This window comes from Lentzea miocenica, from assembly GCF_033949945.1.
Lineage (GTDB): Bacteria > Actinomycetota > Actinomycetes > Mycobacteriales > Pseudonocardiaceae > Lentzea > Lentzea miocenica.
Map to the genome: position 1 here is coordinate 57,672 of NZ_JAXAVW010000024.1, position 55,720 is coordinate 113,391.

At 68.3% G+C, this 55,720-nt stretch carries 58 protein-coding genes, 1 tRNA gene and 1 pseudogene (2 of these 60 only partly in view); 24 read left to right on the top strand and 36 right to left on the bottom strand.

Going from position 1 to position 55,720, the window contains the following annotated elements:
* From SK803_RS27760 to SK803_RS27780, 5 genes and pseudogenes are all read right to left on the bottom strand, one after another.
* Nucleotides 1-159: the 5' portion of a hypothetical protein gene (locus SK803_RS27760; RefSeq protein WP_319969053.1), read on the bottom strand. It extends 54 nt beyond the left edge of the window; the window shows 159 of its 213 coding nt (coding positions 1-159); the start codon lies at nt 157-159; its stop codon lies beyond the left edge, outside the window.
* A gap of 289 nt (nt 160-448) precedes the next feature.
* Nucleotides 449-762: pseudogene (locus tag SK803_RS27765) on the bottom strand (transposase); the annotation flags it as partial.
* A gap of 22 nt (nt 763-784) precedes the next feature.
* Complete coding sequence (locus tag SK803_RS27770; RefSeq protein ID WP_319969054.1) at nt 785-2,950, bottom strand: ATP-binding protein; 2,166 nt, start codon at nt 2,948-2,950, stop codon at nt 785-787.
* Nucleotides 2,951-3,014: 64 nt separating this feature from the next.
* A complete protein-coding gene (locus SK803_RS27775) occupies nt 3,015-4,490 on the bottom strand; it encodes a trehalose-6-phosphate synthase (protein ID WP_319969055.1) in 1,476 nt (491 codons plus the stop codon).
* A 610-nt stretch (nt 4,491-5,100) separates the two neighbouring features.
* Nucleotides 5,101-5,712: a DUF2637 domain-containing protein gene (locus tag SK803_RS27780; protein WP_319969056.1), complete on the bottom strand. Its 612-nt coding sequence runs from the start codon at nt 5,710-5,712 to the stop codon at nt 5,101-5,103.
* A 455-nt stretch (nt 5,713-6,167) separates the two neighbouring features.
* Here SK803_RS27780 and SK803_RS27785 point away from each other — a divergent pair, with 455 nt between their 5' ends.
* The 4 genes from SK803_RS27785 to SK803_RS27800 are packed head-to-tail and all read left to right on the top strand — an operon-like array spanning nt 6,168 to nt 8,874.
* A complete protein-coding gene (locus SK803_RS27785) occupies nt 6,168-7,103 on the top strand; it encodes a tetratricopeptide repeat protein (RefSeq protein ID WP_319969057.1) in 936 nt (311 codons plus the stop codon).
* Complete coding sequence (locus tag SK803_RS27790) at nt 7,100-7,312, top strand: sigma factor-like helix-turn-helix DNA-binding protein (protein WP_319969058.1); 213 nt, start codon at nt 7,100-7,102, stop codon at nt 7,310-7,312. Before SK803_RS27785 ends, SK803_RS27790 begins: the two co-directional genes overlap by 4 nt.
* Nucleotides 7,313-7,355: 43 nt before the next feature.
* Complete coding sequence (locus tag SK803_RS27795; RefSeq protein ID WP_319969059.1) at nt 7,356-8,078, top strand: GAF and ANTAR domain-containing protein; 723 nt, start codon at nt 7,356-7,358, stop codon at nt 8,076-8,078.
* A gap of 52 nt (nt 8,079-8,130) precedes the next feature.
* Nucleotides 8,131-8,874, top strand: coding sequence for a GAF and ANTAR domain-containing protein (locus SK803_RS27800; RefSeq protein ID WP_319969060.1), 744 nt, complete (start codon nt 8,131-8,133; stop codon nt 8,872-8,874).
* Nucleotides 8,875-8,883: 9 nt separating this feature from the next.
* Here the strand turns inward: SK803_RS27800 and SK803_RS27805 are convergent, their stop codons facing one another.
* From SK803_RS27805 to SK803_RS27815, 3 genes are all read right to left on the bottom strand, one after another.
* The gene (locus SK803_RS27805; protein WP_319969061.1) at nt 8,884-9,660 is read right to left on the bottom strand and encodes a transglutaminase-like domain-containing protein; all 777 of its coding nucleotides are present in this window, start codon (nt 9,658-9,660) and stop codon (nt 8,884-8,886) included.
* Nucleotides 9,661-9,746: 86 nt separating this feature from the next.
* The gene (locus SK803_RS27810) at nt 9,747-9,902 is read right to left on the bottom strand and encodes a DUF6307 family protein (protein WP_319969062.1); all 156 of its coding nucleotides are present in this window, start codon (nt 9,900-9,902) and stop codon (nt 9,747-9,749) included.
* Nucleotides 9,899-10,426, bottom strand: a complete 528-nt coding sequence (locus SK803_RS27815; protein WP_319969063.1) for a DUF5994 family protein — start codon at nt 10,424-10,426, stop codon at nt 9,899-9,901. Before SK803_RS27815 ends, SK803_RS27810 begins: the two co-directional genes overlap by 4 nt.
* 372 nt (nt 10,427-10,798) lie before the next feature.
* Between SK803_RS27815 and SK803_RS27820 the strand changes: the two genes are divergently transcribed.
* The gene (locus SK803_RS27820; RefSeq protein ID WP_319969064.1) at nt 10,799-12,016 is read left to right on the top strand and encodes a GAF and ANTAR domain-containing protein; all 1,218 of its coding nucleotides are present in this window, start codon (nt 10,799-10,801) and stop codon (nt 12,014-12,016) included.
* Between the two features lie 27 nt (nt 12,017-12,043).
* Here SK803_RS27820 and SK803_RS27825 read toward each other — a convergent pair whose 3' ends face one another.
* Entirely contained in the window at nt 12,044-12,292 is a 249-nt protein-coding gene (locus tag SK803_RS27825; protein WP_319969065.1) for a hypothetical protein, read from the bottom strand.
* A 113-nt stretch (nt 12,293-12,405) separates the two neighbouring features.
* Between SK803_RS27825 and SK803_RS27830 the strand changes: the two genes are divergently transcribed.
* Nucleotides 12,406-13,446 (top strand): fatty acid desaturase family protein, encoded by a 1,041-nt coding sequence (locus SK803_RS27830; RefSeq protein WP_319969066.1) that lies wholly within the window; start codon nt 12,406-12,408, stop codon nt 13,444-13,446.
* A gap of 8 nt (nt 13,447-13,454) precedes the next feature.
* On the opposite strand, the gene SK803_RS27835 is transcribed toward SK803_RS27830, so the two are convergent.
* From SK803_RS27835 to SK803_RS27850, 4 genes are all read right to left on the bottom strand, one after another.
* Nucleotides 13,455-13,619: an RGCVC family protein gene (locus SK803_RS27835; RefSeq protein ID WP_319969067.1), complete on the bottom strand. Its 165-nt coding sequence runs from the start codon at nt 13,617-13,619 to the stop codon at nt 13,455-13,457.
* Nucleotides 13,606-14,745 carry a N(5)-(carboxyethyl)ornithine synthase gene (locus SK803_RS27840; RefSeq protein ID WP_319969068.1) on the bottom strand — a complete coding sequence of 380 codons (1,140 nt, stop codon included), beginning with the start codon at nt 14,743-14,745 and terminating at the stop codon, nt 13,606-13,608. The genes SK803_RS27835 and SK803_RS27840 overlap by 14 nt, the downstream gene beginning before the upstream one ends.
* 266 nt (nt 14,746-15,011) lie before the next feature.
* Nucleotides 15,012-16,505, bottom strand: coding sequence for a hypothetical protein (locus tag SK803_RS27845; RefSeq protein ID WP_319969069.1), 1,494 nt, complete (start codon nt 16,503-16,505; stop codon nt 15,012-15,014).
* Between the two features lie 57 nt (nt 16,506-16,562).
* Nucleotides 16,563-17,228, bottom strand: a complete 666-nt coding sequence (locus SK803_RS27850; RefSeq protein WP_319969070.1) for a hypothetical protein — start codon at nt 17,226-17,228, stop codon at nt 16,563-16,565.
* A 243-nt stretch (nt 17,229-17,471) separates the two neighbouring features.
* On the opposite strand from SK803_RS27850, the gene SK803_RS27855 reads away from it, so the two are divergent.
* Both SK803_RS27855 and SK803_RS27860 read left to right on the top strand, forming a co-directional pair.
* Nucleotides 17,472-18,203, top strand: coding sequence for an anti-sigma factor (locus SK803_RS27855; protein ID WP_319969071.1), 732 nt, complete (start codon nt 17,472-17,474; stop codon nt 18,201-18,203).
* A 44-nt stretch (nt 18,204-18,247) separates the two neighbouring features.
* Entirely contained in the window at nt 18,248-18,634 is a 387-nt protein-coding gene (locus SK803_RS27860; RefSeq protein WP_319969072.1) for an NAD-binding protein, read from the top strand.
* A 53-nt stretch (nt 18,635-18,687) separates the two neighbouring features.
* On the opposite strand, the gene SK803_RS27865 is transcribed toward SK803_RS27860, so the two are convergent.
* Nucleotides 18,688-19,341, bottom strand: a complete 654-nt coding sequence (locus SK803_RS27865; protein ID WP_319969073.1) for a fasciclin domain-containing protein — start codon at nt 19,339-19,341, stop codon at nt 18,688-18,690.
* Between the two features lie 173 nt (nt 19,342-19,514).
* Complete coding sequence (locus SK803_RS27870; protein WP_319969074.1) at nt 19,515-21,017, bottom strand: molybdopterin-dependent oxidoreductase; 1,503 nt, start codon at nt 21,015-21,017, stop codon at nt 19,515-19,517.
* 54 nt (nt 21,018-21,071) lie between these two features.
* On the opposite strand from SK803_RS27870, the gene SK803_RS27875 reads away from it, so the two are divergent.
* Nucleotides 21,072-22,262: an amidohydrolase gene (locus SK803_RS27875; RefSeq protein WP_319969075.1), complete on the top strand. Its 1,191-nt coding sequence runs from the start codon at nt 21,072-21,074 to the stop codon at nt 22,260-22,262.
* Here the strand turns inward: SK803_RS27875 and SK803_RS27880 are convergent.
* Nucleotides 22,255-22,878 carry a TetR/AcrR family transcriptional regulator gene (locus tag SK803_RS27880; RefSeq protein ID WP_319969076.1) on the bottom strand — a complete coding sequence of 208 codons (624 nt, stop codon included), beginning with the start codon at nt 22,876-22,878 and terminating at the stop codon, nt 22,255-22,257. The two genes, SK803_RS27875 and SK803_RS27880, sit on opposite strands and share 8 nt — an antisense overlap.
* A gap of 98 nt (nt 22,879-22,976) precedes the next feature.
* On the opposite strand from SK803_RS27880, the gene SK803_RS27885 reads away from it, so the two are divergent.
* A complete protein-coding gene (locus SK803_RS27885; protein ID WP_319969077.1) occupies nt 22,977-24,500 on the top strand; it encodes a flavin-containing monooxygenase in 1,524 nt (507 codons plus the stop codon).
* Here the strand turns inward: SK803_RS27885 and SK803_RS27890 are convergent.
* Nucleotides 24,475-24,876 carry an SRPBCC family protein gene (locus SK803_RS27890; protein WP_319969078.1) on the bottom strand — a complete coding sequence of 134 codons (402 nt, stop codon included), beginning with the start codon at nt 24,874-24,876 and terminating at the stop codon, nt 24,475-24,477. The two genes, SK803_RS27885 and SK803_RS27890, sit on opposite strands and share 26 nt — an antisense overlap.
* A gap of 5 nt (nt 24,877-24,881) precedes the next feature.
* Nucleotides 24,882-25,232, bottom strand: a complete 351-nt coding sequence (locus SK803_RS27895; RefSeq protein ID WP_319969079.1) for a VOC family protein — start codon at nt 25,230-25,232, stop codon at nt 24,882-24,884.
* A 110-nt stretch (nt 25,233-25,342) separates the two neighbouring features.
* Here SK803_RS27895 and SK803_RS27900 point away from each other — a divergent pair, with 110 nt between their 5' ends.
* Complete coding sequence (locus tag SK803_RS27900; RefSeq protein WP_319969080.1) at nt 25,343-26,185, top strand: helix-turn-helix domain-containing protein; 843 nt, start codon at nt 25,343-25,345, stop codon at nt 26,183-26,185.
* Between the two features lie 101 nt (nt 26,186-26,286).
* Here SK803_RS27900 and SK803_RS27905 read toward each other — a convergent pair whose 3' ends face one another.
* The gene (locus SK803_RS27905) at nt 26,287-26,442 is read right to left on the bottom strand and encodes a hypothetical protein (protein WP_319969081.1); all 156 of its coding nucleotides are present in this window, start codon (nt 26,440-26,442) and stop codon (nt 26,287-26,289) included.
* A gap of 57 nt (nt 26,443-26,499) precedes the next feature.
* Here SK803_RS27905 and SK803_RS27910 point away from each other — a divergent pair, with 57 nt between their 5' ends.
* Both SK803_RS27910 and SK803_RS27915 read left to right on the top strand, forming a co-directional pair.
* Nucleotides 26,500-27,108, top strand: coding sequence for a lysoplasmalogenase (locus SK803_RS27910; RefSeq protein ID WP_319969082.1), 609 nt, complete (start codon nt 26,500-26,502; stop codon nt 27,106-27,108).
* A gap of 78 nt (nt 27,109-27,186) precedes the next feature.
* A tRNA-Lys gene (locus SK803_RS27915) sits at nt 27,187-27,260 on the top strand.
* Between the two features lie 54 nt (nt 27,261-27,314).
* Here the strand turns inward: SK803_RS27915 and SK803_RS27920 are convergent.
* Complete coding sequence (locus tag SK803_RS27920; protein ID WP_319969083.1) at nt 27,315-27,887, bottom strand: TetR/AcrR family transcriptional regulator; 573 nt, start codon at nt 27,885-27,887, stop codon at nt 27,315-27,317.
* A gap of 112 nt (nt 27,888-27,999) precedes the next feature.
* On the opposite strand from SK803_RS27920, the gene SK803_RS27925 reads away from it, so the two are divergent.
* Both SK803_RS27925 and SK803_RS27930 read left to right on the top strand, forming a co-directional pair.
* The gene (locus tag SK803_RS27925; RefSeq protein WP_319969084.1) at nt 28,000-28,434 is read left to right on the top strand and encodes a DUF6069 family protein; all 435 of its coding nucleotides are present in this window, start codon (nt 28,000-28,002) and stop codon (nt 28,432-28,434) included.
* 49 nt (nt 28,435-28,483) lie between these two features.
* Nucleotides 28,484-28,720 (top strand): hypothetical protein, encoded by a 237-nt coding sequence (locus SK803_RS27930; RefSeq protein ID WP_319969086.1) that lies wholly within the window; start codon nt 28,484-28,486, stop codon nt 28,718-28,720.
* On the opposite strand, the gene SK803_RS27935 is transcribed toward SK803_RS27930, so the two are convergent.
* From SK803_RS27935 to SK803_RS27955, 5 genes are all read right to left on the bottom strand, one after another.
* Complete coding sequence (locus tag SK803_RS27935) at nt 28,717-29,454, bottom strand: GAF domain-containing protein (RefSeq protein ID WP_319969087.1); 738 nt, start codon at nt 29,452-29,454, stop codon at nt 28,717-28,719. The genes SK803_RS27930 and SK803_RS27935 overlap by 4 nt on opposite strands.
* Before the next feature lie 45 nt (nt 29,455-29,499).
* Nucleotides 29,500-30,204, bottom strand: a complete 705-nt coding sequence (locus SK803_RS27940) for a GAF and ANTAR domain-containing protein (protein ID WP_319969088.1) — start codon at nt 30,202-30,204, stop codon at nt 29,500-29,502.
* 105 nt (nt 30,205-30,309) lie between these two features.
* Nucleotides 30,310-30,978 carry a GAF and ANTAR domain-containing protein gene (locus SK803_RS27945; protein WP_319969089.1) on the bottom strand — a complete coding sequence of 223 codons (669 nt, stop codon included), beginning with the start codon at nt 30,976-30,978 and terminating at the stop codon, nt 30,310-30,312.
* Nucleotides 30,979-31,097: 119 nt separating this feature from the next.
* Complete coding sequence (locus tag SK803_RS27950; protein WP_406601588.1) at nt 31,098-31,925, bottom strand: ANTAR domain-containing protein; 828 nt, start codon at nt 31,923-31,925, stop codon at nt 31,098-31,100.
* Between the two features lie 234 nt (nt 31,926-32,159).
* The gene (locus SK803_RS27955; RefSeq protein ID WP_319969092.1) at nt 32,160-35,345 is read right to left on the bottom strand and encodes a S8 family serine peptidase; all 3,186 of its coding nucleotides are present in this window, start codon (nt 35,343-35,345) and stop codon (nt 32,160-32,162) included.
* Between the two features lie 192 nt (nt 35,346-35,537).
* Between SK803_RS27955 and SK803_RS27960 the strand changes: the two genes are divergently transcribed.
* The 4 genes from SK803_RS27960 to SK803_RS27975 all read left to right on the top strand — a co-directional run bounded on the left by SK803_RS27960 (nt 35,538) and on the right by SK803_RS27975 (nt 39,916).
* Nucleotides 35,538-35,885, top strand: coding sequence for a VOC family protein (locus SK803_RS27960; RefSeq protein ID WP_319969093.1), 348 nt, complete (start codon nt 35,538-35,540; stop codon nt 35,883-35,885).
* Nucleotides 35,886-36,182: 297 nt separating this feature from the next.
* Nucleotides 36,183-37,175 carry a fatty acid desaturase family protein gene (locus SK803_RS27965; RefSeq protein ID WP_319969094.1) on the top strand — a complete coding sequence of 331 codons (993 nt, stop codon included), beginning with the start codon at nt 36,183-36,185 and terminating at the stop codon, nt 37,173-37,175.
* A 107-nt stretch (nt 37,176-37,282) separates the two neighbouring features.
* Nucleotides 37,283-39,163 carry a hypothetical protein gene (locus SK803_RS27970; RefSeq protein ID WP_319969095.1) on the top strand — a complete coding sequence of 627 codons (1,881 nt, stop codon included), beginning with the start codon at nt 37,283-37,285 and terminating at the stop codon, nt 39,161-39,163.
* Nucleotides 39,164-39,214: 51 nt separating this feature from the next.
* A complete protein-coding gene (locus SK803_RS27975; protein ID WP_319969096.1) occupies nt 39,215-39,916 on the top strand; it encodes an SDR family NAD(P)-dependent oxidoreductase in 702 nt (233 codons plus the stop codon).
* A gap of 48 nt (nt 39,917-39,964) precedes the next feature.
* Here the strand turns inward: SK803_RS27975 and SK803_RS27980 are convergent, their stop codons facing one another.
* From SK803_RS27980 to SK803_RS28000, 5 genes are all read right to left on the bottom strand, one after another.
* Nucleotides 39,965-41,161, bottom strand: a complete 1,197-nt coding sequence (locus SK803_RS27980) for a cytochrome P450 (protein ID WP_319969097.1) — start codon at nt 41,159-41,161, stop codon at nt 39,965-39,967.
* Nucleotides 41,162-41,175: 14 nt separating this feature from the next.
* Entirely contained in the window at nt 41,176-41,973 is a 798-nt protein-coding gene (locus SK803_RS27985) for an ABC transporter permease (protein WP_319969098.1), read from the bottom strand.
* Nucleotides 41,970-42,905 (bottom strand): ATP-binding cassette domain-containing protein, encoded by a 936-nt coding sequence (locus SK803_RS27990; RefSeq protein WP_319969099.1) that lies wholly within the window; start codon nt 42,903-42,905, stop codon nt 41,970-41,972. Before SK803_RS27990 ends, SK803_RS27985 begins: the two co-directional genes overlap by 4 nt.
* A 10-nt stretch (nt 42,906-42,915) precedes the next feature.
* On the bottom strand, nt 42,916-43,758 hold the full coding sequence (locus SK803_RS27995) for a DUF4097 family beta strand repeat-containing protein (protein ID WP_319969100.1): 843 nt from the start codon (nt 43,756-43,758) through the stop codon (nt 42,916-42,918).
* Between the two features lie 69 nt (nt 43,759-43,827).
* Nucleotides 43,828-44,346, bottom strand: a complete 519-nt coding sequence (locus tag SK803_RS28000) for a ribbon-helix-helix protein, CopG family (RefSeq protein WP_319969101.1) — start codon at nt 44,344-44,346, stop codon at nt 43,828-43,830.
* Nucleotides 44,347-44,556: 210 nt separating this feature from the next.
* Here SK803_RS28000 and SK803_RS28005 point away from each other — a divergent pair, with 210 nt between their 5' ends.
* The gene (locus SK803_RS28005) at nt 44,557-45,072 is read left to right on the top strand and encodes a SigE family RNA polymerase sigma factor (RefSeq protein ID WP_319969102.1); all 516 of its coding nucleotides are present in this window, start codon (nt 44,557-44,559) and stop codon (nt 45,070-45,072) included.
* Nucleotides 45,062-45,841 carry a hypothetical protein gene (locus SK803_RS28010; protein ID WP_319969103.1) on the top strand — a complete coding sequence of 260 codons (780 nt, stop codon included), beginning with the start codon at nt 45,062-45,064 and terminating at the stop codon, nt 45,839-45,841. The genes SK803_RS28005 and SK803_RS28010 overlap by 11 nt, the downstream gene beginning before the upstream one ends.
* Nucleotides 45,842-45,854: 13 nt before the next feature.
* On the opposite strand, the gene SK803_RS28015 is transcribed toward SK803_RS28010, so the two are convergent.
* The 3 genes from SK803_RS28015 to SK803_RS28025 all read right to left on the bottom strand — a co-directional run bounded on the left by SK803_RS28015 (nt 45,855) and on the right by SK803_RS28025 (nt 49,090).
* A complete protein-coding gene (locus SK803_RS28015) occupies nt 45,855-46,643 on the bottom strand; it encodes a TIGR02452 family protein (RefSeq protein ID WP_319969104.1) in 789 nt (262 codons plus the stop codon).
* Between the two features lie 43 nt (nt 46,644-46,686).
* Nucleotides 46,687-47,673 (bottom strand): hypothetical protein, encoded by a 987-nt coding sequence (locus SK803_RS28020; RefSeq protein ID WP_319969105.1) that lies wholly within the window; start codon nt 47,671-47,673, stop codon nt 46,687-46,689.
* 286 nt (nt 47,674-47,959) lie between these two features.
* On the bottom strand, nt 47,960-49,090 hold the full coding sequence (locus SK803_RS28025; protein ID WP_319969106.1) for an ROK family transcriptional regulator: 1,131 nt from the start codon (nt 49,088-49,090) through the stop codon (nt 47,960-47,962).
* Nucleotides 49,091-49,228: 138 nt separating this feature from the next.
* Between SK803_RS28025 and SK803_RS28030 the strand changes: the two genes are divergently transcribed.
* From SK803_RS28030 to SK803_RS28040, 3 genes are all read left to right on the top strand, one after another.
* Nucleotides 49,229-50,185, top strand: coding sequence for a glycoside hydrolase 5 family protein (locus SK803_RS28030; RefSeq protein WP_319969107.1), 957 nt, complete (start codon nt 49,229-49,231; stop codon nt 50,183-50,185).
* Nucleotides 50,186-50,220: 35 nt separating this feature from the next.
* Nucleotides 50,221-50,925 carry a class I SAM-dependent methyltransferase gene (locus SK803_RS28035; RefSeq protein WP_319969108.1) on the top strand — a complete coding sequence of 235 codons (705 nt, stop codon included), beginning with the start codon at nt 50,221-50,223 and terminating at the stop codon, nt 50,923-50,925.
* Between the two features lie 158 nt (nt 50,926-51,083).
* The gene (locus SK803_RS28040; RefSeq protein WP_319969109.1) at nt 51,084-51,911 is read left to right on the top strand and encodes a sensor histidine kinase; all 828 of its coding nucleotides are present in this window, start codon (nt 51,084-51,086) and stop codon (nt 51,909-51,911) included.
* Here SK803_RS28040 and SK803_RS28045 read toward each other — a convergent pair whose 3' ends face one another.
* The 3 genes in view from SK803_RS28045 to SK803_RS28055 are tightly spaced (at most 38 nt apart) and all read right to left on the bottom strand, a layout consistent with a single transcriptional unit that may run on beyond the window.
* Nucleotides 51,912-53,447 carry a helix-turn-helix domain-containing protein gene (locus SK803_RS28045; RefSeq protein ID WP_319969110.1) on the bottom strand — a complete coding sequence of 512 codons (1,536 nt, stop codon included), beginning with the start codon at nt 53,445-53,447 and terminating at the stop codon, nt 51,912-51,914.
* A complete protein-coding gene (locus SK803_RS28050) occupies nt 53,444-54,505 on the bottom strand; it encodes a DUF917 domain-containing protein (RefSeq protein WP_319969111.1) in 1,062 nt (353 codons plus the stop codon). Before SK803_RS28050 ends, SK803_RS28045 begins: the two co-directional genes overlap by 4 nt.
* Nucleotides 54,506-54,543: 38 nt before the next feature.
* Nucleotides 54,544-55,720: the 3' portion of a hydantoinase/oxoprolinase family protein gene (locus SK803_RS28055; protein ID WP_319969112.1), read on the bottom strand. It continues 386 nt past the right edge of the window; the window shows 1,177 of its 1,563 coding nt (coding positions 387-1,563); its start codon lies off the right edge, out of view — the gene reads right to left on this strand; it ends in the stop codon at nt 54,544-54,546.

A 55,720-nucleotide genomic window follows, 5' to 3' on the forward strand; every position in this document is an offset into this window, starting at 1 on the left:
CTGAGCCTGCCGTGATCGACCAGCCTGCGAGATCGACTGGAGCATGCCGGGTCCGACCTCGGCCCACCCGATCAGCAGCACCGGCCCCACCGCGTCGAACGCAGCCTTGCCATAGTCATCCGACAGCAGTGGATCTGCCACGTTGAGCGCCAACGTCACGGCGCTGACGAAGAGCGTGAACCGTCGCAGTGGTTTCAAGACCTCGGTGGACGCGCGCCGTGCAGGGCGAGGTACCTCGTCGCCAGAAGAAGCCCGAGGATCGACAAATCAACAGCTGGTGCGACAAGCGGGGCCACCCACACAGGCACTCCCAACTGCATCGCCAGACTCAGAACATTGCCGACCCCAAAGAGAAACGTCAGACCAACGACCGCCGCGATGATCACCGTGACCGCCCGCGACACGTCCTGCAGGATCCCCGATTGCGAGCCCGAGACATCCCTGGAAGTTAGGCGACCCGCTCGGTGCGGTGGGCCCAGGCGGTGGCTTCGTCGTAGGTGGTTCGGGTGGCGAGGCAGCCGTGAAGGATCCCGACGAGCCGGTGGGCGACGTGCCGCAGAGCGGCGTTGTGCGACACACTGCGGGCCCGTTGGCGGTCGTAGTACGCCCGCGTGCCTGGCGAGCTCCGCAGGGCGCACATGGCCTGGCGCATCAGCGCGTCGATCAGCCGTGTGTTGCGGACACGACGGGATTGACGGTGGACCTGCGCCCGGACTCAATCGTGACCGGGCTGGTGCCGGCGTAGTTCTTCCGCACCTTCGCTCAACTCCCACAGGCAGCTGAACTATTGCTCGCCGCGCTGAGGTTGGTCGCATCGTGCGCGGACAAGATCGGCATCTGGGTGATCGAGCTCGTCCAGGATCGCGAAAGCTGCTTCCCAAGCAGACAGGGCTGCCACTCTCCTCCCGAACACGTCATGAGTGTCACCCAGAACCTTCAGGGTCGAGGCCTCTCGGTAGCGGTCGCCCAACTCCCTCCAGATGGCGAGCGCCTGGCGAAGCGTTGTCAATGCTTGCTCGTCCTCGCCCCTGTGATAGCGAGAGAAACCGATACTGTCTAGGGCGATTGCTTCGCCTGTACGGTCATCGAGCGCCCTGTGGAGCGCGAGCGCCTGCTCGCAGAAGACAAGGCTTTGGCTGTAGTCACCAAGCTGCGCATGGCACCATCCGACGCTCTCCAACGCCTCTGCCTCGCCTGCTTGGTGGCCGGTCGCTCGCCACAAGTCAAGTGCTTGCTGCACATGATCGAGCGCCGCACTGTACTGATCCTGCCACTCGTTCACCCAAGCAAGGAACCTATGCGTGCGAGCTTCGCCGTCCTGATCACCTCGCGCTCGCTCCAATTCCAATGCCCGTCCCAGTTCGAGTACTGCTTCGTCATACCTGTTCAGCCTGGCGAAGGCATGGCCGAGTAGGCGGTGAGAGATGGCCTGCGCGAGGCGGTCGCCGAGGGCGTCAGCCGCCGCGGCGGCTGTTCGCTGAGTATTCATGTAGTCGATCCAGTGACCTTGGCGGTAGATGAACGTCGCCAACGACCACGGCAACTGCCATGCGTGGACGTGGAAGCCGTTGCGCGCTGCGTAATCGACTACGGCAAGAAGTACGCCGCGCTCAGCTATAAACCATGTCATTGCGTGCTCGTAGTCGTCGATGTGCTGCTCCACCACACCGGTCCGCGGTGAGGCCAGCGCGATCCGGTCCCGGTGTGGGTACAACCGACGTTCAGCTTCGAAGCTCCTGTGCAGATAATAGTCGAGCATGCGGTGTGCTGCTTCTTGCTGATGGGCGATGCTTTCTTCTTTATCCAGGCGTTCGGCGGAGTAGGAACGCAGAAGATCGTGAAACCGGAACCTCCCAGGTACATGCTCTTCCAGCAGGTGAGCCCGGGTGAGCGCAATGAGCTGTTGACGAGCTTGCGTCAGCGGTACGGCAGCCAGGCTCGCGGCAGCCACCACATCGATGTCTGGACCTGGGTGCACGCCAACCAGCCGAAACATGCGGGCAACGTCGGGCTCAAGCGCTCGATAAGACCACAAAAACACACTCCGAAGATTCATCTGTGGATCACCAATGTCAAGGCCTTCCAGCCGCGTGTGTCCGTCGCGAAGTTCACGAACCAGAGAGGTCAGCGGCCATGATGGTCGCGCGTGCGCGCGTGCGACTGCGACCCCCAACGCCAACGGTAAGCGGGCACATTGCCGCACGAGTTCGTCGACAGCGTCGGGATCGGCCGACGATCTCTCTGCGCCCAGTCGCCGAACTACTAGCTCGGCGCCCTCCTGGAGACTAAGGACATCCAGGGTGATCGATCGCGCACCTTCAGCAACAAGGCCCAACAGTTGATCACGGCTTGTTATGATCGTCAGGCATGAGCTACCCCCTGGAAGTAGCAGACGCACTTGCCCCGCGTCTCTAACATTATCCAATACGAGCAGCAGGCGACGGTTAGCGATCAGCGTCCGAAAGAGAGCCAGCCGGGCATCGAGATGAATCGGCATTCGAGACGAGGAGACTTCGAATGCGTCTAGGAACATCCTGACAGCATCCGACGGATGGAGCCATAAATTCGCATCACTGTAACCCTGCATGTCGACGTAAAGCTCGCCATCAGCAAATTTATCGACGACCTGATGCGCCCAGTGGATGGCAAGCGAGGTCTTACCGACCCCGGCAGTACCACAGATGACCACAACGTTGGACTCATCCGAGGTTTCCTCAATCTGCGTCAGCGCCCTAAGCTCGCGCAGGCGTCCCACGAAGTGCCTTGTCACAATCGGCAGTTGCCTCGGCACTGCGGCGGATATGCCCGTAGGTGCGTGGAGGTGAACGTCGCCGTGCACCGCACCCGCTTGCAGAACAATGCCGCTCACCATTCCGTGCACCGCGTTGATCGAGCCAGTCGGAGGTGGCCCGGACGCGCGGCTTGCGACTACTGAAGGATCATCGCTCATCTCGCCTCCAAGACCTGCTTCGATAATCCCGGTATCCGGTCAGCAAGACCGGACGACGTACGCCCTACGCAGTGCTGGTGCGCGTCGGCGACAACTGCTCTTCAATCCACATGCGCGAGGTGCGAGACGACACTCTGGCTCTCAGCGCGTCAGCTCTCCTCCTTCGTTCTTCCGGCGGCATCCGGAATGCGGTTCTCAGTGCGCGAGCCGTGTCGCCTACGTCGAATGGATTCACCTTCAATGCGATCCCGGCTAACTCGTCGTATACCCCAGCATTCTCAGAGACGATGACCACCGGATCGCCTTCCGCAACTATCGCGGCTTCTTTGGGTATCAGATTGAGTCCATCAAATGCAGGGTTGGCAATCATCGCATCAGCCACGCTCATGATCGCCAATGCGAGGGCGCGATCACTTTCGAAGGTACCTTCTGCTGTGAAGATCTCCACGGGCCGACCCCCCTGTATCCCCTCGTGCGTCGCGTTAATCCGGTCGGCGGTGTCTTGAACCTGCGTCAGGTATGACCGATAGTCAGAACGCCAGGTCCGCGTAGGCGACAGCAGGACCGGGAACCACGCGCGCCCCTCCGCGTCCGGTGTCGTGCGAAGGAACTCATCTACAGCCAAGAGCCCACGTAGTGGGTTCTTCCAGAGATCGGCTCGCTCGACCCGGCCCAACGTCCAGCGGCCACCCGCCATCACTCGAAGCTTCTGTTGCCAAACCTGAAATTCGGGATGGCGGGCGCCTTCGAGGACGTGATCCCTATCAATAGCCGCAGGGGATATAGCAACACGAGTCTCACCCCTATCGTGCCGGATCACGCCAGGTTCACAGATCACGCCGTCTAGGTACCGATCACAGCAGGCCATGAATGAATCGGCCCATCGGGAGCTATGGAAGGCAACAACGTCATAGGAAGTCATGGCGCGAAGGATGTGCGACCTGAGGCTAGACGGGATCATTCCAAAGTAGTCCGATTGACACCATGCAACGTGGTGAAAATAGATCAAAGGTTGCCCGAATCCCGAGTCAAGACGACGCACTTCATCAGCGACAAGCAAGAGATGATAGTCCTGCACGAGCACTGGGGAATCGCGGTGAGTTTCCACAATCTGCCGCGCGAATATCTCATTTACCTTACGATAGGCAGGCCACGATTTATTGAGGTCTAAGCCATCGCGCAGCACCCCAGGCATGGGAAAGAGGTAATGGAAGAGCATACCAAGTAGGCCAACTGCGAACTCTTCATAGTACTCGCGGTACGCGTCTGGCGGAACAGCCACCGGATGCAGGGCTACCCCATCCTCTAGAAGAGGCAAAGGAAACCCACGCCGAAGACTTTCCGCCACCCTTCGATCCGCGGCGGTCTCAGCTGCAAAGATCCAAGATCCACCGAATGCGCGCAACGCAGGGAGCACGACGGCGACTAGTCCGTTCGGGCCTGTTCGCCACCGGTGTGCGCCTTGAGCGGATGGCACGAAAGAGACCGGGCCCCTGTTAGCGCATATAATGATTCCGTTGGCGCTGATGTCTACCTCCACGATGACAGGCTTAGCAGTTCACCGGGCCAGCGTTGGACCATGTGGGCGATTCAGTATCCCGTCGACCCGGCGCGACCGATGCCTGGCACGCACACGCAGGAGATAAGTAACCCACACAAGCCGACCAACACGGTTGTTGATCAGTCCCCACGAAGTCGGATTTGATACACCACCTACCGATCATCAAGTCGGACTGCTTCGGACTTTCGTTACGCATTTTCAGGTCACGACCGCGTGGAATAGCGTTCGTACGCGCGCCTAGCCAGCGCACACAAGCGGAGTCGCGCCTTGCAGGGTCTACGACTAGCTGACCTGCAGGCTTCGCCTTGACGCAACGTGGACCCGAAACAGGACGAGGACAGTCCGGAGACCAGGCGGTGCGCCAATCTTGATGCTGACCGCGCTCAACGACACCTTGGAGGTTCCTGCGGACGTCGCTCATCCGTTGCGCTGGAGACAGCGTTATCCGCGACCTCTTGGCCGTCTTCCGCGTCCCGTCCCGTCTGGGGTCACGGTCTCCGGACCAGAGCTGTCGGTGCGGTCAAGATCTACTCGACTACGGCCCCGCACACCTTGAACCACCCCCTGCACGACGGCCAACAGGACTGAACTAAGCGACGGTGGCCCACACCTTGGCCGCGACTTCACGGCGAACCAGTGCGATCAGCTCACGTGCCTGGACAGTGCCGATCTCCAGTTCCCTGCGAAGCACATCGGCCGGAATCGGGCGCAGATGCGAGGCCCAATACCGCGCATCAGCACGCCGAGCACGCACCAAGTCGTCCGGCGAGGACACTGCAGACGCAAGCTCATCACGCTCAACGCGTTCGCGAGCCAGTGGGACGGGTTCAGGCGGACTGATACGGGCGAGCGCCTGCAAGACCTGCGGACCGACCTCCGCCCAACCGATCAACAACACCGGACCAACCGCGTCGAACGCCGCCTTGCCGTACTCACCGGTCGACAACGGCTCAGCCGCGTTGAGAGCCAGCGACACCACACTGACGAACAACGTGAACCTGCGCAGAGGCCGAAGATCCACTGCCGATGCACCGTGCAAGGCCAGGTACCTCGTCGCCAGAAGCAGCCCGAGGATCGACAAGTCCACCGCTGGCGCGATCAACGGGGCCACCCACACCGGTACACCGAGCCGCAGCGCAAGGCTGAGCACGTTGCCGAACCCGAAGAGAAACGTCAGGCCGACAACCGCCGCGATGATCACCGTGACCGTCCTCGTCACGTCCTGCAAGAACCCCGAATGCGAGCCCGAAACGGGCCCGAGAACGCTGACCTGCGACGACACAGACTGGCATCGAGCGGCAGGCCTGGCCTCTGGATCCTGCACTTGACGTGCGGAAACAGCATCCGCTGACATCAGCCGGTACCACCGTCGAGGACCACCCGAGGACTCTTAATCAGCGGGTCCGGGGTTCGAGTCCCTGGCGGCGTACATCAGAGAAGCAGGTAGAGATTCGTCTCGACCTGCTTTTCTGCTTTTCCGGGCTCTTCATTCTGCGGACAGGTGCCGGGCCGGAGTGCTGGGCGGTCGTGACGATCAAGTTTGCGACCGAACAGAGGCCGAACTCGACGGCGCTCAGGACTAGAATCGGTGACGCCCCAGACCGCCCCGGTCCCCGGCGGTGCCACTCGCCATGACCCATGGTCTGAGGTGCTGTCATGATCGGGCTTTCGGACATCGCGCGCCTGGAAGAGGACACCCGCGCGTTGCGCGAGACGGACTACCGCAGTGGTGGTGAGAGCTGCCTCGACGGTGTTCGGCTGCTGATCCGCGAAAGTCTCCCGCTGCTCACCTCACCCGCGACCGAGCAGGTGCGGCAACGGCTGCACGTCGCCTTGGCGGACCTGCGGAACCTGGCGGGCTGGGTGTGCTTCGACGCCGGTCTGGTCAACAACGCGCACAACCACTTCTGTCACGCCCTGGTGCTCGCGGGGCTGGCTCGTGCGGACGGGTTGACCGCCAACGTGTGTTACCGGCTCGGCCGGGTGTTCCTGCACCACGGACAGCTCGACGAGGCGTCGCGGTACTTCGACCTCGGGCGGCTCGCGGCCTCCCGGTCCGGGGACGACCTCGCGGCCAGCATCCTGTCGGTCAACGCGGCGTGGGCGTGCGCGAAGAAGGGCGCGGAGCACGGTGCCCGCACCTTGCTCGACCGCGGTCAGGAGCAGTTCATCACCGCGAACCGCACCGGCGTGGCCGGCTGGGCGGCGTTCTTCACCGAGGCCGACCTGTCCGGGATGGCCGGAGCCGTGCACACCGACCTGGCCGGTACCGCGGGGCGGCAGTACGCGGCGAGCGCCGTTGCCCTGCTCACCACGGCGATCGGCGGCTACGGCGAGGGCATGGTCCGCAGCCGGGCCCTCTGCCTGATCCTGCTGTCGACCAGCCAGATGATCGAAGGGGACGTCGAGGTCGGCGTGCACACCGGCCTGCGGGCGCTCGCGACGTCGGCGAACGTCGGATCCGCCCGCATGCGCGATCGTTTCCGCCCGCTCGCGGCGCACGCGCGCAAGCTGCGCGGCCACGCCGGTGCGCTGGCGCTCGCCGAGCGAATCGACGCCGGTACCGCCACGCCGGTGCCGCCAGTGCCATGAAGCGCTCGGCCGAGCCCGGCCCGTGGTACCTGGAAGTGCTCACCGACGAGCAACGTGCGGTGCTGAAACTGCGCGTTGTGCACGGCCTGTCCGCCGAGCAGGCGGCGCGAGTGCTGGGCTCCACTCCGGAGGTGGTGCGGCTGGTGCAGCACCAGGCGCTCGAAGCACTGCGCGCGGTGATCACCCGGCCGCGCCCTCTTCCGCCGTGAACAGCTGTGCGTGGGATGCTTTCCGCGACGGAGGGTGGCGGCGGTGAGCGGTGAGCGACTGGCCAAGCTCCTGGCGTACCTCGCCGAAGACGCGGCGGCGCGCGGCATCACGACTTCCAGCGAGGCGGTGTGCGACGCGTGCATCCGGCTGATCGGGGTGAGCGGCGCCCAGCTGACCCTGATGAACGGCACCGGCCGCGGCGAGTCCAGGTACTCCACCAACGAGATCGGCACCCAGCTCGAGAACCTGCGGTTCACCCTGGGCGAAGGACCTTGCGAGGACGCCGTCCGATCCGGGGTGCCGGTGCTGGTGGCACAGCTGGACTCCTGGGAGAACGACCAGCGGTGGCCGCTGTACGTGCCGGCCGCGATCGCCGCCGGCGCGCGAGCGGTGTTCGTGTTCCCGTTGCGCAGCGGTGCGATCCGCATCGGCGCGCTCGTGCTGCACCGGACGAGCCCGGGTCCGCTGAGTCCGGAACAGGTCCAGGACGCGCACGTCGTGGCCGACCTCATCATGTCCCTGCTGTTGGACGAGCTGACCCGCTTGCACCTCGACTCCGAGGTTCCTCCAGCCGACGGAATGCCGCTGAGCCGTGCCGAGGTGCACCAGGCCACCGGGATGCTGTCGGTCCAGCTGGGGGTGAGCATGGACGAGGCACTGGTGCGACTGCGCGCACACGCGTTCGCTCATGACCGGTCGGTCATCGATGTCGCCCGTGACATCGTCTCCCGGCGCCTGCGACTGAGTCCGGAGGGTCCGGTCTGATCCAGATGATCACTCCTCCCCGTCCGGCGATTGATCAACAGAGGTGACGCCCATGTCCATGGAGAATCTGGCGGAGACGTTCGTCGAGCTCGCCGACACCCTGGTCGCCGACTTCGACCCGGTCGAGTTCATGCACCTGCTGGCCGACAACTGCGTCACCACGCTGGAGGTGGACGCCGCCGGCATCCTGCTCGTCGACCACCACGGTGAGCTCCAGGTGGTCGGTGCCTCCAGCGACCGTGCCCGGCTGCTCGAGCTCTTCGAACTCCAGCACCGGCAGGGCCCGTGCATGGAGTGCTATCTCACCAGCGCGCCGGTGACGATCGCCAGTTTCACCGAGTCCCCGCAACGATGGCCCGAGTTCGCCTCCATGGCCAGGGCCGCCGGGTTCGGCGCGCTGCACGCGTTGCCGATGCGGTTGCGTGAACAGACCATCGGCGCGCTGAACCTGTTCACCGTCGGGGAGGGATCGCTGCCGGAGCCGACGCTCAGGGTCGCGCAGGCGATGGCGGACGTCGCCACCATCGGCCTGCTCCAGGCCCAGGTCATCAGTCATCGTGACCTGCTCGCCGGGCAGTTGCAGCACGCGTTGCAGAGCAGGGTGCTCATCGAGCAGGCGAAGGGGGTGCTCGCCGAGCGGATGCGGAGCGACATGAGCCAGGCGTTCGAGACCCTGCGCCGTTATTCGAGGAGCCACAACAAGCACCTCAGCGCGGTGGCGGAAGGTGTCATCGCCGGAACGATCGACATGACGGAGCTGGTGGCCACCAAGGACACCGATCCGCGAGCGCGTTGATCCGCACCGTCACCGCCAGGCGGGCGCGAGGTCCTCTTCCGCGTGCACGGCCATCGATTCCAGCACCGGACCGCCGAACGTGGTGACCATGGCGACGTCGGCGGCGTCCCGGCCGCGGCCGATGACGACACGTCCCTTGCGGGTCGTGTTGTTGCGCGGGTCGAAGGTCCACCAGCGGTTCCCCAGCCACACCTCCATCCACGCCGCGAAGTCCATCGGCGCGTCATCGGGCGGCACACCGACCTCCGGCAGGTAGCCGAAGGCGTAGCGGGCGGGGATGTTGAGCGCACGGCAGAACGAGATCGCCAGATGCGCGAAGTCACGGCAGACACCGATGCCCGAGGCGTTGACGTCCGCGGCGGTGGACGACGAGGTGGAGGTGCCGTAGCCGAAGCTCAGCGTGTCGTGGACGTGCTGACAGATCTCCCGCACCCGCGGATAGCCGGGCGGACGGGTGCCGAACCTCGACCACGCCTCGTCACCGAGCACGTCGGACACGCAGTAGCGGCTGGGCAGGGTGTACAGCAGAACGTCGTCGGGAAGGTCGTCCGGCGCGATCTCCGGCGCGTCCTCGTCGACGTCCTCGGCACGATCGGGTACGTCAACCCAGGCACTGTAGTCCACAGTGGACAGACCAGCGGGCAGCACGACGCGTGCGCACCTGTTGCCGTACAGGTCGAAGTAGTGCCGAACCGCGGTTTCCGGCTGCACCGCCAGATGTTCACGGCTCACCAGGACGTCGCCGCTGCGCGCCACGCCGACCAGGAACACCGCCGGTGTGGGCACCTCCGCGCGGTAGGTGAACGCGCATCCGACGCGGAGCAGCCGAGTGCTCCGCGTCGGACGGTCCTCGCGTCCAGGGTGAGGCGAGGTCAACGCACCCTCTCCGGGATGTGGTCCAGCGCGCGCAGCACTTGCACGGCGACTTCCCTCGCGGCCTTGTCGCCGAGTTCGGCGCGGCCGGACAACACGTCCTGCACCATCTGGAGCCGGCGTTCGTACGCGGATGTGTAAGCCTTTGCGGTCATCGACTTCCTCGCATGATCTGCTGTGGTATCCGGCCGCCCGTGTCCGGCGCCGACGTGGTGGTGCGAGGGAGTTCCGCGCCGAGCAGGTCCTCGACGGTGTCGGTGTTCTCGCGGAGTGCGGCGCGCATCATGATCTGGTGGGCGGCCGACGGGTCGGTGTCCGGCGGTATGAGGAGCAACGTGTGGCGGCGCCGGTCACCCGAGATGACGTCCACGGTGTGCGGCGGCCTGGACCAGAATCCGCTCAGCCGCACTCGGACGCCGTCGGCGGAGATCTGCCGCGGCGCGGTGTCCCACTCGGTCAGGTTGTAGCTCACCCGCGGGATCTCGCCCAGCCGAACTGCCAGCACCGCGAGCAGCGCGGGCAGTTCGGCGGCGAGGTCCCGGGAACGCGGCCACCACGCACCGTCGACATACCCCGAGGTGAGCGCCTTCGGCCGCAACCGCAATCGCAGCGGATACCGAGGCTGCTCGGTGGCCGTGACAGCCAGTGGGGTGATGGATTGGTGAGGGGCCGACGTCATGCCGGGGCTCCCGTCTCCGGCCGAAAAAATCAACCGGTTCTGGTTCTCACCGAGTACGACATGAGCTTGACCGCTCAGGTACGAGAAATTCTCGGCAAAATTGACACTACACTCATTTCCGCACGGCAAACCGGAATGACCTCGAATATTTTCGGGCACCGACGCACCCGTCGATGCTGGTAGCCAGCTTGCGCCAGCCGAAGTCCGGCCACTGGGCCGTTCAGCCCTCAAATTCTCATCCCGCTCCAGCAGGCGACTGACGCAGATGGCGCGAAATGAGCAGAACAGTTTGATCTCGATCCCGGCCGGGCTACCCTCGAACAAAGGCCGTCCAGACCCCGCGGCCGCTCTGGTCTCGTGAGGGAGATGTCAGTGAGCACCGTGGGCGAAACCCAGCGGGCCGCCGTTCGCCACGTCTGCATCGCCTCCGGGGTCGTGACGAACGCCGTCGGCACGGCGATCTACCTGCGCGCGGGCCAGGGTGCCGTCCGCCTGTTCGAGGCCACCGGTTTCTGCGGCGAGGAGCTCGCGGAACTGCAGACCGTGCTCGGCGAAGGGCCCGCGTTCGAAGCGACACAGCGCAACCGGCCGGTGCTCGTGCCCGATCTCGTGGACTCCGTGAGCACGGTGCGCTGGCCGCTCTTCGCGTCCGCCGCGGTCGAGGCAGGGGTCGAGGCCGTGTTCGCCTTCCCGTTGACCCAGGGCGCCATGTCAGTCGGCGCGCTGGAAGTCCACCGCGACACCGGCAGCGCCCTCACGCCGGACGAGATCGCCGCAGTGGTGCAACTGGCCGAGATGGCGATGGCTCTGCTGCCGCGACCAACAACGACAAATGATGAGGTGGAACAGGTGTCGGACCAACGGGTGGCACAGACCTTCGTCGAGCTGGCTGACACGCTCGTGGAACGTTTCGACAGCATCGAGTTCCTGCACGTGCTGGCCGAACGTTGTGTCGAGTTGCTGGCCGTGGACGCGGCCGCGATCCTGCTGGCCGACGACCAGGGTGCGCTCAAACTGGTGGCCACCTCCAGCGAACTCGTGCGCCCCATGGAGCACTTGCTGCTCCAGAGCGAAGACAGCCCGGCCGCGGAGTGCTTCCGGTCCGGACAGCCCGTGCTGTGCCCCGAACTGCATGCCGAACCACAGCGATGGCCGCGGTTCAGCGCCGCGGCGACGAAGCTCGGGTTCGGCGCGTTCGACGCGCTGCCCATGAGGCTGCGAGAAGACGTCATCGGCTCGTTGAACCTGTTCCGCACCTCGCCCGGCCCGCTCCCCGAGGGGTCTGGCGCATTGGCGCAGTCGTTCGCGAACGTCGCGACGATCAGCCTTCTGCAGGTGCGGTCCGCCCGGCACAACCAGATGCTCGCCGAGCAGCTGCAAGTCGCGCTGGCGAGCCGCGTCGAGATCGAGCAGGCCAAAGGCGTGCTGACCGAACGCCTGCAGATCGGGGTCGAGGACGCCTTCTCGCTCATGCGGAACTACGCCCGCAACTCCGGCCAGCTGCTGTCCGACGTCGCCCAGCAGGTCAACGCCCGGTCACCGGAGGTCACCGCGCTGACGAGGGTCAGCCGGCCGCGGTCGAGCTGGTAGATCCACAGTGGACGAGTCCGCGAGCGGTCAGCGGCCCGGCGCGGGATCGACCAGGGTCACCGGAAGGATCCGGGCGAGCGCCGTCGTGATGGCGGGCGTTCCCGGCACGCCGTGGTGATCGTGGCGTACGCCAGGTGGGCCCGGCGACGGCTGCTGGCCGTTGAACTGCTCGGCGCGGTGCTCCTCCTCGCCGGACCGCTGACTGCCGTACGGTGAGGAGAGAGCCTTCCTCTGCCCGGCCCACAGGGTTGGTGGGCGATGTGGAGGGGAACTCACCTGCTGGCGCTGTCGACAGCGCCATCGCGCCGATGACCCCGGACCCTGGCATCGGATGAAGCCGACGAGCACGTGCTGCCCGCCGACATCCACACCAGCGAACCGGAGCACACATGACCTCGACGCGGCACGACTCGACCGACACCGCGAAACGCCCGCCCGGCAGCGACTTCGCGCGGCTGACCCAGGAGATCAAAGCCGCCGGCCTGCTGGACCGCCGGCTCGGCTACTACTTCGCGCGGATGACGATCAACGCGCTGCTGCTCGGCGCGATCGCGGTGACGTTCGTGCTGCTGGGCGACTCCTGGTGGCAACTGCTCACCGCGGCCGTCCTGGCCGTGGCCTCGACGCAGCTGGCGTTCATCGGGCACGACGCCGGGCATCGGCAGATCTTCCGCAGCCACCGCAACAACAACGTGGTCGGGCATCTGCACGGCGGCCTCACCGGCATCAGCTACCAGTGGTGGGTGGCCAAGCACAACCGTCACCACGCCAACCCCAACCACGAGGACCACGATCCGGACATCGAGATCCACGCCCTCGCGTTCAGCCGCGCGCAGGCCACCACGAAACACGGCGTGTACAGCTGGATCACCAAGCACCAGGCGTTCCTGTTCTTCCCGCTGCTGCTCGCCGAGGCGGCCATGCTGCGGATCTCCGGCCTCGTCGCGTTGTGCCGCAACGAACTGCGCAATCCGTGGCGGGAGGCCGCGCTTCAGATCCTGCCGCTGGCCGGTTACCTGACGGCGGTGTTCCTCGTGCTGTCACCGGTGAAGGCAGTGGTGTTCATCGTTGTGCACCAAGGCTTGATGGGCGTCTACCTGGGCTGCTCGTTCGCACCGAACCACAAGGGAATGCCGATCATCGCCGCGGGCGAGCGCCTCGACCACCTGCACAAGCAGGTGCTGACCTCCCGCAACGTCACCGGTGGCCGGTGGGTCGACGCCCTGCTCGGTGGCCTCAACCACCAGATCGAGCACCACCTCTACCCGCACATGCCCCGCCCCAACCTGCGGTACGCGCAGCCGCTCGTCGAGGACTTCTGCGCCCGGCACGGAATCCCGTACAGCAAAACGACTTTGCGTCACTCCTACGCCCAGGTGCTGCGCCACCTGCACGACGCAGGAGCACCTCTGCGCCACCCGGCGAGCTGACCGCCGGGTCACCCGCAGATGCAGCCTCTGGGCAGTGCGGAGGCGGTGGTCGCGGCGCAGAACCGAACGCCGAGCGGGTCGTGCTCCTCCCACGGGTGGGGGCACGCCGCACAGACGGCGGCGGTGCCGGCGTGATCGTCCACTTCGGTGGTTCGCGGCTCAGACGTGGGCATGCGGGTACTCCGATGAACGGTGTTGGAACGAGAGGATGCCGGGGTTCTGGACGACGCCGTCGCGGATCTCGATGGCACGCCGGATGATGTCGCCGGCGTCCCAGGCCCCGGTGAGCACCGAGCGCAGGTGCGGGAGCAGCGCTTCGCTGATCTCCCAGGTCGCCGAGTTCCACAGGTACGAGGGGCTGTGGTCCACGCCGTAGTAGCGGACGTTCTCGCCCACCAGGAAGGACGGCTCGGCGAACGAGGTCGGGCGGGCCCAGGCGAACCCCATCGCCCGGTCGCAGGACACGTCGACGATGAGCGTGCCGGGAGACAACGCGGGCAGGTCGTCCTCGATGAGGAACGTCAGCGGCTTGTCCGGGTCCTGCAGCATGCAGTTGACGATGATGTCGTGCTCCGCGAGGAATCCGGCCAGCGGGACGCTCCCGTCGTCGGTGATCGCGTGACTGCGCCGCGGATCGGCGTCGTCGTGGTCGAAGTGGACCATCCGCGCCGAGTGGATCGGCGAGCCGACCGCCGTGACACCCCGGTTGGTCAGAACGTTGACCTCGTGCACGCCGTGCGCCTTGAGAGCCGTCACGGCACCTCGTGCGGTAGCACCGAAACCGATCACGGCGGCGCTCAGTCTCCGGCCGTAGTCACCGGTCGAACCCGCGAGTTGCAGCGCGTGCAACACCGAGCAGTAGCCGGCGAGCTCGTTGTTCTTGTGGAAGACGTGCAGGCCGAACGAACCATCGGTGGTCCAGTGGTTCATCGCCTCGAACGCGATGACGGTCAGCCGTTGCTCGATGGCCAGCTGGGTGAGCTTCGTGTCCTGCACGCAGTGCGGCCAGCCCCACAGCACCTGCCCTTCCCTCAGTTCCGCGACGTCTTGAGCGAGAGGCTTGGGCAGCAGGATCACATCGCACGTCGCGATGAGCTCTTCGCGCGAACGCAATCCCGCGACGGAAACCGCGAGTTGCGCGTCGGATATGCCGAAGCGTTCGCCGTACCCGTGTTCGAGGTAGATGCGGTCACGCAGATCCACGTCGATCCGCTCCAGGTGCAGCGGGTGGATCGGAAGCCGGAGCTCGTTCTCCTTGCGTGACTGTGCGATGACACCGAGACTGAGGTCCGAGGTCAACTCGGCGCTCCCGCCTCCAGCCGAACCGGCCGGATTTCTCGTGCGCCCAAGGCGACATCAGCTTGAACGCTGACGCGCGACATGCCCTCGGTGAGGTCAGTCTACTCGCCGGGTTCAGGAGACGGCGAGTCGATGCGCTCCAGCCAGGACTTGATGGCGTTGTCCGCCTGGCCGACCTCTTCACCCCGGCCGCCAGTCCCTCGCCCGGCCGAGCGCGAAAGAGCGGGACCGGCAGCTGCCGGCCCCGCCCTGTGATCACCTCGTGGTCACGCCTTCACGGAGTGCTTCCCGTGGGTCCAGGACGCGGCGTCGCCGCCGTCGCCCGCCGGACCGGAGTGGCCACCGACCGTCTTGCTGTGGTTGGCAGCGTCACCGGTCGGACCAGTGGCGCCGGTGTCACCGGAGTTGCCCGAGGTGACCTCGGTCCAGGACTTGGTGCCGTGGTTCTTCCAGCTGTGCTTCCAACCGTCGTGGTTCCAGCCGTGGCAGTTGTCGCCGCGGTGACCGGACCACTCGTGGCCCTTGTTCTCGGACTTCACCACGGCGGTGTTGCCACCGGTGGCGCCGGAGTTCCCGGAGTCGCCCGAGCTTCCGGAGGTGGCGTTGTTCGAGCTGGTGGCGTCGCCGCCGTCACCCGAGTTGCCGCCGTTGCCCGCGGTGGCCTCAGTGGAGCCGGACTTCTTGTGGTGGCCCCACTTCTGACCCTTGGTCATGACCGCCGCGTCGCCGCCGTCACCGGCAGGGCCGGAGTTGCCGCCGGCCGTGGCGCTGTGGTTCCACGCGTCACCGGTCGCGCCGGTGGCACCCGTGTCGCCGGAGTCACCCGACGTGACCTTGGTCCAGGACTTGGTGTTGTCCCAAGACCAGCTGTGGCCGTGCTGCTCACCGATCGTGCGAACGACCGCCTTGTTGCCACCGGTGGCGCCGGAGTTCCCGGAGTCGCCCGAGCTTCCGGAGGTGGCGTTGTTCGAGCTGGTGGCGTCGCCGCCGTTGCCCGAGTTGCCACCGTTGCCCGCGGTCGCGCCAACCTTCTTCGCGTGGCCAGCCGCGGTGGCATCGCCACCGTCGCCAGCAGCGCCGGAGTCGCCGCCCACCGTGCTGCTCTGGTTGGAAGCGTCGCCGGTCGAACCCGTGGCGCCGGTGTCACCCGAGTTGCCCGAGCTGACATTCGTGTGGCACTCCGCCAGCACACAGACGCCGTAAGCGCTGTTGCCGCCGGTGGCACCCGAGTTGCCCGAGTTACCGGAGTTGCCGGACCGGGCGGTGTTCGAGCTCGCGGCGTCGCCGCCGTTGCCCGAGTTGCCACCGTTGCCCGCGGTCGCGCCAACCTTCTTCGCGTGGCCAGCCGCGGTGGCGTCACCACCGTTGCCCGCCGCGCCGGAGTCGCCGCCCACCGTGCTGCTGTGGTTGGAGGCATCGCCGGTCGAGCCGGTGGCGCCCGTGTTACCGGAGTTGCCCGAGCTCACGTTGGTGTGGCACTCGGCCAGCACGCAGACGCCGTAGGCGCTGTTGCCGCCGGTGGCGCCGGAGTTCCCGGAGTCGCCCGAGTTTCCGGAGGTGGCGTTGTTCGAGCTGGTGGCGTTGCCGCCGTCGCCCGAGTTACCGCCGTTGCCACCGTTCACGACCGAGTTCACGACGTCACCGACGCCGCCCAGGAGACCGTGGTCGCCCGTGTCGGCGCTCGCCATCGCCGTTCCGAACAGGAGAAAACCTCCCGAGAACGCTGCGGCCACGAGACCGCGTCGCACATAGCTGTGCATGTCGAACCTTCCCGTCAATCAAGCTTGGTGATCTGTCGGCTTGGTTGGCAGGACCGCTCAACTGGGATGACTTCGGCCGTAGTAGTAGCACCACGACCCGTGGACCTGGTGGTCCCAGCTCACGACGGACGAACCGCCGTGCGGACGAACTCCCGACAACGCTGGGAGATCCGAGACAGCCGGACTCGCCGATCCACTCGACGACACCGATCCTGTCGTGCCGGACAAAGCCAACGGCAGTTCAGGTGACTGCTTCTGCGGTACGTCGATCGGCGGCGCCTCGATCGGCGGCGCCGTGTCAGGTTGCGCCACACCAGGTGACGCCACGTCAGGTGCGGAGATCTGTTGCTGTTGCGGGGTAGTTGCCACCGCGACCCGGTCAGGCAGCGGCGCGGTCTGCACCTCTGGCACGACGACCGGTGCCGGCGGAACCTCCGTAACGGGTTGCTCCATGCGCACCACGGGAGCGAGCACCGGCTCAGTCACGGGTTGGAGGGGCTCCAACACCGGACTCAGGGTCTGCACCGCGGTGTCAACAGTCGGCGCCAGCGGTGCCAGCACCGGTTCGGTCACTGGTGCGACGAGGTTGGCGACTCCACCCAACAGGCCAGGTGAGTCGCCCTCGTCAGCACTCGCCACTCCCGCGGACAGGAGACCGAGTCCAATCAGGAACCCGGCCACGCCCAGTGCCCGCCGGAGCATTGCAGAGCATGTCGACTTCATTTAATCACCCCCTTTCGGCGAATCAGCACCTGTACATCCATGTATTCGAAGGACTCCAGGCAGCGGTTTGCACGAAAGTGGAGAAGAGTTTGTTGTCGCAGCTAGTCCGGACAAAACAATTCGAAACATCCATTTCCAACTACTTTGCGACACACGACCTGCCTGGCAGGTCAACACACAGTGATCACTCGATCCACGCAGGCGACGAGCAATCCGCACATCGGACAGCTTCGAAGAAGAGACGTGAAACCGGGAAGAACGCGTGCGATCAACCCGCACCTGCTGACCGGTGCCCACGCGCTCGGCGCGCTGCCCGATGCCGAGCGGATCGAGTTCGAAGCGCACCTCGGCGGGTGCCAGGGCTGTGCGGACGAGATGGCAGGCCTGCGCGAGACCACGGCCCGGCTGGGCAACGCCGTCGACCACGTCTTCCCGAGCGCACTCCGGCCACGGGTGCTGGACGCGGTCCGGCACGTGCGGCAGGTTCCGCCGGCCTCCGAGATCGGGACGGTCTTCTCGCGGCGCCAAGGTTTCCGGCGTGCCGCTGCGCTCATCTCGGCCGCCTGTGTGGCCGCCGCGGCGGTGGCCGGTGTGCACGGCGCGCTGACCACGTCATCGATCACCTCCGTGCCCGCCGCCCCGCGCACCCGGATCGGTGATCTGCTGGCCGCGCCGGATCTGCGGCTCGTCACCGCCGGAGATCCCGCGGGCACCGCGGCGATGTCCAGCAGCCGCGACGAGATGCTCTTCCTGGCGGGCGACCTCCGCACGTTGCCCAGCGACCGCGTCTACCAGCTGTGGCTGGTGGACGGCCACGGTCCACGGTCAGCGGGCACCCTGCGCCCGGTGGGCGGAGCGATGTCCCTGCTGGTGACGGAGATCGAGGGAGTCGGCGAGGCCATGCTCACCGTCGAGCCGGCGGGCGGATCGCCAGGCCCGACGAGCGCTCCGGTCCTCACCATCAGCTTTCGCTGAAGTGGAAGGCAATCCGGTTCGAGCGGCGCGCCGAATCACTGGTCGTGACCGATCACATCCTCGTCATCGGATACGGCGACACGGGGCGCCACGCGGTGAACGCGGTGCTGGCGTCCCAGCCTGATGCCGCGCTGAGCGTGCTGGACATCGACTTCTTCGCCGTCGCGGAGGCGATGGCGAACGGCGCCACCGCGGTCCACGGGGACGGGCGGGACAGATGCGCGCTGGACGAAGCAGCGGCCTACATCGCCGGCCGCGTCATCGTCACGGTGCCGGACGACCTCGACGCCTTGCTGATCACGAGGGCGGTGCGGACGTCGAACCCCGACGCCGTGATCGTGGCCGTCATTCGCGAACCGGAGAACCACGCGCTGTTCCTGTCCTCCGACGCCACGTCCGTCCACATCAGACTTCCGGACGAGCGGACGTGAAAAACTCCGGAAACAGCGACGCTGTTTCCGGAGTTCGCTTGCTGTCGGGCTGCTCACGCAGGCAGCAGGACCGAGTCGATCAGGTAGACGGTCGCGTTCGCGGTGTGCACGCCGCCGCAGATCACGTTGGCGTCGTTGACCTTCAGGGCGTTGCCGGAGCCGGTGACCTTGACGGTGCCGGTCTGCACGGTCTTCTGGTCGCCGGCGATCTTGTCGGGCGAGATCTGGCCGGGGACCACGTGGTAGGTCAGGATCTTGGTCAGCAGCGCGTCGTCGGTCTTGAGCTTCTCGATCGTCGCGGCGTCGATCTTCGCGAACGCCGAGTCGACCGGCGCGAACACGGTGAACTCGGCGCCGTTGAGCGTCGACACCAGGTTGACCTTCGGGTTGAGCTTGCCCGACACGGCGCTCACCAGCGTGGTGAGCAGCGGGTTGTTGCTCGCGGCGACGGCGACCGGGTCGGCGGCCATGCCGGTGACGGAACCGGCGCCGGACGGGACCTGCTTGGCGTAGTCGGCACAACCGGGGCCGACGAGGTCCTTGGCCGGGTCGGCCATCGCGGCTGACGACGGTGCCGTCGAGGTGGCCGAGGTGGGCGCGGTGCTGGAGCCGCTGCTCGCCATGTCGCCAGAGCCGCAGGCAGCTCCGAACAGGGCGAGCGAGACGGCGCCGGCGGCCAGAACGGTGCTGCGGACGGTCTTGTTCATGTCGGAACATCTCCAAATTGTGTTCGGGCAGTTGCTATGGGTGATTCGCCACCACACAGACACCGGATGGGTCTGGTTATCGACCTGTTACCAGCCGATCCGCAAACCTCGTACTACCAGGCAAAACGCGCAGATAGTCCACTGTGGACAGAAGGCGGGCTGCGGATCTGTCGTCAGGAACCGGCCACCGACGTGAAGACCATCGAGTGCCAGCCGGTCGCGCCGTCCGGGATCGGGGCGGCACGATCGTTGGTCTGCGTGTAGCCGTTGCGGTCCGTGGCACGGCACTCCACGGTGTGGTTGCCGGGCTGCAGGTCCAGTTCGACCCGCCACATCCGCCAGGTGTCGACGTTGACCTCGGTGCTGAGCGTCGCCTGCTGCCACGGCCCTCCGTCGATCCGGACCTCGACGCGATCGATGCCGATGTGCTGGGCCCAGGCGATGCCCGCCGCGACGAACCGGCCCGCCGGCACCCGCTCGAAGGACTTCGGGCGGTCCACTCTGGACATGACCTTGACCGGGGCCTTCTTCGCCCAGCCGCGCTGGGCCCAGTACGGGTCGAACGCGTCGAAGGTGGTGAGTTCGGCGTCCACCAGCCACTTCGTCGCCGAGACGTAGCCGTACAGGCCGGGCACCACCATGCGGACCGGGAAGCCGCGCTCGAGCGGCAACGGCTCGCCGTTCATCCCCAGGGCCAGCAACGCGTTCGAGCCGGGCGCCATGATCGAGGCGACCGGGGTGCCGCACGTCCAGCCGTCCACGCTGCGCGTCGCGAGCTGGTCGGCGCCAGGACGCACACCGGCGTCCCGCAGCAGGTCGGGCAGGGAGACGCCGATGAAGTTCGACGTGGAGATGTACGGGCCACCGACCTCGTTGGACACGCACACCAGCGTGATGGTCTTTTCCACCAACGGACGCCGCAGCAGGTCGTCGTAGGTGAGCACCATCTCGTTGTCCACCATGCCGTGCACCCGCAACCGCCAGTCCTCCGCCCGCAGACGCGGCACCGTGAGCGCGGTGTCGACGCGGTAGAACTTCTCGTTCGGCGTCAGGAAAGCCGGCGTGCCCTCGCGGGAGAAGTCAGCGCTGAACGGGATCTCCGGCGCGGTCTCCCTCGGCCGCAGCGTGATGCCGCGCCGGGACGCCTCGACGTCCACCCGGCCGGCGAGCCACTGCCCACCCACCGCCGCGACACCCGCGCCCGCCGCGATCGCCGCGGTCGACAGCAGGAACCTCCGTCGGCCCGGCGCGACCACCGGCGCCTGGGACCACAGCCAGCGGAACGCCGCGACACCGACCACAAGGCTGGCCACCGGGGCGACCACCGACCACGCGGTCGTGGTCGGACGGGCCAGCACCGCGGCGATGCCGAGCAGACCGAGCACACCGGCGAGGGCGGTACCGGGCCACGGACTGCGGCGTGACAGCAGGCCCGCCACCACGCCGAGCCCCGCGAGCGCGACCGCCATGCCGCCGAGCAGCACCAGCTTGTCGTTCTCGCCGAACGTGCGGATCGCGAAGTCCTTGAGCGGGTGCGGCGTCAGGTCGATCGCGGTGTTGCCGACCGCGAGGAACGGCGACGCCAGCGGGCTCACGAGCCCCGCGACGAGATGCCCTGCCGCCAACGCCGCGGCTACCGACACCAGGCCGATGAGGATGGTTCGGGTTGCCTTCACGTCTGTGCTTCGGAACGAACCGCGCACCGGATTGGCTCGTGACAGGATCGGGTGATGACCGACCTGCGCGAGCTCTACCTCGACCTGCACCAGCACCCCGAGTTGTCGTTGCAGGAGTTCCGCACCGCCGGACTGCTGGCGGACGCGCTGCGGCCGTTCGGCTTCGAGGTCACCACCGACGTCGGTGGCACCGGCGTGGTCGGCGTGCTGCGCAACGGCGACGGGCCGGTCGTGCTGCTCCGCGCGGACATCGACGCGCTGCCCGTCGAGGAGAAGACGGGGCTGCCTTACGCCTCGACCGCTCGTGCGACCAACTCCGACGGCGAGGACGTGCCGGTGGCGCACGCGTGTGGGCACGACATGCACGCCACGTGTCTCATCGGGGCGGCCGAGCGGCTCGTGCACACGCGTGCGGAGTGGTCCGGCACGTTGCTCGTGGTCTTCCAACCGGCGGAGGAACTGGGCTGCGGCGCGCGGAACATGGTCGACGACGGGCTGTTCGACCGGTTCGGCAAGCCCGACGTGGTTCTGGCACAGCACGTCGGGCCGTTGCCCGCCGGGATGATCGCGTACGGCAGCGGGCCGGTGATGGCCGCGTCCGACGCGGCTCGGATCACCTTGTACGGGCGGGGCGGCCACGGGTCGGCGCCGGAGACCACGGTTGATCCGGTGTTGATGGCCGCACATGTTGTCGTGCGGTTGCAGGGGATCGTCTCGCGCGAAATCTCACCGTCGGAGCGTGCCGTCGTCACGGTGGGACGGTTGCAGTCGGGCACCAAGTCGAACGTCATTCCGGAGACGGCCGAGATCGGGGTCAGCATCCGGACGTTCAGCGAGCACAACGCCGGCATTGTCCGCAGTGCGGTCGAACGCATCGTGCGTGCCGAGGCCGCCGCGTCCGGCGCGCCGCGGGAGCCGGAGATCGAGTGGCACGGCGCCACTCCGGTGCTCACCTCCGATCCTGACGCGACCGCGCGGACGGTGGCCGCGTTCACCGAGCACTTCGGCGCGGAGCGGCTGATCCCCAACGCGTCGGTCAACGCCAGCGAGGACGTGGGCGTGTTCGGGACGGCGGCCGGGGTACCGACGGTGTTCTGGTTCTTCGGCGGCGTCGACTTCTCGAACTGGGAGCCGGGGCGCGCGGTGGCGATGAACCACTCCCCCGAGTTCGCGCCGGAGATCGAGCCGACGCTGACCACCGGGGTCGAAGCGCTGGTCGTGGCCGCGCGGGCGTGGCTCAGCTAGCGATTCCGTCGTACATCACGCGTCGCACCGCCTCGCTGAGCGCACGCTGGTCCTCCGGCGTGCGCAGCGAGGTGATGGCCGAGCCGAGGATCATGCCGTTGATGGCCCTGGCGGTGTTGTCGACGTCGAGGTCGGCGCGCAGGTAGCCCAGCTCGACGCCGTGCGACAGGTAGGCCGCGGTCAGGGCGGCGGCCAGGTCGAACAGGTCGAGGATGCGTTCGGCCATGGCCCGGTCGATGCCCGGCGCCTCGAAGAGCAGCAACCTCGGCACCCTGGGGTCCTCGCCGAAGATGCGGGCGAGTGACTCGCCGATGCGCGCGGACTGCTCGCGGTACTCGGCGAGCGTGGAGACCGCGTCCGGCGCGTTCTCCGCGGTGAGGGCGCCGGTGATGCGGGCGACCAGCTCGTCGACCACGTGGTCGACGATGTCCCGCTTGTTCTGGAAGTAGCGGTAGAACGTGCCGTGCCCGATGCCCAGGCGCGTGGCCACGTCGGCGATGCCGGTGGCGTGGTAGCCGCGTTCGGCGAAGCAGTCGAAGGCCGCGTCGATGATCTCGCGGCGCAGTTCCAGCTTCTTGCGCTCGGCGCGGCTCACTGGTTCGGCACTGGACGTCATGCGCCCAAGTCTATGACCTGCGGACACTTGTGATCACCCGATAACTGACATACGGTTCCGAAACTGACATGCGATTCCGTTTCGGCGAGGAGGTCAGGATGACCCCGCAGTACGACGCGATCGTCGTCGGTGCCGGGTTCGGCGGCATGGGCGCGGCGATCGAGCTCAAGCGGCTCGGCCACCACGACCTGCTGATCCTGGAACGGGAGGACGACCTCGGCGGCACCTGGCACGTGAACCGCTATCCGGGGCTAGCCGTGGACATCCCGTCCTCGACCTACTCCTACTCGTTCGAGCCGAATCCGCACTGGTCACGACTGTTCGCGCCGGGCGAGGAGCTCAAGCGGTACGCCGAGCACGTCGCGGACAAGTACGACCTGCGCCCGTCGATGCGCTTCGGTGTGGAAGTGACCGGCGCGGCGTGGCGCGACGACCACTGGGAGGTCACCGCGGGCGGTGAGACGGTGACCGCGCGGTACCTGGTGACCGCCACCGGGTTCCTGTCGATGCCGAAGACGCCCGACATCGCGGGCATCGACACGTTCGCGGGCAAGGTCGTCCACACCGCCGCCTGGGAACCGACGGACCTGACGGGCAAGCGGGTGGCGATCATCGGCACCGGCGCCACGGCCGTGCAGCTGATCCCCGAGCTGGCGAAGTCCGCGTCCGCGTTGACCGTGTTCCAGCGGACGCCGATCTGGGTCAGCCCCAAGCCCGACTACCGGATCCCGCGCGCTGCCAGGACGTTGTTCGCACGGCTGCCGTTCGTCCAGCGGGCGGTGCGGTGGCTCGGCAGTTCGATCCTCGAGCTGATGATGATCTCGGGAGTGGTGCACTACAAGCAGTTGCGGATCGCGAACCGGCTGGCCGAGCGGTGGTGCCGGACGCATCTGCACCGCCAGGTCCGCGATCCCGGACTGCGCCGCAAGCTCACGCCGGACTACTCGTTCGGCTGCAAGCGGCCCACGTTCTCCAACGACTACTTCCGCACGTTCACCAAACCGCACGTGCACCTCGAAACGGCCACCGTCGAACGGATCGACGCCACCGGCCTGGTGACCGCGAACGGCAGGGTCGACGTCGATGTTCTGGTGCTGGCAACGGGATTCGACCTCTGGGACACCAACTTCCCTGCGTTCGAGGTGATCGGGCGGGACGGCGAGGACCTCGGCGCGTGGTGGCGGCAGAACCGGTTCCAGGCCTACGAAGGCGTGACCGTGCCGGGCTTCCCGAACTACCTGTCGCTCAACAGTCCGTACTCCTACAGCGGACTGTCGTACTTCACGACGATCGAGTGCCAGATGACGCACATGCGGAGGCTTTTCACCGCGATGCGCGCACGGAACGCTCAGCTGTTCGAAGTCACCCGGCAGGCCAACGACGAGTTCCTCGAACGCATGCGCACGAAGGTCGCGCGGAACTCAGTGTTCTCACTCGGCCAGTGCGCCACCGCGCACAGCTACTACTTCAACCAGCACGGCGAAGCCACCCTGCTGCGGCCGACCTCGACGATCAGCGCCCACCGCGCGGCGAGCCGTTTTCCGGTGGAGCACTACAAGTACTCACCGATCCCCGCGGAGGCTCACCGCGCGCGGCTCAACGGTCGTCGAGAGTCCGCTTGATGACGTCCAGGCCGCGGGACATCGACTCGGCCATGGGCACGGCCAGCCGGTCGGGAAGCACGTCGCGGGTCCACACCAGCCGGCAGCGCCGTTCACCGTCGGGGAAGGCCTGCATGGAGGCGTTGTCGTGCTCGGGCTCCACGGAGCCGCCGACGATCGAGTAGGCGATCCGGCGCGCTTCGTCGTCGACACCGATGCGCCGCTCCCTGACCACCGTGCCGTCCGCGAACGTGACTGTCCGGTAGTCACCTTCCGCCTCGGTGCTCACCACGAACCCCGGTGCCATCCGCGACGGGCCAGTGGCGAACTCGCCGATCACCTTCCACACGTCGCCGGCGCTCGACTCGATCACGACTTCCCTGCTGATGGAGGCCATGCGGGTCACCCTGCCAGACAGAGCAGGTGGCCCTGCGGGTCGGCCAGCACGGTCCACTGCCCCTCGCCGGGCTGGAAATCCGGTTTGGTGGCACCGAGTTCGAGCAGCTGCTTGACCGCGAGATCGAGGTCGGCGACCTGGAAGTCGAGGTGCGTGCCGGCCGAGCCGGGCCACGCGGGCGGCTGGTGGTCCGGCACACGGACGAGGGCGAGCTGGACGCCGTCGCCGCCCAGGTAGACGGAGTCCTCGTCGCTGGAGGTCACCTCCCATCCCGTGACCGCGCGGTAGAACTCGGCCAGCGGGCCGGGGTCGGCGCAGTCGAGGACGATCGTGGTGAGCTGGGCCAGTGCGGGCATGATTTCGACTCCTTCCGGGTTGATGCGCACCAGCCTCCGCCACGACCTGTCCACCGGTCTTGAACATCCTTGCGCCGAAAATTGTCAGACCCCGCCCCTAGCCTGAAGGGGTGCTCTCCTTCATCGACCTCGCGGCCCGTCCGGAGTTCACCGTGTCCGAGGTGGACTGCCGCGACGACCACCGCGGCTGGACGACGGAACGGCCGCGCGAGGACGTGCGGCTCGTGCTCGTGCGCAGCGGTGGGTTCCGCCGCCGGGTTCGGGGTGTCCGCACCGATCTCGACCGCACGGTGGGCTATCTCGGCTTACCCGGCGAGGAGGAGCACTTCTCGCATCCCGCCGGTGGCGACGTGTGCACGTCGATCAGCCTGCGAGCCGACCTGTGGCGTGCGATGGCCGGTGAGGCGCCGCGATTAGCCGGTTCGTCGCTGTACGTCGACAGCAGGCTCGACCTCGCCCATCGCCGGCTTCTCGCGGCCGCCCGGGACGACGGGGCCGAGGAACTGGTGAGCCTGGTGGCGCAGGCCGTCCAGAGGGTCGTCACCACGCCGGTGCCGTCCGGCAGCGGTGACGAGGTGCTGGTGGCGAGGGCCCGTGCGGTGATCGGCGACGACCACCCGGCCGCGGCGGGCCTGATTCCGCTCGCCGAGCTGCTGGGCGTCTCGCCGTACCGGCTGAGCCGCGCCTTCACCGGCGCGCTCGGGGTGTCGCTGACCCGCTACCGCAACGGGCTGCGCGTCTCCCGCGCGCTGGATCGGCTGGAGGACGGGGAACCCAGCCTCGCCGTGCTCGCCGCCGACCTCGGGTTCGCCGATCAGGCGCACCTGTGCCGGACGGTGCGCGAACACCTCGGCCACACGCCAACCGCACTGCGCAGACTTCTCGGCGCAAAACGCACAACAACGCCCACCAAGGAATGTGCGGCAGCAAGTCCGACAAAGGCCCACCAATAGTCGGGCGTGAACAAGTCAGTACTTGTTGACGATCGTCCGGGAACTCATTCTCTCCCTCACACTCGTGCTGGCCGCGGCAGGTTCCCTGGTCGCAGCCGTTCTCACCCAGACCGGTGCGCCAGCCCCAGAGCCAGACCGCCGACGCACTGGCGGTGGACACGGATCACGGCGGGCACCACCACGCTCGGCACGCTGACCTTCAAGTTCACCGGCGTGGAGGACGCCTCGCTGCAGACGTCGTTCGTGATCGACGACACGGCACTCACCCCGAGCTGAACGTTCTAGCCTGAGCACCTCGACGGCGAGAGGTGCTCATGAGGAAGCAGGCGTACGCGGTTGCCGCGGTCGTGGACTCGATCGCGGCGACCGTGCAGCGAGCCAAGGCCGTGCGTCCCATCAGCAAAACGGCCCTGATGCCCGCCCTCGCGGTGGCCAGCCCGCCCCGCGACCCCGGCATGGCAGTAGGCCTGGCCGGCTCCTGGGCAGGCGACGTGGCCCTGCTCGGCGACTCGGACCGAGCGTTCCGCACCGGACTGTTCAGCTTCCTGGTGGCCCACATCGGTTACACCGCGGCGCTGGCCCGGCGGTCCCGGCCAGGCTCCCGCAAGGCGGTCGTACCGATCGTGGCCGCCTCAGCCGCCGGCGCCTTCGCGTTCGCCCGCGCAGCAGGACCAATGGGACGCCCAGTCGGCCTCTACGCGCTGACGCTCGGCACCATGGTCGCCGCGGCGTCGACGGCCCGCGGACCGGGCGCACGACGGGTTTTCGGTGGTGCGGCACTGTTCGCGGTGTCGGACGCACTGCTCGGGGCCAGCCGGTTCGTCCTCAAAGGACGCGCGGCGAAGGTCGCCTCGGCCGGGGTGATGCCGACCTACACGGCGGCGCAGTGGCTCCTCCACACCGGAGTCGAGCAGGGCAGGTGACCCCGCGCGAAAACCCGTTGGATGCCCTGTGCTAACGTTCTTGATGTCGGAACGAGCAAGGCTCCGGCACACAAACAAGCGCCGCTAGCTCAGTTGGTTAGAGCAGCTGACTCTTAATCAGCGGGTCCGGGGTTCGAGTCCCTGGCGGCGTACTCCAGAGAAGCAGGTCACAGTTTTTGTGACCTGCTTCTCTGCTTTTGTCGTACCTATTCTCCGGTATCGGGCCGGTGCCCGTGCAGGAACCGCCGCACGACGGCCTCGGGATCGACGGGCGTCTGGGTGGCTCGCTGATCGACCCGCCGGGCGATCGACCGCATCATCACGGGGCCTACCAGGGCGAAGAACGTGTGCCGTGGCGGCTCCGTGACGAGGGCGCCTCGGCGCTGGTGGTGCAGGATCACCGCGTCCACCCGTTCCAGCAGGGCCTCCGGTTCGGTGAGCACCGCGGCCACCTCCGGGCTGAACTTCGCCTCCCTCATCAGGGTGAGCACCACGCCTCCGCGTGTTTCATAGAGCCGCGAGTAGTAGGTCACGATCGTGAGCAGGTCGGCTGCCACGTCGTCGCCCGGTGCGTCGAGGTCGAGCGCGAACCCCGCGAAGTTGCGGCGAACTGCCTGCCTCAGCAGGTTCTCCTTGGAGCCGAACCGGCGGAACAGCGTCGCCTCGTTGATTCCGGCGGCGTCGGCGATCGCGCGGGTGGCCGCCCGTTCGTAGCCCTGTTCGGCGATCACCGCCAGCATCGCGTCGAACACCGTTTCGTCGGTCACCCGGCTGGCCACGCGTCCTCCTCCATCCTCAGCCGATGCAAGTGGTCGCTTGCATCAGCGTGACCGCGTGGCTACGGTGATTGCAAGTGACCGCTTGCAATTCAGCTTACCCAAGGACGGGCTCATGGCCGACACCAGCTTCCCCGCTCCCTCCTCGACTCTCGCGCCGAGTACCGGGGAGGTCGTCGTCGGCCTTCTCGGTGCCGCGGTCGTCTCGATCGTCGTCAACGCGCTGATCGCCCTGGTGGCGGGCAAGTTCGTGCCCGCGGGTGCCGAGCGCATGGGATTGGCGCTGGCGGAGTACGCGCCGGCCACGGTGATCGGCATCCTGCTCGGCACGCTCGGCTGGTACCTCGTGCGACGCTCCGCCCGCGACCCGCGGCGAGTGTTGCGCGTCCTGGTGCCTGTCGTCGTCGTGCTGTCGTGGATCCCGGACCTGGGCGTCCTCGCCGCGGGCGCCACCTTGGTGAACTCCCTCGCGTTGATCGCGATGCACACCGTCGTCGCCGTCGCGACGGTGCCCGTGCTGTCGCGTGTCATGCCACTTCGGGCCAAGTGAGCCGCGCGGGACGGTCGCCATCCTCTCCGAGGTAGAGGAGGGTGAGGGCATGACCTCACCCGGCTGCGGTTCCGGCGACACGGCTGCGGCGCGGCGTCTCGTCGAAGCGATCGCGAGGCGTGCCGCGCTGCACGAGGCCGTGGGTGTCGTGCAGGCCTGGGGTGGCGGGCTGGAGCGGTTGCGCGATCAGCAGGACGATGCCGATCGTGAGGCGGAGGTCGCGCGGGTCAACGCCGTCATCGACGCCGCCGCCGAGCAACGGGCGGACCCCGACTGGGGCGACTAGCTCGCGTCCGCGGCCTGGAGCAGCGCGGCCGCGTCGAGGTCTCCGCCGGTGAGCTTGCGGGCCACGTCGCGGACCAGGCCGCGATTCGTTGCGGCGTAACCGAAGATGAGTCGGCGGGCCTCGTCCGTGCTGGTGTCGAGCGCGCCCGCGACCATGCCGATGGCGTGCGCGAGCATCACCCGGTCGTTGAGCGTGGTCAGGGTCTGCTCGGCCAGCCGGTGCGTGCGCGCCGGGCCGTCGTCCTGCGACAGGCCCAGCACCGCCAGGTCGGCCAGCACCTGGCCGAGCCGTTCCTGCCACGCCTCCCACGGGGTCACGGCCGCGTAGAACACGTTCAGACCACCGACCGCATCACCGGCCAGACGCATCGGCACGGCGTGCACCGCGCGGAAACCGGCATCGAGCGCGGCACGGGTGAACGCCGGCCAGCGGCCGGCGCCGTCCTCCAGGTCCGGACAGGCGACCATCGCGTCGTCACGGACGCAGTCCACGCACGGGCCTTCGTCGATCTGGCTCTGCAGCAGTTCCAGGAACCGCGCCCGCTCGTCCGACGCCGACACCACGCTCAACCCACCACGCGGATCGGCCAGCAAGACCCCGGTCGCCGAAGCGGAGAGCAGGCTCTCGCACGCGGCGGTGACCAGGCGCAGAACCGATTCGGCGTCGTGGCGGTCGACCAGGTTCGCCGTGAGCTCGCTCAACATGACGACGATCTGATCCTGGGCACGGGGCACTCCCGCAGCATACGACCCACCGCAGCCTGGTGCTGGTGGCACAGGTCAGTCCGCGAGCCGGTCGAGCGGGATGCGCCGGGCCAGCAGATCACGCGCCACGTCCAGCACCGATCGACCCGACGAGAACGCGTGTGCGCGCAACCGGGCGAACGCGTCCTCCAGGCTGATTCGCAGTTGTGCGGCCAGCAAGCCGGTCGCCATGTTCACGTCCTGGTACGACAACGTCATCCGCAACTGATCCTCGTCGGCCTGTTCGCTCTGCTCGAGCAGAGCGTAGGTCGCCAGGTCCGCCAGCATCGCGGCATCGGCGGTCGCCGGCGCGGTCAGGCCGCCGGGGCGACGGCGGTACAGGTCGAGCGTGCCGAGCCTGATGCCGCCGACCTGAAGCGGGAACGCGAACATCGCCGTGAGGCCTTCCACCGCGGCCGCCGCGCTGAATCCCGGCCACCGCACGCCGTCCGAACCGAGGTCGGCGACCAGCACCGGCGTGGCGTCCCTGAACGCCGACACGCCAGGTCCCTCGCCCAGGGTGTACTGGATCTCCTCCAGCCGGGCGGCCCACTCGTCGCTGGCGCCGACCATCTCCTCGGCGCGGGCGTTGGCGCGCAAGGTCAACGCCGCGGCGTCCACACCCGGCAGGACGTGCAGGCAGGCGGCGCACAACGCCTGTGCCAGCGCCGCGCGCCCGGAGACCGCGGACGTGAACTCCTCCACCGCCCGCGCGAGCCGATCCCGACTCCGCCCGTCCACACCCGTCCCCTGACCAGGGGTCGCGCGGTCAGCCCAACCCGTTCCGGCATCAGGTACGAACCTAGACCGGATCACCACGGATGCGCACCACGGGTCCGCGGCAGGTCAGTCGGTCAGCTGATCGAGCGGAAGCCGCCGGGCCAGCACGTCCCCGGCCACGTCCACGACCGACCTGTCCGCGGCGAAGGAGTGCGCCCGCAACCGCAGGAACGCGTCCTCCAGACTGATCCGCAACTGGGCGGCCAGCATTCCGGTCGCCATGTTGACGTCCTGGTACGACGTCTCCAACCAGATCTGTTCTTCCCTGCCCATCCGCTCGTTCTGGATGAGCAGCATGTGAGACGCCAGATCGGCGAGCAACGCCGCTTCGAAGACGAACTCGGCGGGTAGCACCCCTGGCCTGCGGCGGTACAGCCCGAGCGTGCCGAGCAGGATCGCGCCGACCTGCAACGGGAAGTAGAACGCGGCCGCGAGTCCTTCATCCTGTGTGGTCCCGGCGAACACGGGCCACCGCACCTCGTCGACGCTCAGGTCCGGAACCAGCACAGGGCCGCGGGCCGCCACCGTCGCGAAGCCCGGCCCTTCACCCAGGGTGTACTGCGCCTCCTCGATGCCCGCCGCCCACGGATCGCTGGCACCGACCAGCTCCTGAGCACGGGATTCGCTGTAGAAGACCAGTGCCGCGCCGTCGACGTCCGGCAGCACGCGCACGCACACGGCGCTGAGGGCCTGTCCCAGTTCCGCACGCCCTGACGCCGTCCTGCACTTGAGCACCTGCTGTATGAGCCGGTTTCGGCGTTGCCCGTCCAACAGCTTTCCTCTGGCCGACGGTCATGCGTCGACTTCCAGCCTACGAACCCCGCCGGGTCTTCGCACTTCACGGCCTCAGTGGATCAGGGCAGATCCAGCTCGTCGTGGCGGCTCGCGACGATCTCGGCGAGCTGGACGAGCTTGACGTTGAGGTGCTGGGAGGAGCGGCGCAGCAGGTCGAACGCCTCGTCGGCGCTCAGCCCGCGACGGGCCATGAGAATCCCCTTGGCCTGCCCGATGACGTCGCGGGAGTTGATCGCGCGGCGCAACTGCTCGGCCTGCAGGGTGGCGCTGTCGACGGCCTCGGTGTGTGCCAGCGCCAGGGACGCGTGCGTGGCCAGCAGCAACGCGACCGCCTGGTCCGTCTGGTCGAGGCCGCCCCGCTCACGGGAGTAGATGTTCAGCGCGCCGGACAACCGCGGTGACTGGACGTCGGGCAGCAGTGCCGTGGACAACACCGCACCCATGCCGCGTTCGGCTGCCGCCGGGCCGAACCGCGGCCAGGACGGCGCGGTGGCCAGATCGGACGCGGCAGCGACGGCGGGGCCCGTCGGATCCGCCACGTCGAGGCAGGGGCCTTCCAGCAGGTCGTACTGCAGCTGGTCGAGATCGATCGCGACCTTGTCGGTCTCCACCGGGGTGTGGAACTTCCCGTCCCGTGACCGCAGGGTGATGCTGACCAGGTCCGCGCCGGGCACGACCTGCACCGCCGCGTCGACGACCTGCTGCAGCACCTCCCCCGCCGTGGTGGCGTCGAGCAGGGAGTAGGTCAGCGTGGCGAACTGCTGGGCCAGTGGCCCGAGCGGTGCGCCGTGATCGCGCCGGGGTGACCGGCCGGACGCGAGCGCCTTCTCGGCATCGGCCGCGAACCTCATGCGGTCGAGGTTCCAGTCGTCGGCACTGGGTGGCATCTGCGGCACCTCGGATCGTCTCCTTCCCGTCCGGCGGAACACCGGTAACGGTGGTTGGGGCTGACCGGGTGCTGCACTTTTGAACCCCTGGCCCGCGGTAGGCGATCCCGGCGCCTGGTGCTGGCGGCCGACGTACCGCTACTGCTTGCCGCAACTGTGCCAGATCCAGCCGGCAGAAGCAGAGGAGCAGACCGGCTGAAAAGCCGGCCTGCTCCTCCGTTCGTTCTCAGCGCGTCACTTCAGCGTGTACGCCTGGACGACCGTCTGGTCGACAGATCCGTTGGCATCGCTCACCTTCGCCTTGAAGGACACCGACTTGGCGTCCTTCGGGTGCACCAGCGTGAGCAGCCACCTGTCCCCCGCCTTGAACACGAGGGCCCGCTGCCACGTCCTGCCCCCGTCGTAGGAGACCTGGACCTGCGGCGTGCGGACGTCGGTGACGTCGGCCTTGGCACCGTTGCGCTGCACGGTCACCGGGATCGTGAGCACGCTGCCGGCCTTGGCCTGGTTGTGGTCGTCGAGCCTCGGTTCGAAGCGGACCGCGAGCAACGGCAGCACCTTCGGCTTGTCGCCCGCGACGGTCTCGGACGTGAACGTCCAGTCCGCCGTCACCTTCGACGACAGCGGGACGCGGTTGCCCTCGGCGTGCAGCTGGTAGGTGGTCTTCGCCGCGGGCACCACCGGGGCGAACAGGTTGCCCGGCACCGTGGATTCGGCGACGACCTTGCCGTTCGCGGTCAGCTTGGTGCTGCCGGTGCTGGCGCCGAAGTCGATCGCCGAGTGCTCACCGGTGCCGTCGGCGAACAGCGGCGTTTGCACGAACAGCTGGTCGCCCAGCCGAGCGCCCCACGCCGAGGTCCTCTCTGCCTGGACCGCGGGGAAGCCCGGGCCGAACACCGCGGTGTTCCACTGCTCGGCGCTCTTGGCGCCACGCCGGAACGTCTTCAGGTTCGCGTCGTCGATGATGGACGGCGGCGTGTTCGGGTCGACGTCCTCGACCAGCCACCGGCTCCACGCGATACCGGGCGTGTAGTACTCGGTCAGCTTGAACGGCAACGGGCCGTAGACGCCGTTGTTGCGGCCGCCGGACGAACCGGGGACGCGGGCCTTGTGCGTGGCCTCGACCTTGGCCATGTCCCGTTCGCGGTCGTGCTGCTCGATGGCGGCGGGCAGCCGCTCCTTGCCCGCGGTCTGCGAGTGGAACTGGTTCGGGCTGCCGTAGAAGCCGCCCTCGGCGTTCTGCTTGGCGAACACGCTGCCGGCGGACCACGTGAAGGCCGCGTCCGACGTGGCGGACGGGTGGACGTAGAAGTCCTTCCAGTCGCGCGTGCCCCAGCCGCTGCCGAACCCGAACTGCGGGGTCGTGATCTGCACGGACAACGACCCGCTCGCCTGCGTGACCTCCTTGTTGTCGACGGTGATCGACGGTTCGGAGGCGGTGCGGGCGTCGAAGGTCATGGTCTTGGCGCCGGTGAACTCGACGGACGGTTCGTAGGCCACGGTGAGCTTGCGGCGCACGTTCGGGTCCGGGGAGACCGTGTCGAAGTACGTGGTCACGAAGTACCGGCCCTTGGGCAGCCGGAGCTTCGCCGTGCCGGTCGGGGCGGCGCCGCTCAGGAAGGTGCGTCCGTCGTGGCCGAGCAGCAGATAACGCCACGCGTCGGCGGGCTTGCCGTCGTGGCCGATGTGGTTGAGCGTGAGCTCGTAGCTCTCCTGCTCCTTGTGCACGCCGATCGGCACGCGGACGCCGTTGGAGGCGACGACCGCGGCGCCGTAGAGGCCGTCCGGGCCTGCCACGCGGGTGTCGGCGGTGACCGACGCCTCCGCGGTGCCGCCCGCCGGGACCGTCAGCTTCGCCGGGGACACGCTGAACAGGCCGGCCGCCGCCGGCTTCTGCTCGGCGATGCTCAGGTCGAGCGTGAGCGGCTCGGTGCCGGTGTTGCGGTAGGTGATCTTCTTGGTGATCGGCTGGTCGTCGTCGTGCGGCCACTGGGCCGTGCCGAAGCTGACGCTGGCCGGAGTGGTGGCCGGGCTCGTGGTGACCGCGCGGGCCACGTCGACGCGTCCGGCGCCCTGGTCGAAGACGCCGGAGTCGGCGTAGGGCTTGGCGCTGTTCATCAGCGCGGTCTTGATCTCCGCCGGGGACCACGCGGGGTTCTTCGCCGCGAGGATCGCCGCGGCGCCCGCGACGTGCGGTGCCGCCATCGACGTGCCGGACAGGGCCACGTGACCCTCGTCGACCGGGGTGCCGATGACACCGTTCTTCGCCTTCGCCGCGACGATGTCCACGCCGGGCGCGGTGATGTCCGGCTTGATGGCGCCGTCACCGGTGCGCGGGCCGCGGCTGGAGAAGCCCGCCAGCTTGTCGTCGCGTTCGACGGCGCCGACGGTCAGCGCGGAGTCGGCGGCCGCGGGTGAGGCGACCGGGCCGCCGGAGTTGCCGGCGGAGACCACGAACAACGCGCCGTGCTCCGCGGTGAGCCGGTTGACGGCCTGCGACACGAGGTCGGTGCCGTCACTGGGGCTGTTGGTGCCGAGGCTCATGTTGACGACGTCGGCCTTGCCCGCGGCCCACTCCATGCCCTGGATGACACCGGACTCGCTGCCGCCGCCGTTGTCGTCGAGCACCTTGCCGTTGAAGAGCTTGGCGTCCGGCGCGATGCCCTTGTACTTGCCGTCACCGGTGATCGTCGAGGCGACGTGGGTGCCGTGGCCGAACTTGTCGTCGGTGGTGGCGGCCGGGGTGAAGTTCTTCTCCTCCACCACGGAGCCCTGCAGGTCGGGGTGTGTGACGTCGATGCCGGTGTCGAGCACGGCGACCGTGGCGCCGGAACCGGTGAAGCCCTGCTGCCACGCCTGCGGTGCGCCGATCTGCGCGGCGCTGCGGTCGAGCGAGGCGGTGAGACGGCCGTCGAGCCACACCTTGGCCGCGCCGGTCGTCCGCGCCGCCGACCAGAACCCGCCCGACTTGTCGGCGGTGACGGCGTGGGCGTCGATGCTGGGCAACGGCTTCGCGTCCGCCGAACGCAACCCCGCGCCGCCTTGGACGATCAACGGGATCGTGGTGCGGTTCGCGTCGTCGTAACCAGAGCGCGCGAGCAGCGAGACGTCGAACAGCCGCTGGTCGAGCGTCCCCGCCGAGATCTGCGGCTGGGCGTCGAGCGGGATGACGTGCAGGTCGCCCCGGTCGTCGGTGTAGTGGTGGAAACGGACGCCCTCACGGCCTTTCGCGGCCTGCGTCCGCACCTGCCCGTTGGCCACGTGCACGAGGTCACCCGTGATCAACGTGACCGTTGTCGTCAGACCACCAGCGTTGACCTGTTGCGGCGCACTGGTGGTCTCCCCCATTGCCGGAGGCACGGTCGCCGTGGTGACACCCACGGCGGCCGCCAGCCCTGCGGCGAGAATCGATTTCTTCAACGCGAACTCCCCATGTCCTGCGTCAGAGAGGGACGATGTTGCCCTCAGTGACACAGATACAGCAGAGAGTTGTTTTGTTGCGTCATTTTGGGTGTTGTGCCCGAATGACGGCCCGACCCACCCATTCGGCCTTCACCAAGACCGGGGCAATCAGGGCAGTCGCTGTCCTCATGCGGTGTCACGCTCCCGCGCATGATCGGACGATGGCACGGCCTGGTGATCGACTGCCCTGATCCGCGGGCCCTCGCGGAGTTCTACGAGAAGCTGCTCGGCATGATCCGGGTCCAGGACGACCCCGGCTGGGTCGTCATCGGCGACGCCCCCGACCGCCCCGGCGTCGCGTTCGCACGGGTCGAGAGCTGGCAACCACCGCGGTGGCCGCGGGAGTCGGCGCACATGCACTTCGACGTCCGCGTGGACGACCTGACAGCGGCCGGCGAGAAGGTGCTTGAGCTGGGTGCGCGGAAACTGGACGACAGCGACAAGTTCCACGTCTACGCGGACCCGGCCGGGCACCCGTTCTGCCTGGTTTCCCTTTAGTCCCAAGCAGAACGGATGCCGTCGGGGGTTCAGCACCGGCGGATCGGCGACCCCGGAGCCGCGCGCCATGTCACCCGAGAACCCGCGCGAACATCCTTTGTGGAGCATCCCGGCGCCGAGCCCGCGACGAGGACGGTCGCGTGGTCGACCACGACTTCCGACCCTCTCTGCGGGCGGCTCGCCGGAGATGTCGATCATGATCACTCCATCGTGTCGGCGCCGGGGCGACTTGTGCGGTTGGCGGCGACTTCATCACGTGTGCACGGCGTCGTGGAGGGGATCTGGCATTCTGCGCGAATGGCACTCCGGCAGGCGAGCGACTTCGCCCAGTTGTCCACCGAGATCAAGCAGGCAGGACTGCTTGCTCGGCGGCGTGGTTACTACATCGCTCGGATCACCGCGAACCTGCTGGTCTACGCGGGAGCGTGGGTGGCATTCGTGCTGGTCGGGGACTCGTGGTGGCAGCTCGCGGTGGCCGCGGTGCTCGCCGTGATGACCACGCAGCTGGCGTTCATCGGGCACGACGCCGGCCACAAGCAGATCTTCGCCTCCAAGAGGTGGAACGAGATCACCGGATACACCCACAGCGGGCTGGTCGGCGTCAGCTACGACTGGTGGGTCGGCAAGCACAACCGGCACCACGCCAACCCGAACCACGAGGACGAGGACCCCGACGTGGACATCTCGGTGCTCGCGTTCACGCAGCGCCAGGGTGAGGCCAAGCGCGGGCCGTTGCGGTGGATCGCCTCGCACCAGGCCGCGTTGTTCTTCCCGCTGCTGCTGCTCGAAGGCTTCGCGCTGCACTGGCACTCGATCAAGCACTCGGGCCGCGAGCGGTTCCTGATGATCGCGAACGTCGTGGTGTACCTCGGCGTGGTGTTCTGGATGCTGTCCCCCGTGTACGCGATCGCCTTCGTCCTGGTGCACCAGGCTTTGTGGGGCCTCTACATGGGAATCTCGTTCGCCCCCAACCACAAGGGCATGCCGGTGCTGTCGGCGGGGCACTCGCTCGACTTCCTGCGCAAGCAGGTGCTGACGTCGCGCAACATCCGCGGTGGCTGGTTCGTGGACATCCTGCTCGGCGGGTTGAACTACCAGATCGAGCACCACCTGTTCCCGAGCATGCCGCGGCCGCACCTGCGGCACGCGCAGGTGATCGTGAGCGAGTTCTGCCGGCAGCGCGGGATCTCCTATGCGCAGTGCGGCTTGTTCCGCTCGTACGGGTACGTGCTGGAGTACCTGGACGAGGTCGCGGCGCCGTTGCGCAGCAAGAGCAAGGCCGCCGTCTGACCCCAGGCGGCCAGATGTCCGAAAGTGGACAAAGGGTTCCCAAAAGGCTCGTCGGGCGTGCGCGGCGCTGGTTTCCTCGGTTGTAGACCGAACTGGGGGAATTTCACATGCGTAAACAACTCCTGGGCGTCCTCGCCGCAGGTGTGGCGTTGTCGCTCGTCGTCGGCGGTCAGTCCGCCGCTGAGCCGGCGGTGCAGGTGAGCCAGCCCGATCCGATGCTGGCTTTCCTGCCGCCAGAGGCCCGGATCGACTGGGCCGCGGTGCACCACAACCGGGAATCCCGCAAGCAGGCACGCGCGGCCGCGAAGGCACGCACCGCCGGCCAGCCGTTGGCGTACAACGAGAAAGAGGCGGCGGGCGCGCAGGGCGGCAACGACACGCCTGCCAAGGCCGAGCACGTGGCCGGGTTCGGCACCGGCCGGGGCAAGAACCCGAAGCTCACGCTCACCGGTGACCTCGCGACCGACCCCACCATCCCGGCGGTGCCGCCGTTCGCCGAGGTCAACGACGCGATCCCGCTCGGGAGCGACACCGGTGTGCCCGCGCGCGGCAGGGCCCTGCACACCAGCGGCACGATCGGCGACGGCCCGTACGGCAGCGGTGGCGACGGCTCCGGCGACCACGACTTCTACAAGCTGTCCGGTGGCACGACCGGCGTGTACGCGACCGTCGGGACGAACACGCCGACCGGTGACCTGGACACGTTCCTCGCCTCGTACGACGCGAACGGCGTGCTCATCACCCAGAACGACAACCTCGTCGGCACCACCGACAGCCGGTTGCGGGTCTTCGTGCCCATCGGGCAGGACGTCTACGTGATGGTCGCGGCGGCAGGCCCCGGCGCGATCCCGTCCGACCCGATGAAGCCGGGCACCGGCAAGAGGGCCGGCACCGAAGGCCTGTACGACCTGACCATCGCGACCGGCGACGGCCAGGCGGACGAGGACTTCTTCTCCGTCGACCTGAAGGCGGGCGACGTGCTCGGCGCGTCCGCGGCGGGCAAGGCGACCAGGGTGATGGTCCACGACCCGGCGGGCCGTGAGGTCTTCGGTTCGTCGCAGGACATCAGCTTCCTGTACGCCGAGAACTCCCCGATGCCCGCCGGCGGCAACGCGGTCGCCGACTTCGTGGCACCGAGGGACGGGCGCTACACCGTCGGCGTGGAGAACGGCGAGGGCCGTTACGACGTCACCGTCGAGGTCTACCGCCCCGGCTCGGAGCTCAACCAGCGGCCAGAGGTGCTGTCGATCTTCCTCGACTTCGACGGCGCGCGGGTCAACACCCGGATCTACGCGCCGGAGCCCGGCACCGGTGGCAACCGGGACCTCTCACCGCTGAAGAAGTTCCTGCCCGGCTGGGGACTCACCGACGCCGACGAGAACGCCGTGATCGACTCCGTGGTCGCGACCGTGCGCGAGAACATCGAGCACGACCTGGCCGCGAAGGGCACCAACAAGCGGTTCGCCGTGCGCGTCCTCAACAGCCGCGACCACGCGGACCCGTGGGGACAGCCGAACGTCAGCAGGATCGTCGTCGGCGGCTCGATCGCCGAGTCCGGCATCCAGACCATCGGCATCGCGCAGTCGATCGACGCCGGCAACTTCGGCAAGGAGGAGACCGCGCTGGTGCTGCTGGACATCCTCAGCTCACCCGCCGCGCAGTCGAGCGCCTCGCTGAACAGGTACATCACCCCGGCGAGCAACCGCGTCGCGTTCATCGGCAGGGCGATCGGCAACGTCACCGCGCACGAGGCGGGGCACATGTCCGGCAGCTGGCACCTGGACCAGTTCAACGAGGTGCCCAGCATCATGGACCAGGGCGGCAACCCGAAGGTGATGTTCGCCGTCGGGCCGGACGGCATCGGTGGCACCGCGGACGACATCGACGTCGACTTCACCGAGGACGTGCTCAACCCCAACGAGGGCTTCACCGGGGTCGAGGACACCCTCAACCGCACCGCGTGGGCGTACACCCGAGGCAGCAACTGACGGTCTGATTCCCGCCAGAACCCCGGCGGGGATTCCGCCAGGCTGATCGGCATGGGATCACTTGCAGGGAAAGCGGCTCTCGTCACCGGCGGGAGCCGCGGCATCGGGGCGGCGGTGGCCGAGAAGCTCGCCGCTCTGGGCGCACGTGTCGCGGTGACGTACCAGAACACCAAGCCGGACAACGTGTTCGCCATCCAGGCGGACAGCGCCGACCCCGATGCCGTTGTCACGGCGGTGGAAGAGACCGCCGCCGAGTTCGGCAGGCTCGACGTGCTCGTGAACAACGCGGGCGTGTTCCAGGTAGGACCACTGGAAGAGCTTGGGAGAGAAGAGTTCGACCACACGATGGCCGTGAACGTGCGCGCGCCGTACCTCGCGGCACGCGCGGCGGCACGGCACATGCGTGAGGGTGGCCGGATCATCAGCATCGGCAGCAACGTCGCGGTCTACGCGCCGTTTCCCGGCTTCGCCCTGTATTCGGCGAGCAAGACGGCGCTCATCGGGATGACCAAAGGACTTGCGCGTGAGCTGGGTCCCCAGGGCATCACCGCGAACATCGTCAACCCCGGCCCCACCGACACGGACATGAACCCGGCGGACGGGCCGATGGCGGACACGATTCGCGGACTGACCGCGTTGGGACGCTACGGACAGCCGGCGGAGATCGCCGAGCTGGTGGCGGCATTGGCGGGCGATGCCGGTGCGTACGTCACCGGCGCGAGCATCAATGCCGACGGCGGCTTCACCGTCTGAGGTTCGCAGCCGCGGAGGCCGGGTGCCCATGGCGCACCCGGCCTCTGATCACGCCCAGCTGACCGGCAGGGCGTGCACGCCGTAGATGTTCATGTCGGTCCTGAGCTTCACCTCACGGGCGGGAACCGCGAGGTGGAGGTCCGGGAACCGGCGCAGCAGCCCCTCGAACCCGGCGCGCATCTCGATGCGGGCCAGCTGCTGACCGAGGCACTGGTGGATGCCGTGCCCGAACGCCAGGTGCCCGCGGGCGTTGCGGTGCACGTCCAGCTGGTCGGCGTTCTCGAACCGCGCGGAGTCGTGGTTGCCCGCCAGCAGCGACAGGATGACCGTCGAACCCTCGCGGATCGTCTCCCCGAAGAACTCGATGTCCTCGGCGGCGTACCGGAAGAAGATGTCGCCGACCGCCAGGTAGCGCAGCAGTTCCTCGACGGCGTCGGGGATCAGCTCACGATTGGCGCGCAGCTCGGCCAGCTGGTCCGGGTGCTCCAGCAACGCGAACGTCCCCAGTGCCAGCATGTTCGCCGTCGTCTCGTGGCCGGCGAGCAGCAGCAGGAAGGCCATGCCGACGAGTTCCTCGATGCCGAGGTCCTCGTCCCTGGCCAGGTCGGACAGCATGTCGTCGACGGGCTCGGCGCGCTTGCCGATGACCAGTTCGGCCAGGTAGGTGTTGATCGCCATGTACGCGGCCATCTTGTCCTCCAGGTTCACCTCCCGCTCCATGAACTTGGAGGAGTTGAACTGGAAGGTCTCGCGGTCCGCGTAAGGGACACCGAGCATCTCGCAGATCACCAGTGACGGCACCGGAAGCGCGAACTCCTTGACCAGGTCGACCGGCGGGGTGAGGCTCGCCAGCTCGTCCAGCTGCCGCTCGGTGATCTCGATGATGCCTTCTTCCAGAGCCTTCATCCGCTTGACGGTGAACGCCCCGGTGAGCTTGCGCCGCAACCGGGTGTGGTCCGGCGGGTCCATGCTGATGAACAGTCCCGGCGTCTGCGGGGAAGGTTCGGTCTGCTCGGGCATTCCGGGAGTGGGGAACGGGACGTGGAGGATGCCGAGGTCCTGCCGGTTGCTGAACCTGGTGTCCGCTAAAGCTTGCCGGACCGCGTCGTAGCCGGTGACGAGCCAGCCCTCGTGGCCGTCGGGGAAGAGCATCGGGCTGATCGGGCGGGCCGAGCGCAGCTCCGTGATCCGGCTGGGCGGGTCGAACGGGTTCACGTCGCGTTCCATGGGAAGGCCGTGCTGCATGATCAGTGACTCCTTCAGCGGGTGGATTCGCGGTTGAAGAGCTTCTTGGACCAGAGGTAGCCGCCGACACCGATGACGACGCACCAGGCGAAGGCGATGTAACCGCTGTTGCCGATCGGCGTGCCCATCAGCAGGCCGCGCAGGGCGTCGATGAACGGGGTGAACGGCTGGTACTCGGCGAACCAGCGCAGTGCGGTCGGCATCGAGTCGGTGGGCACGAAACCGTTGCCGAAGAACGGAAGCAGGATCAGCGGCAGGCCGATGTTGCTGGACGACTCGACCGACTTGCTCGCCAGTCCGAGCGCGGCGGAGAACCAGATGAGCGCGAACGCCATGGACACCAGCAGACCGGCCAGCGCGAGCCATTCGACGAGGTTCGCCTGCGGCCGGAAACCGATCGCCACCGCGACACCGAAGACGAACGACATGGCGAGGATCGTCTGGACCAGGCTGCCGACCACGTGTCCGGTGAGGACGGAGACGCGAGCGATCGCCATGGTGCGGAAGCGATCCACGATGCCCTCGGTCATGTCCATCGCGATCGAGATCGACGTGCCCTGCACCGCCGCGGTGATCGCCATCAGGATGATCGTCGGCGTGACGTAGTTGAGGTACTCCGCGCGCCCGCCGGACGGTCCGCCGAGGCCGGCGCCGAGCGTGCCGCCGAAGACGTAGACGAACAGCAGCAGGAAGACGACCGGCATGATCAGCAGCTGGAACGTCATCGACGGGTAGCGGATCATCCGCTTGAGGTTGCGGCGCACCATCGTCGCCGAGTCCGCCAGAACGAATCGGGTCGGGGCGCAGGTCATGGCTGGGTCACCTTCTCGGAGTCGCCGGTGAGGGCGAGGAAGACGTCGTCGAGGTCGGGCGTGTGCATGCTGAGCGAGTCGACCAGGACCGCGTTGTCGTCCAGCCGGTCGAGCAGTGCCTTGAGCGAACGGACGCTGCCGTCGTTAGGCACGCGGAGGGCGAGCGCCTCACCGTCACGGGTCGCGTTGCTCACGATCCGCGTGGCGCTCTCGAGGTGCCGGGGATCGGTGAACTGCAGGAGCACGTGGCCACCGGGGATGCGGCGCTTGAGCTCGTCCGCGGTGCCCTCGGCCACGATCTTTCCCTGGTCCAGCACCGCGATCCGGTCGGCGAGCTCGTCGGCCTCCTCCAGGTACTGGGTGGTGAGGAAGATCGTGACGCCGTCCGCCACGAGCCGCCGCACGATCTCCCACATGCCGCGCCGGCTGCGCGGGTCGAGACCCGTCGTCGGCTCGTCGAGGAAGATCACCTCCGGCGAACCCGTCAGCGTCATGGCGAGGTCGAGCCGGCGCCGCATGCCGCCGGAGTAGGTGGACGCGGACTTGTCCGCCGCGTCGACCAGGTCGAACTTCTCCAGCAGCTGCTCGGCCTTGGCCCTGCCCTCCGCCCGGCCGAGGTGGTGCAGGTCGGTCATCAGCTTCAGGTTCTCCCGGCCCGTCATCAGGTTGTCGACGGCGGAGAACTGGCCGGTGACGCCGATCGCGGCGCGGACCGCGTCGGGGTCGTTCGCCACGTCGTGGCCCGCGACGGTCGCGCTGCCGCCGTCGGCCCTGATGAGCGTGGACAGGATCTTGACCATGGTGGTCTTGCCGGCGCCGTTCGCGCCGAGCAGCGAGAAGACGGTGCCGCGCTGGACGTTCAGGTCGACGCCCTTGAGCACTTCGTTGTCACCGTAGGACCTGCGCAGTCCGGTTGCCTTGATCGCGTTCATGGAGTTCCCCTCAGGCACGGCGGACGGAGATGTCGCCGAAGGACGTGTGGGCGGTGACCTTGACGGTTTGGGCGGAGTTGCCGGGCCCGTCGCTGCCCTCGAGCGTGTTGGTGACGCGGCCGAACCCGGTCTTGGCGTCGAGCCACGCGGCGGTCCCCTGGGCGATCCCGAGCTCGATGCCCCCCATCGCGGTGTTCAGCGTGACGGTGTCGCGGACGACCTCACCCACGCCGATGGATCCCATGGCGGTCCTGGCGTCCACGACACCACCGGCCCGTTCGACGTTGATGTCGCCGTTGGCCGACCGGGCCCGCAGTTCGCCCGTGACCGAGCCGACCTCGATGTGACCGTTGGAGTTCTTGACGACCAGCCCGCCGTCGACCGTGCCGATGCGGATGTGGCCGCTGCCGGTCTTGACCTCGGCGTTGCCCTTGACCGCGCCGACGTTGACCTGCCCCGCGCCGGTGTCCACCTTCAGCGGGCCGGTCCGGTCGAGGTGGATGTTGCCCGCGGACATGTCGACCTCGGTCACGCCCAGCACACCGGTGGTGCGGGTGCTGCCCGCCGTCACGTCGACGTCCACTTTGGACCCAGTCGGCAACTCGATCACGATGTCGACCGACCTGGTCTTCTTCGAGAAGTCGAACGTCCGCTTCGGCCCGCGGACCATCAGCGTGCCGTCGGAGTAGTCGACGCGGGTCTTCTGCGCGGCCTCGATGTCCGAGGAGTCGGACGGGTCGGACGGGCGCACGTCGACTTTGGTGTCGGCGCGGTCGCTCGCGACGATCTGGACGTAGCCCGCGTAGACGTCGAGCAGTACGGAAATCGGTTGTGGCGTGTCGAATTCAGGCATGGCTGTCCCCTCAGAAGGTGGTGGAAGAACATCCCCGCAGGTCGGGGCGATGTGGTGCAGGTGCGGTGGTTAGCGGACCCAGCCGACGAAACGCTGGGAGGCGGGAATGCCTCCGACGACCGTTTCGGGGCCGGCCTCGCGCTTCGGGCTCAGCTGAGCCGACGCGGCACGCACCAGCCACGCGTTGGCCGAACGGCCCTCTTTCGCGGCGGCCTCGTCGATCGCGGCCTTGAGCTGTTCGGGAAGACGGACGTTGATCCGGACGGTGGCGCCGTCCTCGAAGCCGGCCACGTCCTCGGCGGGCGCCGCGACGGGTTCCGGCGCAGCGGCGACCGGCTGTTCGGCCGGCCGGCGCGTCACGACGAACTTGGGATCCCGGCCCCGCAGCAGCACCTGCACCGAGTCCGGCGCCAGGTCCGCGGTGATCTCGTCGGCGGCGGCGGAGAGCGCTTCGAGCAGCGCCAGCCGAATCGCCGACTCCATCGACACGGTCAACCGCTCGACCAACGCGTTCGCCTCGTCACCGCCGGTCTCGACGGCGGTGAGCAGTTCGCGGCCGAGAGAAGCCACGTACGGGGTCAGATCCATGGCACCACTATGGCACACGGTGGCACCACCGGCAAGCATTTCTGGCTCAGCTTGGCATCAAAGTGGCTCACTGCAGGTCAGAGGCCTGATCGAGGAAGGTGACGGTCTCCGAGGGGGCGCACGGGGTCGGTGGCCATGAGCGGCATGCTGCCCACGTCAACCTGACTGCCCCATGTCAACCGAGACCTGAAGGGGGTCGTCTACCTGGGTGTGCAACGAGAACTGAGCGCCGACTTCGACCGGTTCGTGCTCGACCGGTCGACCGCGCTGCTGCGCACCGCGGTGCTGCTGGTGGGGGACGTCGGTCATGCCGAGGACATCCTGCAGACAGCGCTGATGCGGTTGGCCACGCGCTGGACGTCCGTCCACACGGCACCGGAGGCGTTCATCCGGCAGGTGCTGGTCAACCTGGCGCGCGACCGGTGGCGGCGGGCCCGCAGACGGGTGTCCGAACAGGAGCTGACCAACGCCGGCGTCGTGACCGGCGGCCGCGATCCCGCCGACACGGTGGCCGATCGCGACGCGGTGCGGCGGGCGCTGGCGAGGCTGCCCGGACGGCAACGGGAGGTGGTCGTGCTGCGGTTCTTCGCGGAGCTGTCGGTGGCGGAGACCGCGGAGGCGCTGCGGACTTCCGAAGGAACCGTCAAAGCGCACACGAGCCGGGCGGTCGCCCGGCTGAGGGAGCTGCTGGGCGAGAAGATCACGGAGAACGTTCATGGTGTCTGACAACGAACTGCTCGACGACGTGCGCACCGTGCTGCGCGCCGAGGTCGCGAACGTGACCGCGAACCCGGCCGAGCTGCTGGCCTCGGTCAGGCGCGGGCAGTCCCGGCGGCGTTGGCCGTGGCTCGTGGTTCCGCTGGTCGCCGCCGCCGCGGCCGCCGTCGTCCTGGTGCCCGCCGAGCAGCCCGCCGCACCCGTGGAGGTCGCGCAGGTGCTGGAGCGGACGAACACCGCCCTCGACGGCGTGCGCGGCATGGTGATCCACGAACAGGCGCCGGCCGGCGAGGGCGAGAAGTACTTCGAACCGGGCGAGCGCGGGCTGAGCGAACGGTGGCACGCCGCCGACGGCAGCGCGTTCCGCTACCGGGCCTCCGCGGACGGCAGGACGATCGTGGACCTGAGCCGTTCGGCCGCCGGGGACGTCTTCGTCGACCACCGCACGCGGACCTACCGCGCCAAGCCCGGCGAGACCCCGGACGACGAGGTCTGGACGCCGGAGAAGATCCAGAAGGCGATCCGGGACGGCCGCATCACCGTGACCGGGCCGGGCGAGCCGATCAACGGAACGCAGACCGTGCGGCTGCACATCGCGGAACGCAAAGCGGAAACCGCGGTCGAGATGTGGGTGGACGCCACCACCTACCTCCCGATGCGCTGGATCCTCGTGCAGGACGGGGCAACGCCGTACGACGTGACGTGGCTGCCGCCGACGCCGGAGAACCTCGCCCAGCTCAAGACCCAGATCCCGGACGGGTTCACCGAGGTCGACTGAACCGCCGAGGCCCTCACCCGGTGAGGGCCTCGGCGAAAGCCGCCAGCGTCGGCGTGCCCTTCTGCCTGTCCAGCACCGCGAACACGACGTGGTCGAAGTACCGGTTGTCGCGCAGCGCGGTCCGGAACGTCTCCGCGACGACCACCGGGTCGTTGCCGAAGACCCCACAACCCCAGGCTCCCAGCACGAGCCGCCGGTGCCCGTGCGCCGCAGCGACGTGCAGCACCCTCACAGCCCGCCGCAACAACGCGGCGGGAATGCCGTCGGCCCGCTCGGGCTGGTTCCGCACGATCGCGGACCGGTTGGGCGCCGCGGCCGTCAGAAACGAGACCTCGTACGGCTCGGGCAACAGCGTTCCCTTGTCGTCACGGAAGACCGGCACCCGAGGCGAGTAGATCACGCGATCGCTGTAGGTGAGGTCGTCGTGCGCGCGGTGGTACCGGTAGAAGTCACCGGCCGCGAGCAGACAGGGGTAGAGCGCCGACGCCCGCGCGACGCTCTCCTCCTGTGCCTGGGCACCGTTCAGGAACCCACCACCGGGGTTGCGCGCGGAAGCGAAGACCAGGCAGGCGATGTCGCCACCGAGCCTGCGCGCAGCCTCCAAAGTGGACTCGTTCGTCACGTCCACCCGAGCCGTTTCCCCTTGCGCGGGCAAGGACAACGCGTCCTCGGGCAAGTGGAGCCGTGTCCCCGACACGGCGGGTGTGACGGCGATAGAGACCTCACCCGTTGCGGTGGAGTAGGAACCTCGCTCCGAGATCTCAACGGTGTCGCGGGCGATCGCCCGCAGCCTGCTGCTCATGATGGAACCAATTGTCCCAAGCCCGCCAAGCGGATTTCACGCCTCAGATCCGCGCGTAGACCTCGGCGACCGCCCCGAACGCGGCCTTGGGCTCCCACTTGCCGTCCTCGTGGACCTTCACGATCCCCGGACTGGCCATGTCGAAGTCACGGCTCGGATCGTCCGGCCGATGCGTGTAGTTGCTGAGCGCGAACATGTACACGAACGCCCCGTCCACACCCTCAGCCTCGAAGATCTCCAGCACCTCACGCAGATACCCGGCCTGCTCGTCCTCGTCACGGACATAGCCGTCCTTCACCCGGACCGGCACCCCTGCCTCGTCGAGCTCGACGATCTCCATGCTGCGCGGCGCCACCGCCCCAGAGCCATGCCAGGCAGCCGTCCCGAACCCGGTGATCGCGACCGGCTTCCCTTGCGCCACAACGTTCCGAATGCCCGCCGCATACTGGTCGGCCACCTCGGCGGACCGAATCAGCTCGAACGACATGACGTCGAACAACTCCCAGTCAACCCGCTCGAACGGGATGCACGCATACGTGACCTTGCCCTGAAAGTGTTCCCTCACCACGGCCACAGCCCGCGCCAGGAACTCGTTGAGCCGGGCACTGGCCGCCAGCATCCCCTCAGCGTTGCCCAACAACCGCGTCACCCGATCCATGACATCGTCGCCGGGCAGGAACCCGTCGTTCATGACGCTCAGCTCAACACCGGCGACGAACACGACCTCGGCCCCACCAGCCCGGACCCGCTCCGCCCGCCGCGCGCACTCCGCGAACAACTCCAGGATCGCGTCAGGCGTCAACTCCAGCGGATAGGGCGAGAACCAGACCTCCAACCCGAGGTCAGCAGCAACGCGAGCACCTCGCTCCAACCGTTCGGGATCACCCCCGATCAGATGAACGGCGTTGCAGCGCAGCTCATCCCGGATGACCGCCAGATCCCGCCGAACCACCTCAAGATCAAACTCAGGCACCGAGATCTCGCCATGACGAACAAACCCTGTGTCGTACGCAATGCCCTTGGCACGCATGAGCGCCCCCCTTCCGTTCTCGACGCCCCGAGACTAGAAGAGAAAAGTGCGTGCGCGCAAGTTTGCGTCCACGAACACGATGACACACCGCGATGGCAAAGCCGAGCCGTCCAACGCTTGAAACGGGAGGTTCCGACCAGTCCTGGCCCGCCAGCAGATCCAGCGAATCCTGCGGCACGGCCGGTGTCCCGGCCGCGACCAACAGTGCGACGAAAGTGGGCGGCATCGAACCCTTCCTGTGGTGGTGCGTGGACCGCACAGGCGGCGGCGGAACCGCGCGGTGAACTCAGTTGGCGGCGGAAACCCTGGTGGTGACGAGATCGGCGAGCACGGCGTCGAGCCCGGTGGCGACGGCGCCGGTGAGGATGGCGGCCTCGCCCAGCAGCGAGGTCTTGATGGCGGGCGGGTAGGCCGAGAGCTTCGCCATCGCGGCGCGCACGGGCCGGGCGAGCAGGTCGCCGTTCAACCCGATGCCACCGCCCAGCACGATCAACGACAGGTCGACGACCGACGAGATCCTGGCGGCGTGTTCGGCGATCCGCGCCGCCTCCCACGCGACGAGGTGCAGCGCGCGTTCGTCACCCTCGCGCGCGGCGATCATGACTTCCTCCGTGGTGACGAACTCGGAGTGCTGCCAGATGTGCGCGAGGAACGCGTCCGCGGCGGGGCTGTCGGACCGGAACCGCTGCCCGGCCGGCACGTGGTCGATCTCGCCGGCTGCCCCGTTGACCCCGCGGTGCAGCCGGCCGCCGAGGACCAGTCCGGCCCCGACGCCGCTGCCGATCGACAGGAACGCGAAGTCGCCCGCGTCGAGCCCCGCTCCGCGCCGGCCTTCACCAACGGCGGCGAGGTTGATGTCGTTCTCGGCGACGACCGGCAACTCCAGCGCGGCCGAGAGCTCGGCCCGCGCCGCGAATCCCTCCAGCGCGTCCTGGTTGGCGTCGTGGACGATCCCGGTGCGCGGGTCGATCACGCCACCGATGCCGATCGTGGCGACCTCCGGCACGGACCCGGCCGCCTCGACGAGCGCGTCCCGCACCAGCACCGCCATCTCCAGCACGTGAGCAGGCGCGTTGCCGTTCACCGGCTGGTCGAGCCGTGCGAGCACGGTGCCGTCGAGGTCAGCGATGCAGCCGCGCAGGTACCGGCTGCCGAGGTCGAGCGCCAGCACGGTCGCCGCGCCCGCCCGCGGCCCGAAGTACACCGCGTCGTACCCCGCCGCGTCCTCCGGCCTGGGCACCTCCTCGACCAGCCCGGCGCCGAGCAACGCGTCGATCGCCCGGTTCGCGGTCGGCTTGGACATGCCCAGATACCGTGCGAGCTGCGCGCGACTCAACGGGTGCGCCCGCCGAATCGCCTGGTAGACGGCCTGCACGTTCGTCTCCCGCACATGCGCGCCGGTCACGGCCCCTGTCATGTCGCCAAACTAGTAACGAGACGTTACCGGTGTCTAGAGCCACTCGTTCACGGCACTCGTTCACATACCGCGCGCATACCGGCCCTCATACCCGCGGGCTGTTGCCTGACCTCGTTCCTCGACGAAGGGAGACCGGCGATGACCGGCGAGAGGCAGTACAGCCGCCGAGCGATGGGCAAGCTGGCGGCGGGCGCCATCGCGGCGGCGGGCATGGCGTCGTTGCCGGGGCAGGCATCGGCGGCACCGCACTACCGGGCGCACGGCCCGTTGCTGACCGACGGCTACCAGACGTGGATCGACGCGATCAACAACCAGGCGGCCAATCTCGCCAAGGTCGTCACCGGCTGGGGCACCCCCGGCCCCGGTCCGTGGGCGAACTACCGCGATCACGTGTGGACCGCCGCGGGCGCCTCGAACTTCCTCATCGTCCGCACGGTCATCGGCGACACCGACAACGTGATCGACCCCAACCGCGCGGTCGCCGAGATCCGCGACTCCCGCTTCTTCGAGTACAAGGCCCTCCGCTCGGGCGCCGACAAGTGCATCATCGAACTGGGCAACGAGCCGAACATCCGCGTCGCCGACCCGTGGGTCTACGGCTACAACCTCGGCGTGACGATCGACCGCATCCGGGAGACCTTCCCCGGCGCCAAGATCTGCGGCACCGCGCTCTCGCCGAACAAGGGCACCAACCCGGACACCTGGTACGGCAACCCGAACTTCGTCAACGCCATCAAGAAGTGCGACTTCGTGGGCGTGCACTTCTACAGCAACGCCGACGACGGCAGCTTCGCGAGCCAGGGCAGCTGGAACGAGCTGACCTACGCCGAAACGCTCTCGCGCTGCGCCTCGAAGTGGCCGGGCAAGCCGGTGATCGCGACCGAGTACTCGATCAGGACGACCGCGCTCACGCCGTACCAGAAGGGCTACAAGTACGGGAACTTCATGCACTTCGACGACTCGGTCGCCGGCAGTCTGTGGGGTGCCACGTACTACCACGTGCAGACCAATCCGAGTGGGATCGACTTCCACGAGAACGTCGGGTCCGAGGGGGCTCGCGGCTACCGCAAACGCCTCGCCGAAGGTGGCCTCTGAGATAGACTGAAGGCCGTTCTACCTGGGGGTTCGGGTTGCATCGGCACATCAGGACGGTCGACGACGTCCTCGCTCTGCTCGACGGTCTCTTCGCACCGGACGCCGACCGCTGGACCGAGCGGGCGGGCGACTGGTGGGACGGCTTCTACGAGGACCGGGATCGCGAGGTCCCGTTCTTCGTGGCCAAGCCGGACGAGAACCTCGCCGGCTACCTGGAGCGCGGCCTGATCACTCCCGGCCGAGCCCTCGACGTCGGCTGCGGACCCGGCCGCAACGCCATCTTCCTGGCGCGCAACGGGTTCCAGGTCGACGCCGTGGACATCTCCGCCACCGCCATCGCGTGGGCCAGCGAACGCGGCGAGGGCCTCGACATCCGGTTCCGCCACGGCGACGCGTTCGCGAGCGAGGGCTCGTACGACCTGATCTACGACTCCGGCTGCTTCCACCACCTGCCACCACATCGCCGGATCAGCTACCTGGCGCTGCTCGACCGCGCGCTCAAGCCCGGCGGCCACTTCGCGCTGACCTGCTTCACCGCCGAGGAGGGCACCGCCACCCCGGACGCCGAGCTGTACCGGCAGACCGGCCTGTCCGGCGGCGTCGGCTACCAGCCCGACGAGCTGCGCTGGATCTTCCAGCACCTGACCGAGGTGGAGCTGCGCCGGATGACCGACCAGCCGGCGGACTCCGCGACTTTCGGCAAGCCGTTCCTGTGGACCGCGCTCTTCCGCGACCGCTGATGCTCCACACAGGACAAGCGTCACGCTGCCCCGTCGCGGCGACCGGACGCCGGCGTCCGGCAGGCGGAAACAGGCAGGCCCGCCACCTGCGAAAGTAGGGTCCGCGCCCTGCTCCCGTAGGTGATCCCAGGCACAATCCCGGCAGTATCGTCAGGCGCGTGAGACGGGCCGGAGACCTGGCGCTCGTGCTGCTGGTGGCAGCGCGCGACTTCACGCTGCCGTCGGCCCTGGTAATCGCTTTCCCCATGACGTTGTCGATCGGCGCCGGCGTGGTCGTGATCGTGGGGCTGGGCGGCCTCTACCTGGGTACCCGGCGCAGGCTCGCCCGGGCCCTGGCCGAGCGCGAACGCGAGCTGCTGGCCGAGCGCGCCCGTGCCGACGAACGCACCCGGCTCGCCGCCGAGATGCACGACGTCGTCACGCACCGCCTCAACCTGATGGTGCTGCACGCCGGCGCGATGCGCGTGGCGGCCAAGGACGACGGCACCCGCCAGGCCGCCGAGGAACTGCGCACCGCGGGCTGCCAGGCGTTGACCGAACTGCGCGACCTCGTCGGCGTCCTGCGCAACGGCCGCAAGCCGCGCATCCCGGACGTCCTGCCCGACCGCCTCTCCAGCCTGGTGGCCGACTCCGCCGCCACCGGCCTGGAGATCACCCTGACCGAACACGGCGACGCCGACATCGTCTCCCCCGCCGTGCGCCGCACGATGTACCGGGTGGTCCAGGAATCGCTGACGAACGTGCACAAGCACGCCCCCGGCGCCCAAACCGAGATCACCATCCACTGTGGACCGAGCACGGTCCGCGCGGTCATCCGCAACACCGCCCCGCCGGCCACCCCGGGCAGCGCGATCTCCCCTTCTGGTACCGGTTTGCTCGGCCTGCGCGGCCGGGTGGAGATGGTCGGCGGCACCCTCACGGCGGGGCCGACAGACGACGGCGGCTATCTGGTGGACGCGGTGCTGCCGGCGTTCGTGCCGACCTGATCACTCGTCGGAGGCCCGCACCGCCCGGCAGGCGAGATGAACCGCGAGCCGCTCGTCCGGGTTCAGCAGACTGACCCCGAGCAGCTGCTCGACCCGGTTGATCCGCTGCGCCACCGTGTTCCGGTGCACCTTCAGCCGCACCGCCGCCGAGGACGTCACCGACTCCTCGTCCAGGTACACGGCCAGCGTGCGCAGCAGCTGCCCGTCCTCCACGCCCGCCAGCGGTTCCAGCAGCCGCGTCGCCTGCTCGACCAGCGCCGGTGTCTCGGCCGCCATCGACAACAGGCGCCGCACGCCCAGCTCGTCGATGTGCACGACCCGCACCGACCCGGTCATCGCGGCGGCCTCGCGCGCCTCGGCCAGCGTGCGTCCCACGCCGGACGAACCGGGATGCGGCCGGCCGACGCCCGCCACGAGCTTGCAGGACCCCAGCACCTGGGCGAGCCTCGTGGTCAGTTCGCGGTGCTGCGACTGCGGTGGCTCCGCGTCGTTGGTCAGCCAGAACGACCAGCCCTCCGCGCCCTCGACGAGCTGGCCGTGCAGGCCGCGCCGGGACAGTTCGACGCGCAGCCGTTCGGTGCTGGTCGCGTCGATGCAGCCCGGAGACGGCGGGTTGAGGGTCGCGTAGACGCCCGTGTGCCAGCCGTCGAGACGCCATCCGGCGAGCACGGCCTGCTGCACCAGGTGTGGCGGCACGTCGTCACCGGAGGCGAGCAGTTCGGACAGCAGCGAGGCGCGGGAACGGGCGCGGCGTTCGGTTTCCAGGCGTTCGGAGGCGACCCAGTTGCCCAGCGCCCAGGAGGCGACCTGGCTGATCTGCATGACGGTCTCGGCCCAGCGCTTGTTGCGGCCGCGGGCGTGCGAGACCAGCCACAGGTGCACGTGCCCGGTCCGGTCGGTCTCCACCGGCACCGCCACGGCGAAACCCTCGGTCATCTCGACAGTGGTGGCGACCGAGCCGATCAGCAGGTCCGGCGGCAGGCCCGGCGGGGACACGCCCTCGATCGCGGTGCCGTCCGCGCTGATCACCGCGCACGTCACGTGCAGCTCGCCGGACAGGATCGTGATGACGGACCGCGGATCCGGCCTGCTGCGGCCCAGCCGCGCGGTGACGGCGTTCAGCAGCCTGGCCGCCGCGACTTCTGGACGCCGCACGGCCGTGCGCAACGCATCGGCGACCAGCAGCGGATCGTCGGCCTTGGTCTGCAGGAGCGGTACGCCGAGCCTGTTCGCGAACGAGATCGTTGCGGCGGAAGGAGAGTGGTAGGAGCCCGTCGACGGCCGCACGAGCACGACGGCCCGCACGTCCGCGCTGTAGGCCCGCCGCAGCGCCACCTCGACCAGGTACGGCTGGTTCCCGGTCAGGATCACCATGTCGCCCGCCGAGCACGCCTCCACCGCCGTCATGTCCGCCGCCAGCCGCACGTCCGCGACCTCGGTGTCGACGCCGCGCTCGCCCGCCAGCAGCGACGCGTCGCCGAGCACGCCGATCTCCAGCAGGTCGCGCACGGTCAGGGAGTCGGCGTCGTCGATCACGTGACGTCCCGGAACGGCAGGTAGTCGAGGTCGTAGCCGAACGCCCGCGGGTCGACCCGCCCGAGCACCTCCGGCCGGACCCACTGCGCCGGCGATGGGAGCGCTACCACATCGACCACCGCGCCGAACGACAGACGCTCGGTCGTCAGCGGGTGGCCAGACTCGGCGTCCAGGCAGCACAGCAGATCAGGCGTCGTCACGAGCGGCTCGCCGTCCGCGAGCGCGACCAGGTACTCACCCTGCATCTCCAGGCGCACATACGCATCGTCGGCGTCCAAACAGCGCAGCGCCACCGTTCCACGAGGAAAGTCCCCGACGGACTCGCGCCACACTTCGACGACTTTTCCCCGCGTGACAAGGAAACCGCCGGACGACTTGGCCCGTTCGTCGACTGAGACCGTTTGCTGCGACCAGATCTCACCGAGCTCCAGCGCCCGCGCGAGCGAGCCCGTTATGCCCGCTTTGAGCGCGTCTGCGAGTTTCAACGGCTTCGCGACCATCATCGCCCAGCCGCCGAAGTCGACCATCACGGTGCGGGCGAGCTTCTCGATGCCGGTCGCGTCCAGCACGGCCCGGTTCCCGCTGGGTTCGGTGATGGCCAACGGGGTCGTGGGCAGCCCGGCCGCGTCGTAGGTCGTCTGGTCGATCCGTGGGAACGCTCTCCCCATCCCGTCCACGTCGACGTACGGCAGACCCAGCCGCGCGGCCAGGATCAGCGGCAACAGCCCGTTGCACCCGCCGACCTCCCACCCGATGACGGCCGTCGCGGTGGTGGAGTCGTGCGCCTGCAACGCCTTCAGCGCCTCCTCGGCCTCCAGGCCCGACGGCAGCTTCTCGATCATCACGGTCGGCGCGCCGATCAGCCCCACCCGTGCGCCGTAGCCGTCCGGGTCAGCCTCTTCCGGCGAAAGCACCGTGACAGGCCCGCTCTGTCGCATTTCGTGCCGGAGCATCGCGGCGAACGCGTGGGTTTCGTGCTCGCCACCTCCCCCGCCGCTGCCGAGCATGACCACGCCCAGAGCGAGCCGGTCTACCTCGTCGGGCTGGAGCAGGTGCATGCGCGGGACTGTAGTGCGGCCCGCGCTCGCGCGAGAAGCTATCGGTGCGGCGCGCCGTCCAGCACGAGATCGCCGACGGCCCTCGCCCGCACCCGGCTCGCGTTGCCCGGCAGGTAGGCCAGCGGGATCTCCTCGACCTCGACGATCCGCACGCTGTCCGCCCTGGCGCCCGCCGCCACCGCCCTGTCCACGGCCTCCTGACGGGCCGCGTCGAGCACCTCGTCACGCCGCGCCGGATCCATCGTGAACACCCGGTCGACCTCGCCGCCGACCTGCGCGATCGCGGCGCCGATGGCGTTGGCGAACGCGTGGTGCTCCGGCCTGATCATCTCGCGGACGCCCTCGATCCTGTCCGGCACCAGCACGCTGCCACCGCCGACCAGCACCACGGGCAACGGCGCCGGGCTCGTGCGCATGCGGTCGACCCTGGTCGCGATCCGGTCGCAGACGTGGTCGAGCACCGAGCCGACGAGCCCGCGGTCGAGGTGCCGCACGAGCGCCGGGTCGCCGATGTCCGCGAGGCCGGCCGCGACCGCGATGTCCGTGGCGGTCAGCGTGTCGCCGCCGAACACCAAAGCCTGCTGGGACAACCGGAAGCCGACACTGTCCGGTCCCACCTCGACCCCACCGGCCCGCTCGCGCACGACACTGCCGCCGCCGAGCCCGAACGACAGCACGTCGGGCATCCGGAAGTTCGTGCGCACCCCGCTGATCAGCACCTGGGACGAGGCCTCGCGCGGGAAACCGTTGTGCAGCATGCCGACATCGGTCGTCGTGCCACCGACGTCGATCACCGCGCAATCGTCCAAACCGGACAGGAACGCGCCGCCGCGCATCGAGTTCGTCGGGCCGGAGGAGAACGTGGCGACCGGGTAGCAGCGCGCGTACTCGAGGTCCATCAGCGTGCCGTCGTTCTGGCTGAGGTAGAGCGGGGCGTCGATGCCTTGTGCCGTCAGCGATTCGGTGAGCCCGTCGGCGATCTGCTCGGCGAGTTCGCGCAGTGCCGCGTTGATGATCGTCGCGTTCTCCCGCTCCAGCAGGCCGAGGCGCCCGATCTCGTGCGAGAAGCTGACGAGCAGGTCCGGCACCTCGGCCGTGATGATCTCCGCCGCCTGCCGTTCGAGGTCTCCGTTGACCAACGAGAACACCGACGAGATGGCGACCGACCGCACGCCCTTCGCGGCGATGTCGGTGGCGACGCCGCGCAGCTCGTCC

Excerpts from the sequence above, each read along its gene's own strand:
- SK803_RS27770 (WP_319969054.1), bottom strand. The coding sequence starts at position 2,950 with ATGAGCGATGATCCTTCAGTAGTCGCAAGCCGCGCGTCCGGGCCACCT.
- SK803_RS27785 (WP_319969057.1), top strand. The coding sequence starts at position 6,168 with ATGATCGGGCTTTCGGACATCGCGCGCCTGGAAGAGGACACCCGCGCG.
- SK803_RS27790 (WP_319969058.1), top strand. The coding sequence starts at position 7,100 with ATGAAGCGCTCGGCCGAGCCCGGCCCGTGGTACCTGGAAGTGCTCACC.
- SK803_RS27800 (WP_319969060.1), top strand. The coding sequence starts at position 8,131 with ATGTCCATGGAGAATCTGGCGGAGACGTTCGTCGAGCTCGCCGACACC.
- SK803_RS27810 (WP_319969062.1), bottom strand. The coding sequence starts at position 9,902 with ATGACCGCAAAGGCTTACACATCCGCGTACGAACGCCGGCTCCAGATG.
- SK803_RS27815 (WP_319969063.1), bottom strand. The coding sequence starts at position 10,426 with ATGACGTCGGCCCCTCACCAATCCATCACCCCACTGGCTGTCACGGCC.
- SK803_RS27830 (WP_319969066.1), top strand. The coding sequence starts at position 12,406 with ATGACCTCGACGCGGCACGACTCGACCGACACCGCGAAACGCCCGCCC.
- SK803_RS27835 (WP_319969067.1), bottom strand. The coding sequence starts at position 13,619 with ATGCCCACGTCTGAGCCGCGAACCACCGAAGTGGACGATCACGCCGGC.
- SK803_RS27845 (WP_319969069.1), bottom strand. The coding sequence starts at position 16,505 with ATGCACAGCTATGTGCGACGCGGTCTCGTGGCCGCAGCGTTCTCGGGA.
- SK803_RS27850 (WP_319969070.1), bottom strand. The coding sequence starts at position 17,228 with ATGAAGTCGACATGCTCTGCAATGCTCCGGCGGGCACTGGGCGTGGCC.
- SK803_RS27865 (WP_319969073.1), bottom strand. The coding sequence starts at position 19,341 with ATGAACAAGACCGTCCGCAGCACCGTTCTGGCCGCCGGCGCCGTCTCG.
- SK803_RS27875 (WP_319969075.1), top strand. The coding sequence starts at position 21,072 with ATGACCGACCTGCGCGAGCTCTACCTCGACCTGCACCAGCACCCCGAG.
- SK803_RS27880 (WP_319969076.1), bottom strand. The coding sequence starts at position 22,878 with ATGACGTCCAGTGCCGAACCAGTGAGCCGCGCCGAGCGCAAGAAGCTG.
- SK803_RS27885 (WP_319969077.1), top strand. The coding sequence starts at position 22,977 with ATGACCCCGCAGTACGACGCGATCGTCGTCGGTGCCGGGTTCGGCGGC.
- SK803_RS27890 (WP_319969078.1), bottom strand. The coding sequence starts at position 24,876 with ATGGCCTCCATCAGCAGGGAAGTCGTGATCGAGTCGAGCGCCGGCGAC.
- SK803_RS27895 (WP_319969079.1), bottom strand. The coding sequence starts at position 25,232 with ATGCCCGCACTGGCCCAGCTCACCACGATCGTCCTCGACTGCGCCGAC.
- SK803_RS27910 (WP_319969082.1), top strand. The coding sequence starts at position 26,500 with ATGAGGAAGCAGGCGTACGCGGTTGCCGCGGTCGTGGACTCGATCGCG.
- SK803_RS27925 (WP_319969084.1), top strand. The coding sequence starts at position 28,000 with ATGGCCGACACCAGCTTCCCCGCTCCCTCCTCGACTCTCGCGCCGAGT.
- SK803_RS27930 (WP_319969086.1), top strand. The coding sequence starts at position 28,484 with ATGACCTCACCCGGCTGCGGTTCCGGCGACACGGCTGCGGCGCGGCGT.
- SK803_RS27950 (WP_406601588.1), bottom strand. The coding sequence starts at position 31,925 with ATGCCACCCAGTGCCGACGACTGGAACCTCGACCGCATGAGGTTCGCG.
- SK803_RS27960 (WP_319969093.1), top strand. The coding sequence starts at position 35,538 with ATGATCGGACGATGGCACGGCCTGGTGATCGACTGCCCTGATCCGCGG.
- SK803_RS27965 (WP_319969094.1), top strand. The coding sequence starts at position 36,183 with ATGGCACTCCGGCAGGCGAGCGACTTCGCCCAGTTGTCCACCGAGATC.
- SK803_RS27970 (WP_319969095.1), top strand. The coding sequence starts at position 37,283 with ATGCGTAAACAACTCCTGGGCGTCCTCGCCGCAGGTGTGGCGTTGTCG.
- SK803_RS27975 (WP_319969096.1), top strand. The coding sequence starts at position 39,215 with ATGGGATCACTTGCAGGGAAAGCGGCTCTCGTCACCGGCGGGAGCCGC.
- SK803_RS27980 (WP_319969097.1), bottom strand. The coding sequence starts at position 41,161 with ATGCAGCACGGCCTTCCCATGGAACGCGACGTGAACCCGTTCGACCCG.
- SK803_RS27985 (WP_319969098.1), bottom strand. The coding sequence starts at position 41,973 with ATGACCTGCGCCCCGACCCGATTCGTTCTGGCGGACTCGGCGACGATG.
- SK803_RS27990 (WP_319969099.1), bottom strand. The coding sequence starts at position 42,905 with ATGAACGCGATCAAGGCAACCGGACTGCGCAGGTCCTACGGTGACAAC.
- SK803_RS27995 (WP_319969100.1), bottom strand. The coding sequence starts at position 43,758 with ATGCCTGAATTCGACACGCCACAACCGATTTCCGTACTGCTCGACGTC.
- SK803_RS28000 (WP_319969101.1), bottom strand. The coding sequence starts at position 44,346 with ATGGATCTGACCCCGTACGTGGCTTCTCTCGGCCGCGAACTGCTCACC.
- SK803_RS28010 (WP_319969103.1), top strand. The coding sequence starts at position 45,062 with ATGGTGTCTGACAACGAACTGCTCGACGACGTGCGCACCGTGCTGCGC.
- SK803_RS28015 (WP_319969104.1), bottom strand. The coding sequence starts at position 46,643 with ATGAGCAGCAGGCTGCGGGCGATCGCCCGCGACACCGTTGAGATCTCG.
- SK803_RS28020 (WP_319969105.1), bottom strand. The coding sequence starts at position 47,673 with ATGCGTGCCAAGGGCATTGCGTACGACACAGGGTTTGTTCGTCATGGC.
- SK803_RS28025 (WP_319969106.1), bottom strand. The coding sequence starts at position 49,090 with ATGACAGGGGCCGTGACCGGCGCGCATGTGCGGGAGACGAACGTGCAG.
- SK803_RS28030 (WP_319969107.1), top strand. The coding sequence starts at position 49,229 with ATGACCGGCGAGAGGCAGTACAGCCGCCGAGCGATGGGCAAGCTGGCG.
- SK803_RS28050 (WP_319969111.1), bottom strand. The coding sequence starts at position 54,505 with ATGCACCTGCTCCAGCCCGACGAGGTAGACCGGCTCGCTCTGGGCGTG.